This window comes from Ancylomarina longa, assembly GCF_003996985.1.
Taxonomy (GTDB): domain Bacteria; phylum Bacteroidota; class Bacteroidia; order Bacteroidales; family Marinifilaceae; genus Ancylomarina_A; species Ancylomarina_A longa.
On sequence record NZ_RJJX01000005.1, the window covers coordinates 115,343 to 173,013 of the forward strand.

The following is a 57,671-nucleotide window of genomic DNA, read 5'->3' on the forward strand; positions in this document are numbered from 1 at the left end:
CATCATCCGAAACTAAAGTAGACAAGTTTGAACCTGGGCTGCTTACTTCTTTTAAAAGAAGATCATAGCCCATGCCTCTTATCGTTACACCCGTTTTGTTAGTATGTTTTGCACTGAATTTCTTATTCAGGAACGACTTGAATGTTATATTATAATTCGTGTTTTTAATCTCATTTTCGGCTTGCAATTGTGTTGAACTATTAAGCCTATCTGTTTTTAAATCTATTCCATTTTTCGAAAAGGCTAAGGTGGAATTAATGTAAGCTGAATTTTTAAGAATAATTCTATGATTTAAACCGACTGCTCCCATATATTGTTTTACGTTTTGGTCTTCAATATCCTGGTAATAGTTTTGGAGTAAAACATCCTTTTCCGGTGTCGTTCCTGATTTGTCTATTAAGCCAATTCCCCAAATGGAAAACAGACCTGCTTTTTTTGTAGGTATTTTAAATTTAAATGACAGATCTTGATAATTCGTGCCCTGTGCATCTTCAGGAAGCAAGGAAGAAATAAGCCCCAGAGTTGAATACCTGTAATTAACCCGATAGGATGCTTTGTTTTTCTTACCCAATGGGCCTTCAGATGCAAAACCAAGACCTATAAGCCCCGTTTCTACACTATGCTCGTAGTCAGAATTGTTTCCATCCCGCATTTGCATATCAAAAACACCTGAGAGTGCATTATTATATTCGGCGGGAAATGCACCGGTGTAAAAATCAGAATTGGCCAATAAGTTACTGCTCAATGCGGTTAATCCACCGCCACCAAAGGCTGCTAAGTCTGCAAAATGATTCGGGTTTGGTATTTCCACACCCTCAATTTTCCATTGCAAAAATTTAGGTGCATTCCCTCTAATAATAATAGCATTGTTGCCAACACTACTGGCAACTCCCGGAAACGAAGAAGCCAGGCGTGCAGGGTCATCAAATCCACCTGCATATCTGTTTGCTTCCTCAACACTCAACATTCTTGAGCTAACAGTTGCCATTCGGTTAATTGGTTTTTCCTTTACAACTCTTGGTTTGATCACGATTTCGTCAAGAGAAGCTGAACTTTCAGTAAGTCCTGCATTTACGACGACCTCCTTTACGGATGTGACAACAACTTCTGGTTTAATTATTGGCTCATAGCCTAAAAATGAAATCTTCAAATCGTACCTGCCAATGGGAACATTCCTGATAATAAAATTACCATCTATATCAGAAGTTGTTCCTATAACAGGTTCTGTGCCTATGATTACTATTGTAGCAAATGAAAGAGGTTTTAGAGAGGATTCGTCTATGATTTTTCCTTTTATCGTTTGGGATAAATCTTGCGAAAACACAGACGCAGACAGAAATGATAATACAATAATTAAAAAAAGATTTTTCATGTAGTTATTTTTCACATTTTTAAAATGTAAAAATAGCCTGTGCCTCACTTCTAAACGTTCGAAACGATCAATACGAACCTAAGCCTATTAGGCGGAATATGACCTAGTTGCCAACTAGAGTTATCCTGATTTATAAAGTGGAACTCTTTTTTTTAAATTCAGATGGCGTTTGATTTGTAATTTTTTTGAAAGTGGTATAAAATGAAGTTTTAGAATTAAAACCCGATTCATATGCAATGCCTAAATTACTCAGGTGATTCGTTTCGTTCTCCAGAAGTAATTCTTTGGCTTTATCTACTCGATATTTATTAATGAAAAGAAAGAAATTCTCATTAAACCCGGCATTAATAATATAGGACAATTTATGTGGCGTTACATCTATTAATTCAGCCAATTTTTTAAGATTTAATTCGCAATCTAAATACAGGTGTTTATCTTCCATTATTTGACTAAGTTTTAATTTTAACTCCATCAAGTCCTTATCAGAAATAATATTCTTTTTATTGATTGTGTTATCTTGATTAATGGCTATAATTTGATTTCTCTCGTTTTCATTTAAAAGGAATATTTCTTTTTGTTTAAGAACATTATAGGCGATGAAAAAGACAATTATTACAGAAACAATATTTCCAAATACATTTAAATAAGGTGTTGTCAGCAGAAGATTATATACACCAATAAAAATGCTTAATATCAAAATTGCAATAATGATATATTCTAACCATTTAAGGTCAATTTCACTGGTGTTTGATGAGAATAAATCAATTTTTTGCTTGTGTTTCTTTATTTTAACATAGGATGCTATGGCATAAAAAAGAGCTTGAATAATAATAAGTCCAGTTAGCACATTTTGTATTAAGCTGCTTTGTTTGGTTGTTTTCTGTAATAATAAACCTACAAGAAAAATTAAGGGTAAGACAAAATATTTTGAGTCCGATTTTTTAAACTTGAAATCAGGATTTGAATAGTGAAGAATACTGAAATAGAGAATTATGGGTGTGAAAAACTGAATAAAATGAACGGTGATTAACAAAGAACTCTTCATCTTATTAATATCCGTTAGAATGAAAATTTCTTCAAGCCAAAATGTTGACCAAAGAAATAGAAAAATTCCAAACCAAAAATTAGCTTTCTTATTTACTCTTAATGGATTGCTTATTAAAAGAAATGAAAGGAGCACTAGTGAGCCGTAAATCAAAATTACGATATAGGAATTTATATTCATTGAATTTTTATATTCTTTATTCTTGAATTACCGCTAAGCTATTTGTAACAGCGGAAATTGTTGTTGTTTTTCTTACAACTTCAAAAAGCTGTTGAAATCCAAAGATTGGTAATGCAACACTGGCTTCAAAAATACAAACGGCTTATTCATCAAATTAGGATGTATCTAACAAGCCCTCCAGGCATCAAACTATAACTGCCATTAAATCTACACTAAGCTAATAAAATTATAGTTTAAAATAAACGAAGTACCTAGTTAATAGATGAGAGTGTAAGCTTCACTTATTTTTGAAGCATTTGAAATTAGAGATCTAACTATTTATTGAATCAATTTTCGAAGTGCCATATTTGTTCTATTCCGATTGAACTTTAAAATTTTATCGCCCTAAAAATGCTTTATAGTTCGGATTGGATCATTAAAAAAGCCTCAATTAGTCAACTAATTAAGGCTTAATATTTTAATGTAGTCCAACAGAACCCAGATCAAAAACACCTACTTCCCGCCTGTTACATAGCAGCGCGTGATGGCAACTGGCATTGTTAAGATTTCAGCTCAAAGCTTTCACCATCGCCTGGGATAATCACCTTTTCAACTGCACTTAATTTAGCGACCAATTGTTTTAGTTTATTTCGGTCAGTAGGGCAATGATTTACTGCTTCCATATGATTAGCATATACTTTGTTTGGTGCATTTGTTATAAACTTTGCTATATCCGCAATATTCATCAATAATGGTCCACCAATATCAAATTGTGCACTACCTGCAGCAAGTACTGAAATATCAGGTTTTAAATCAACTAGAGTGTTTTCAACATCATTGGTGTAAATTGTATCAGAACTTATATAAATACTGGGTTCATCAGGAAGTTCAATATAAAACCCCATGACATTACCCATAGGTTTTGCAATAAAACCATAACCATGCCTGGCAGGGATGCCTATTATTTTCCCTTTAAGGAAATCTGTTGGCTTTTGGTATTCCAATGATGATACAACATTTAGCCCTTTCTTGATAAGTTTCTTCTTATCAAGCTGGTTACAAGTTACAGGAATATTCTTGTTTTTTAGAAATTCATACCCTTTGGCATCAAGATGATCGGGATGTAAATGCGTGATTACTGCGTGAGTTACCTTACTTAAAATATCGGTTGAATTAGCCGGCATGCTCACATAAGGGTTTTTACGTGGCTTGTGTCTAAAAAATGCAAAAGGTGGAATTGAGCCTTTTTTTCCTAACATGGGATCTACAAGAATAAAGTTATTGTTGCTTTCAATAACAAAGGTTGCACTTCTTAAATGATGAATTTTCATAATTCCAAATATTAAATGATTATAAAATAACCTCTTCGTAATACCATTTGCGGTAAAATGGATTGATTTGTTTCTCTATGCCAATTGCACTAGAGCGACCATGCCCGGGATGGATAAGAATATGATCATCCTGTTCATTGATTAATCTTAGAATAGATTGTTTCAATTGTTTAACATCTCCTGTTGGGCGATCCCATTTGCCAACACTACCTTCAAATAAGGTATCGCCTGTATAAAGATCATGACCGATTTTATAACACACACTTCCAATAGTATGCCCTGGTGTGAAAATAACAGTGATAATTTCTTTGCCAACTTCTAGCTGGGTATCTTCTGTTATCAATTTTATATCTAAATTTTCAAATTCGAAGGGACGAGGCTTACCAAAGTAATCGAAACCATTTTTGTAATTATCCATCAAGATTTCGTACTCTTTTTTATGAAGATACACTGGTACATCAAAACAGTCTAGTGCCTCAATGTGATCAATATGTCCATGAGTCAGTAAAATACCTTTTACTTGATAACCTTTCTGAGCTATGTATTGTTGTATTAGCTGCTTCTGGTAGCCTGGATCAACGATATAACATTCGTTGTCACGTTTAATTACATAGCAATTTACGGGTATTTCGCCATCAAGCAAAAGTTTTTGTACTTCGTTCATAATGTATAGTTTAATTTTACATTACAAAAGTATATTAGAAGTACAAGGCACGCCTTGATTCAAATCAAGAAATCAATTTCGCTTGCGAATACGACTTAAAGTTTCGGGGGTCATGCGAAGGTAGGTCGCAATATGGCGCAAAGGAATAGATTGAAACCATTCCGGTTTATTTTGTAATAGGTCAAGATAGAGCTCATCAGGGGTGAGAATAAAGTGTTTGAACTCCTCATTTTCTTTCCTTTCAATTAACTCTTTGAAAATTTCATCGACAAATTGTTTACCGCATTCATACTTAAATAAGAAAGCATTAAATGTTTCAAGACTCATCTCCTTTATAACAACATCTGTAAGGCACTCTTGATTTTTCTTGGTGGGTGTAAGCTTAGTTAGTGAATAAAAATCGGTGATAAACTGAGGTTTAACAAAAAAGTTGGTATTCATCTCCTTATCATCTTTAGCAAAATACTCCCTTACAGTTCCTTCTTTAAGAAAACGTAAGCTATTGACATGTTCATCGGTCCAACTTAAGATGGCCCCTTTTTTATAGGTTTTAGTCACAAAAGAATTTGCAAACTCAATCAATCCATCTTGATTAAATGGAAATTTAGAGTTAAAAAAATTAAATATTTCACTTTCATGTTTCATGTAAATGTGTTCTTGTTTTTGCTTGTTGTCAACAGCTGTGTATGTGTACATACATTTATATTCCTTTTATCTATACTGAAACATATATTTACACAGCTAATTTAAGTGTGTAAATGTATAAATGGGTTATGTGTCATCAATATAATGCTACTTAAACTCGTACTAAAGTATCAAATTCCAACTAATATTCATACTGTCAAACCTGTCAACTTTTCGATACGGCAAATCACATTTTAAAGAAGTCGTTATCTCAATAAATGGATAAGCTAAATTTTGAGCTAATAAACTATGTAATTCTTCGGGGTACAAATACAAAAAGCCAGTTTTAAGAAGCCAGAAACCCGTTTTCGGTATTTGTGAATCTAAGGCAAATCATGCCTATTAGGGCTTACGTTGTTTCTGAAAGCACCATATCATACGCTTTTCTTGCAAGTCGCATAAGGCTATTCAAAGGGGGATTTAAAACAGAAACTGGGTTTCGGTATTTGTAAACTAAGAAATATAAGAATATCCATTGAACAAATATTCCCATTTCGCTTGATAAATAAAGTAGTCCAGAGAATAAATCCAAATTCCAGAAGCCGTCTTAAGAAAACTATAACCCGATTATGGTATAAGCACACTCCTCTAAAATTAGAATCCCCGTAAGAAAAACTTACCAGGATTTAAGTTGTAGTCTCAACAGAACCCTGACAAAAACAAATTAAATTCTGACTATCACGGCTTTAAGAGTATTAAGATATTCTAGTGTCCCCCTTGTTAATATTAGTTGATTATAGGATTTAACGAATGGCAGGATGGCAAGTGGAACTTTCATGAATAGATAAGGTTATTGTTCATATTCATTGTGATTTACTCTCATAGGTACTCCTAAATTTGATTGAAATTAAATAAATCAAGGTAATAATCAACACAATCAAAAAAAATACTATTTTGCCAAATCTAAAAACAGTTGATGTTTAAATTTATGATGGATTTGGTGAAGTAAATAACCTTTGGCATTCTACCTAAGGTTATCCTATAATTAAACTCAGACATATTCTTGTCGGAGTTATTTTCATGTCTATACATTAGTGAAAATTTGAGACCAGGCAAAGTATATATAAATGTGCTTATGCCCTGATTTCGAGCATAAAAATTTAAACATCATGAGTAAAGAAGATAAATCAATTCACGAATTTGACTTTAATTTAATCTGCGAATATTATTCAAGCTTGGAACGACAAGGGCCCGGCAGTCCCGAAATAACGATTAAAGCATTGAGCTTTATCGATAAACTTAGTAACGAATCGCGTATTGCTGATATTGGTTGTGGCACAGGTGGTCAGACCATGGTGCTGGCACAGCATTCACTAGGACATATCAGAGGTATCGACCTGTTTCCCAATTTTATCAATCTGTTCAACTCAAATGCCAATAAACTAAATCTTCAGGATAGAGTAAAAGGTTTGGTCGGTTCGATGGATAGCCTTCCTTTTCAGAATGAAGAATTAGACCTGATCTGGTCGGAAGGAGCAATCTATAATAAAAGTGGAGCAATATCCGAAAAGCAGGCCATTGCCACATATGTCGACAAAGCCTTTATAGTACAAAGTCTCGACAATAATTTTAATGTACGGCGAATTGAACGCTTTATGCTTCAGCTTGCAGATGAAAATATACAGCCTGTATTGGTGCTGACAAAAACAGATTTAGACTTCAATAAGGATAAGGTAGAAAATGCCCTGAGGCATATATCCCATAAAATACCTGTTTTCTTCACCAGTATCCAATCACCATCAAGTATAGATCCATTGCGTAAGTTTATATCAACAGGTGAAACAGTTGTGTTTACTGGCTCTTCCAGTGTCGGAAAAAGTACCTTGATCAACGCCCTTTGCAGACAGAAAATTCTGCAAACAGCAACTATTAGCGACTCGACGGGAAAAGGGAAACATACTTCTACCCGTCGGGAGATGGTATTGATGGAACAATCTGGTATATTAATAGACACACCGGGAGTAAAAGTTTTCGGAGTTACAAATGATGATCCCGATACTCTGTCAGAGGTATTGGATTTTAGCAGTTTTGAAGGTTAATGCCGTTTCAAAGACTGCAAACATATCAACGAAAAAAGGTTGTGTCGTGATTAAGGCTGTAGAAAAGGGAGATATTGATATTGGTGTATATGAAAACTACCTTAAACTACGAAAAGAAGCATGGCATTATACCACTTCTCTACACGAAAAAAGGAAACAGGAAATCTCATAGCCGAAATCCAACAAACTTCTGATATTACATATCGAATATTTGATTTTAATCGAGTTGATAAAAATGGGAATGGACGAGAGTTGCATCATGACTATGCTATTCGATCAATGAATTATGAAGATGATTCATCAGGGAAGATTGAATATATCGAAAATGATGAATCTAAAACTGAAATCGTTTCTTGTCAGTATTTTAACACGAATATCATCAATACATCATCCACATTAGATCTTGACTATTCTAATCTTGATTCTTTTGTTGTCCTTCTTTGTACTGATGAAGATTGTGAAATACAGTCTGGTGAGAATAAAATAGGGCTAAATCAGTTAGAATCAATATTAATTCCTGCCTCATTAAAAAACATCAAGATCATAGCTAAAGAAAAAACAAAACTTCTGGAGGTTTATATCGCTTAGTTGAATAAAACACCAGATACAAATAAAGCATTACTGATTAGCAATGCTTTATTTCTTATTGTGTACCCGGTATGAGGATTTGCTTTGTGGTAAGCTCGATATACTTTGTAGCAATTTTAATATTGTAAGCTAATTAACCTTCATTTTAGTGGGGATGAATACAGCTACTTTGATATGGTACCAGAACAGTGTAACCATCTAGAAGCTCTAAAAAGCCACCAGTTTCAACTCTTGTGAAGTCATAAAAGAGATTGATTGATTGATTGATTGATTGATTGATTGATTGATTGATTGATTGATTGATTGATTGAGATGAAACCATAGGATGAACCCTATTTAGTATATATACTATACGGCTTTAATGACGTAAGGAACTTTGCCATAGATGATGAATTCATGATCTTCAATTGCTTTTAGGAAAGAGAAATCAGGGTTTTCGGGCATGAGAAGCATGAAATCTTTTTCGAGTTTCCACAGGTGCCATCTTATTACTTCTGACAGTTTTTTTTCAATTTATTACTAGTATCAGGCATCAACCGCTCAAAATAGCATTAAACATTCTCTTTTTCAAGATGAACGGTCGATAAAAAAGAAGCATCAACCGAGGTAGCAATCGCTTCCCATTGCTCCTGATGCATGCTGTGACCCATTTTAGGGTCTAGCCAAAATTCCGCTCCAGAAATACGTTTGGCAATGGCTTCGCCATGCTCTTGAGGAAATACGCGATCCTCTCCACCGTGCATCACCAATGTAGGGCAGGAAATAGTCTTCTGCACATCCCAAAGTGCAGGAGTGTTAAGCAACGCTTGCAAAAGACGACCATTACCTTCTGGACTATAAGCTCTGTCGAAAGAATAAGCTAGTTGTTTCTTGACCCACTCTTCTGGGAAAGGATACTCGTTACCCCAAAGCCAGCGCCAAACATCCAGGTTCCATAATATCTGATCTTCCCGAGAGCGACGTTCCAGGTATCCACCTATCTGCTCTGCGCTATCTTGGGCCATTTGTGGCCCGTCATCTTGAATCCCTGCTCCGCTGCCACTCATAGCAATAGTCAGAGTTTGAATTTGCTCAGGGTGACGAATCGCAGCCCAGCGCGCAATGTATCCACCCATCGACGCACCAATCAAGTGTACCGTTTCAAGTCCAAGATCATTAATAACAGCTGACACATCATCCGCTAAATTCTTTAGGTCGTAGGGTTGGATATGTTTTTCGCTAACGGTTGGGATTGAATACCCGCTGTCACGATTTTCCATTCTCACGACTCGAAAACCATGATCGGCGAATACATGACATTGTTCCTTTGGGTATTCAATAGAATCAATTTGCTCACTAAAGCCTGGCACCAACAAAAGTGTTGGGCCTTCAACATCGCAGGTGACTTCATAATTGATCCGAAAATCTTTTACTTTAACATAGGACATGTAACTTCTCCTTAAATATTGGTTTAGATCTGCTTTTAATTGTTTAGCCTAACACCGACAATACCCGCAATGCTAGCGCAGCGGGTATTGTCGGGTGTATCCGTTTGTTATGCGACATTCTTATGCCTCTAAATCCAAAACAGTTCTTCCATTTAACTTCCCATCAAGCATTAGATCAATATTATCGCTTAATTCAGCAAAAGATATTTCTGTGCAAACTTTCATCAAATTATCGGGTTTCCAGTCTTTGGATAGTTTATTCCAAACAATTTCTCTGTGCTCCATAGGATAATTTTGTGAGTCGATACCGATTAAAGATACACCTCTTAGAATAAACGGAAATACGGTGAGATTGAGATTTGCTGAAGCCACATTACCGCAGCAGGTAACCACACCCATCGGTTGTGTTGATTTGATAATATTGTCAAGGATGCTTCCACCTACTGTGTCTATTCCTCCGGCAAAAGATGTTTTCATCATGGGACGTGTATTTTCTTGTTCGAAATCTTTTCGGTCAAGAATTTCACTTGCTCCGAGTCTGAACAGAAAATCGTGTTCTTCCTTCTTTCCGGAAATTGCTGAAACATTGAATCCCAATTTTGCAAGAATGGCGATACTTAATGACCCTACTCCTCCAGTTGCTCCAGAAACCACAACTTTTCCATGTTCAGGTTTAATGTGTTCAGTCAGCCGAAAAACAGACATTCCAGCGGTCAAGCCCGCCGTCCCAATTATCATCGACTCTTTCATCGACATTTCTTCCGGCAATTTTATCGCCCAATCTGACGGCACCCTAATATATTGTCCAAAACCTCCGTCTGTATTCATTCCCAAGTCATAGCTTGTGACTATTACATTTTCATTTTCACGGAACTTTGCGGTATCAGAAGCAACAACTGTCCCAACAGCATCAATTCCTGGTGTGTGCGGGTATTTTTTTGTTACTCCCTTATTTCCACTCGCGGAAAGAGCGTCTTTATAGTTTAAGGATGAATATCGAACCTTGATTAACAAATCATTCTCAGGCAAATCACTAATGGATCTTGTTTTGATACTCCTTATAAATCTGTCTTCATGTTCTTCAACTACAAATCCTTTAAATTGTATTTGTTCCATAATTATATCTCCGTTTATATTTTCTCAAATTAATGTCGCATAACGCTTGAGATGAGCGGCGGGTTCCTAAAATGGGCGTGGTTACCCGTCCGCTCCATCGATTTTGTTAGGTTGTTTTTCTTTTTTTTATGTAAGAAAAATACGAAACTATTCCTGCTGCAAAACCACCTACAAAACCACTAATTAAACTAATAAAAGGGTTTTCGCCAACAAAAATAATTTTTTTCAAATCAGGTGGTGTTTGTACTAAAAGAGAACTCAAAAAACAAACCTAATCCATATGATAAAAAAGTGGAGATAAACTTTCTTTTTTTGAGAAATTGATAAAAGGTAAAGCCACATATTCCGGCAATCATGCCCGGAAGAACCATTTGGCCACCAACAGATGTTGCTGTAGAATAACTAAAGACACTTTCAAGAAGTACGTCTGTAACTCCAATAGTAAAGGAACCAATTCCACAACCATATGCAATTAAAATTCCATTTCTAAATTTACTATTTGGTTTTGTCATAATATTCTCCTGTATTAACCTAACGCCTACAATCACCCGACCGTAGCGGTCGGGTGCATTGTATTGTTAGCTGATTTCATGTAGTTACTTTATTAATTACATGAATTGGTTTCTTTTGAATATCCTTTTTCCCTACAAGCTTGCGTACAAAGCATCAATAATACGCTTTGATTCGTTGCCTATGCCTGATCCAGTGGTCATTCGTACTGGTGTGTATCCAAACGAGAGATGGTTTTCAGAATCAGCAAACCCGACAAAACCTCCAGCACCTGCAGACCCAACATTACCCTCTCTACCGTAGTAATTGAAATCGATATTAAGCAGGAAGCCCATTGTCACACGGAATTCGTTGCCGAATAAGGAGTCTTGTTCATGCCACTGCACCTCTGACATAGCCGCAATGGTTTCAGGTGAATACAGCTTGGCGCCATTAAATGTGCCGCCATTTGCCATTGGAGCGAATAGTCTTGCGATACCACAGGCATTAGTTACACCACTGCTTGATGGATTGACTGATTTCCAGTGCAAAGGTGTGGCAAAAAACATAGGATCTGGTGGCAGTAGTTTAAAGCATGGCATAGTCTTTTCGTTGATTAGACCGCCCGACATCATTTCATTTTCAGGGTTAAAAATTGTGGGCGCAACACGTTTCACATCCTCATCTGTACACCCCAGAATGTAATCTGCTTGCAACGGTTCCACGAGTTCTTCTCTGATAAACTGTTCAATCGGTCTCCCGTCAATGCGCTTAACGAGCGTACCGACGAGAAATCCAATAGTCATGGAATGGTATGCGGGACTTGTACCAGGCTCCCAGTTTGGTGCTTGCGCGGCAAGTTTGGTGGAATAGCCATCGAAATCAAGCGCATCTCCGGGCTCTGCATCCTCAGCGTACACGAGGGACGCTTGGTGGCTTAATAACTGGCGTACGGTAATTTTATCTTTTCCCGCTTGACCAAATTCCGGCCAGTATTTGGCAACAGGTGCCTCATAGTCCAGCAATCCTCTCTCGGCCAAAAGGTGCGCAGCCATGGCAGTAATACCCTTGCTGATTGACATGGTATTAACCAGCGTGTCTTCGCGCCACTCTTGTGTTTTATCCTCATCAATATAACCGCCCCACAAATCAACCACGGTCTCTTCACCTTGAATGACGGTGACACGCGCACCAACTTCACCACTTTCAGCAAAGTTCGCTAGAAACGCATCGCGAACAGCCTGGAATTTATCATCACATTTACCGTAAACAGGTACTGTTGTATCAGTTGTTTCACACTTTGGGTATTTTTTATTTATTTCCATTTTATTTTCATTTAATTTTCATTTTATTTTCCTATTATAACGTCTTGAGATGAGCTGCGGGTTCGAAAACTTTAAAACTGGGGACGCTTATCCCCGTCAGCTCCATCGACTTGTTAGATTTTTTCATTGCTTTTTTTAGTTAAACTTTTTCGCTAGAACTTATTAAACCCATTTTTTTCATTAAATATTGAATATTTAGATAATCTTTTCCGCCGAACCTTTTAGATAATTGTATCATTTTCGCATAAACTTTGCAAAAGCGTGGCGGAAATCTTTTACTTTAACATAGGGCATAATAACTCCTCCTTAAATATTGGTTTAGATCTGCTTTTAATTGTTTAGCCTAACTGGTTAGTTTCCATGTGGCCGGATTCAATTCCTTTATCGCTTTCAATCCAGTCATAATTTGAAGCATTTTTCATGGGAGCAATAAATTTCCAATTGGCTTTTCTGATACCAAGGCTATAGCCTTCAACCACCAGCTCTTTACGACCTTGTTTTGATTTCCCCATCCAGGTATCCAACAGGTTTCTGCTGTCAATAGCTTCATCTTCCTTAATATCATGACCAACCAATTTAGCAAGAGAAGCATAAAGGTCAATCTAGCTCATTAGAACATCGCATTTTCCGGGAGTAATTTTTTGCGACCAGTTTACGATTGTTGGTACCCTTGTACCAGCTTCATACATGCTGTATTTTCCTCCACGAAAAGTTCCCCATGGTTTATGGTTGCAAACCTAAGTATAGTTATATACATTTGCAATAACGGTCAAAAATGATAGTATTAATTTATATCTAAATAAACTTAAGAAGCCATGTATAAAATTCAAGATAAAGTATATCCCTGCTGCACAAGTCTTACTATGAAATATATTGGGGGTAAATGGAAAACAGTCATATTGGTTCATTTAACCGAAGGAACCAAGCGTTATAATGAACTGAGAAAAATGATTCCATTGGCCACTGAACGCACTCTGAGTCTGCAATTAAAACAATTAGAAGAAGACGGCTTAATTAAGAGGACTGTTTATACGAGTAAACCGCCATTGAAGGTGGAATATTCTTTAACTGAATTTGGGAAAACACTATCACATGTTTTAGATGAAATAAGTAAATGGGGTATTCAAACAGCCAGCACACTAGAGCATATTGAAACGACTGAGTAAGGTGACCAGTAATAATAATCTATCAATAATTCAAAACGCACATCTGTCCATTATAATTAGCTATTTATGAAAAAAATCTTTCCTCATATCAAGGAAAGGCCAAGTCATATCAGGTTTGATGTTGTTATATCACACAATTTGAGGTAAAGAGAAATAAAGTCAAGAACTCTAATAAGTCGATAACTTAAACTGCTGTTTCCTCTGGTTTTGCAATATAGACTTAGACAATAGCTTGGATTAAACCACTTACTTAAATCAATTCTAAATTTGTTGAATCAAATTTTGGGATTTAGAATTAAATTGGGAGCTTTGTAATCCAATAATTTTCCAATGAAAGATTTCACTACTGGAAACGTAGCTCGCCATATATTCAACTTTACACTACCCATGCTTTTGGGCAATGTATTTCAGCAACTTTATAACATTGTTGATAGTATCATTGTTGGGAAAGAGCTAGGTAAGGAAGCTTTAGCTTCGGTAGGAGCATCATTCCCGATCATATTTGCACTAATTGCCTTACTAATAGGGATCGGATCAGGGTTCTCCATTGTTATATCGTAATTTTATGGTGCTAAGGATATTGATCGTGTTAAACGATCGATAGACACCATGTACATCTTTCTATTTGTTGCAGGTTTCCTTATATCTATTTTAGGCATATATATGAGCGAAGATCTATTTAGATTATTACAATTACCCGAGGAACTTATACCTGAAGCCACCACTTACCTGAACATTTACATGGCTGGTATGATCCTCTTTTTTGGTTTCAATGGTACAAGCTCAGTACTTCGAGGCCTAGGAGATTCCAAAACACCACTCTACTTTCTAATCTTATCATCCATTTTAAATATTATATTAGATATACTCTTTGTTATGGTGTTTAAATGGGGAGTAGCTGGCGCTGCATGGGCAACAGTAATTGCTCAAGGCGTTGCTTTTATAACAGCGCTTCTTTATCTGAACAGCACACACAAAATCATGAAGTTTTCGTTTGCAAAGCTTCGTTTTGATAAAGATCTATTTTATAAAAGTTTAAAGATTGGCTTACCTTCTGGTTTGCAGCACACCTTTGTTGCGGTAGGAATGATGGCACTGCTAGGTATTGTAAACGGTTTCGGTACCGATGTTATCGCAGCCTATACAGCAGCAGGTCGAATCGACTCTCTGTCCATAATGCCAGCCATGAATTTCTCACAGGCTGTTTCAGCATTCGTAAGACAAAATTTAGGTGCAAATAAAATTGTGGTGTATAACACGAGGCACGTGTATGTCGTGAAAAGCATAATACAAGAAAAAGGGGGTTTCTTTATTTGCTTCAATAAATGTCTCTGTCTTTGCATTTAACACAAAAGGAAAGTCTTCATCTTTCCAATGTGCATCTTTACCTCCCGACATATATCCGATGCGGCTTACCCCATTAATAATGGTTTTGTTATGCTGTCCATCAGCTGGCATTTTTAATAACTCAGGATTATTGTAGCCTGTAGGCAATATCTCCAGAGGCTTATTGTAACTAACCGTTATTGGATCGTCGCAATTGAGGTTTACTACCTTCTGATTTTCCAGAAATACGCAAGGAACACGATCGCCGGTAGCAGGAATCAGGAAACTATAGTCGAAGCCTATTTCCTGAGGTCCAGGTTTTACTTCTGAATTCCAATTGGTGGCTTTATCACCTGAACCTAATCCGAGATGCCATTTCCCTACAACAGCTGTTCTGTACCCAGCTTTTTTGAGCATTCCAGGTAAAGTAGATTTTCCGGGTTTAATAAGTAATTTTTCATCCCTATCCAGAACCTTAGCGTTTACCCTGAAAGCATGTTCGCCAGTTAATAAGGAATAGCGAGATGGTGTACAGGTGGCAGCACTACAATGCGCATCGGTAAACACTACTCCTGTTGAAGCCAACTTATCAAGATTAGGAGTTTTGACACCTGTAGCACCATAGCACCCAATATCTCCATACCCTAAATCATCAGCATAAATAATTACGATATTTGGCTTTTCCTTTGATGATGTTTTCTCTTGATTCTTACTAGTCTGACAACTATTTAGTCCTGCCACAGTTAGTAAAGAAACACCTAATAATAAAGAATTACAGTGTGTCATGTTTAATAGTTTATATTGAATTAATATTTCTTTTATCGCGATACAACATGAAAACCACCATTCCCAAATATTTAAATTGAGTAATAACTTCAATTTTATCCTTCTTTGCAATATCTTAAAAAGGATTTTTGGTCAGTGATTCTAAAATAAAAAGATATTATTCTTCTTCATATTTTCATTCTTCGCAGATTATGATGCTATACTATTACACTTCATTTAAGAATAAAGTAAATTACTCTTTCAATCAGACAACTTAACAATCCACATAACAAACAACAATTCTGACACATACAACAATAAAACAATTAATTAGAGATCAATTTATTTAATAGTTCTGAGTTTATATCTCAAAGGTATTTTCTTAAGAATAGATCATCATACCAACTCGTAAATTAATTAGCAAAAAAAGCCCACCAAGCTTAATTGGAGGGCTGGACATAACAAATGTTACCTAAAACTAGGTTTTCGTTTAGTTTACAGAAACACATTTAACAACTCCCTTATTTCTATATCCTATATATAAATCTTTGGTGAACTCTCAAGTGAACACAAAAAACCAACTCAACATAAACAACAATGGGTCAGGCTTTAATATGTCTTTAAGAAACTCCCTCTCTCTCCGCCTTCGCCCGCCATAGCTTTTAGCGACGGCGGGCTTTTTTTATATCCCACAATAAGCAAATTCCCATGTAATTCTACAGGCTTCGGCGGATGCAATCCGCTTAAACATCCATAGAACCCAGTGTAGCTCATAATACYAAAAAGTATTTAATCTAACTCTCTTCGCCCGCCATAGCTTTTAGCGACGGCGGGCTTTTTTTATATCCCACAATAAGCAAATTCCCACATAATTCTACAGGCTTCGGCGGATGCAATCCGCTTAGCCATCCTTAAGGCTTGAAAATCTTTTTAATTATATTTAGGAAAAAGAAAATTCAACTCTATGCATTACGTTTATATACTTATTTGTGCCAATGGAAAGCACTATACTGGCTGTACTTCAAATCTAAAAGAAAGACTCAAAAGACACCAAAGTGGGCAGGTTCCTGCTACAGTAAATTTTCTACCGGTAAAACTGATTTCCTATACTGCGTTTGAGGATAAATACAAAGCCTACGAATTTGAGCGATATTTAAAAAGTGGGTCTGGTAGAGCATTTGCTAAAAGATATTTAATTTAGAAATCTATTCGCCTTCGCCCGCCATAGCTTTAGGCGACGGCGGGCTTTTTTTATTTCCCACAATAAGCAAATTTCCACGTAATTCTACAGGCTTCGGCGGATGCAATCCGCTTAAGCATACTTAAGACTTGAAAATCTTTACTTTTTTTTATTTGGCTAAGCCAAATGAGATAAGAAGCCTGGTAGTAAAATATGATCTGCTGTAGCATCGAGTTGCACCAGACAAATGCTATCCATAAATTTTTCGTGTTTTTTTTACAAAAAAATCCCCTTTCCTGAAAGAAAAAGGGGATTAAGCCGTCTGTAAATGTCGTTGGTATAAAAATATTTCGAGGATAGATAAACTATGGCAAAATGATTTTATTTTTGCCATAACGGGAGGCTCTTAATTCCACGGTTTAAACTTTAGGTGGTTTATGGCAAGAATTAGTGGAGCCTCCTCTTTTTTATCTATGACTCATCCTGTTCACTAGTTACTTGTTCCTGTTCTGAACCTGCCTCCTCAACTACATGTTCACTTCTCGTTTTGCGACTACGAAGATCAATCATGTACTTATCGGTGCATTGGTTCACAATCTCAATCATTTCCACGTACTGAGCTTGAGGAGCCACACGGTTCAGAACCTCCAGAGCCTCGAAGAATTGCTCGCAAGACACTCTCAACTCCTTATAAACCTGTTCATTTTCTGGATTCTTTTTGCCCTTCGACTCGGAATCTCTCTTTTCCAGAAGCGAATCGTAAGCTGCACAGTCGTCAATCAGATCCTGATAATACGATTCGGCACCCAAATCAACAATATCCAGCTTTCTTTCCTCCTGGCTTAAATCTTTAAAAAGACTTGCCATGATAGACGACTGAACTTTTTGGCCTTTTACATGCAAAGACCACCCATGTCCACGAATTATTTCACAGATGTTTGCGGCCTTTTGTGCTTTCACCTGATCTTTACAATGTGTGGCAGCCTCCATACTATTACGAAAAGCAAGATAAGACTCATCTCTCCGGTGATCACTTTCGTGTAATAAATGCGTGTAATCATTGGTTCTTTTACCATTGGCTACATGCAATGCCATTTGTAATTTTGAATCAAAAGTATCAATGGTTTCCATGATTTGCAGACCTTCCACCCGTAGTGGCTTCACCCTTGATATTATTTCTCTGCTGTATGCCAGCAACTCATTTACGCGAAGCATACTTAAAAGCATATTTTTTATCATATAAAAATATTTTATGTGTTAATACCACAACATTTTTAAACAGCATAATAAAATTATAAAATTTTTGCATATTCACGCTATAATTTTTCTTTTTATAGTATAAATTATTAACACCTTCACTCCAATATCGGGTGAAACCCCCAGATAAGCACAAAACCTAACTGCCTACAAAGCCCATAAAACAGGACTAGAAGAAGTAAGCATCCACAAGTATATGCCTGATTTTATGCATTATTACATCTAATTATGCAGTTTGGTAAAAAAACTGTATTAATTGTATTTGTATTGATGGAAAATAAAAATTAAAGCATACTTAAGAAGCTTCAGGATAGTAAATTATGCCAAACAATCGTTGAATATTTTTGGAGGGAGTAGTTTGATACTTTAAATGAAAAGCCATGCCGGAATTCATTCCTTGAACTGATGGGAAAAGGAAAAATCTGAATCCATTCAGATTTTTCCCAGATTGTTTGGCGATAACCTGAATCAATTCACGGTATCAAAATTTCGTTTGGCAGTAGCATGAACCAATTCAAACTGTCAAAATTTCGACTGGCAGTAGCATGAATCAATCCACAGTATCAAAATTTCGTCTGGCGATAACCTGGATCAATTCACAGTGTCAAAATTTCGTCTGGCGGTAGCATGAACCGATTCAAGCTATCGAAATTTAGTTTGGCGGTAGCCTAAATGGCTTCACGTTGTCCCCACCACTGTCTGGCAGCATCGTGAATGGATTCAGAAAACCGCGCAGCTCCCTAATGAAGCGAAAATCAGAAAATATCACTGTTAAACAGATGTATTTATTGAGGAGGTATATTTAACAGAAGTACAAATAGTAGTAAGGCCATTTCCCCGCCCCACATTCAATTATTCCTCTCTTTTAAGAATCAGAATCAAACACAGCTGATATTTATATCTAGTCATTTCCAATGTTAATATCCGTTCAGTTTAAATGCACGATCAGGCCAAAGAGAGATTGAAAAACTACTACAAGTTAATTGCAGAAGATCGATTTGTGAATAGGAAATAAGAAAACTATGGGTTTTGAAAAATTCAAAATCCTTAGTTTTATAGTACAGAGGAAGTGATTGCTTGCTCCTTCCTAGCTCATTAATGTATTACGAACCCCAAAAGTTCAAATCCCATCAAATTCATCGACATAAAAAAAGCACCTAAGTTTTTCAAATTTGGTGCTTTTTTAATGGGGTGAAACCGAAAAAAACCATTCATCAATATTTGTAACTTATTCATGACAAATGCAATGAAAATATAAATTCTCATTGCATTTAATTTTCTCATAATATTTTTTTGTAATCCGCAATTTTCTTCTACTTTTGTGCCACACAATTATCCTAATGGATATTACCTGGAGGGATGACAGAGTGGCCGATTGTGCATGCTTGGAAAGCATGTGTACCGCAAGGTACCGGGGGTTCGAATCCCTCTCTCTCCGCCTTCGCCCGCCATAGCTTTTAGCGACGGCGGGCTTTTTTTATTTCCCACAATAAGCAAATTTCCACGTAATTCTACAGGCTTCGGCGGATGCAATCCGCTTAGCCATCCTTAAGGCTTGAAAAACTTTGCTGCTTTTTTTGTGTAACTATCTTCTCTAATCTAAAATTTATAAAATTACATTTCGAAGTTGCAACTATTAAAATAAGAAGCTCTGGCGAACTTTTTGCCGAGGGCCGAGGAGAGAACGGCTTATTTCCTATTTCATTTTTCAATACCCGACCTACAAATATTTAGGAAGGAACTGAAGTTTGAAACTCCATTCACTATTTTGATATGGAAGAGTAAGTATTTTTCTGCATAAGCAGAGTACGAGATACAATGTCGCACCAGCGGGGGAGCAAGCGAAAAACTTATATCAAACGAGATGAGTAAAATTGAAGGAATGTATCAATATGCATAAAAAACCACAACTCCCCGAGCAACATTGATGTTGTTTGGGGAGTTCGGGCATCAAATAAATCAAGATACACCGAATTTGATTAGGGAGATAATACTATAAAAAACCTCACGCACTATACACACCCTAGTATGACGTTTTTATTTTATTCATTTCGTTTTTAGTCTTGGCTATTTATGCTGATTGATATAAATACTGTTAAAATTCAACAAGCAAGTTTCTAACCAACCATTCCATTAATAAACACCTCCACAAATTCCTTCATTCTGTTGAGTATCCGAATCCCTACTTCTCTTGCTTTAAGGATGCTTGGTCTATGGTCTAAACATTTAAAAACATCATCGCGAATAGGTTCCTGTCCGCTATAGATATACGTGTCGATTAAGGCTTTGAACTGTGCTTTATCTAAATTTTCTTCTTCGCATAGTTTACCCAAAGCCAATACTTTTTGGTCTTGCCAATATTGATCAAACTCCTCCTCAATTTTATCTGCATCAAGAATATGTGGCAAATTCTCTTCAATAAATTTCTCGATGAGTTCTCGTTTGCTACGCAGCTTGACATCGCCACCAAGCAAATCGATAATGTTTTTTTTCTGGGCTGCAGCACTCGTAGGATCGCTAAGACTTAACTTAGCTAACAGCTTAATGATATAAGCAACATTGATACGGTCTCTATGTATCAATTCCAATTCAAAATCGATATCATCCAGAATAGATACTTTTTCTTTTTGAGCCTCGCGTTTTACCTTCTCATATAAATCGAGATACTTGCCTTTATAATCTTCGTACTCTTGTTCATCTAGTGGCAAATCTGCCCAATCGAAATCGGTATACGATTGTAAAACATTAAGATTACGCATCAGTTTTCTGAAGGCTTGCACAAAAGCAGCCTCATCCTCTTCGCTTTCTAAATCGTTTACACTTTGGTAGGTAGGCGTTATCTCTTTAAGGTGCTTAAAGGCTTCATCAAACTTCTTAGCTATATCCTCATATTCAGGCATAACAACCACTTCAATGGCCTCTTTATTCGAAAACAAGGTGATCGCATCGTCAGTTGCTTGTTTCAGATTGCGGAAGCACAATATATTGCCCTGCGATTTCTGCTCTCCTAAAATACGATTGGTACGCGAGAAAGCCTGTATTAAACCATGTTGCTTTAGGTTTTTATCTACATACAAAGTGTTTACCTTTTTTGCATCAAAACCCGTTAACATCATACCCACTACTATTACAATGTCTAAACGATCTTTTTCGTCGTTAAAAGTGGTTTTCTCTCTATCCTTAAAACGCTTACTGATGTCTTTAAAATAGCCTTCGAAAAGCTTACCGTCCTTAGTGGTATAATTGGTGTTGTACATTTTGTTGTAATCACCAACAAATCCTTCTAGCTTATCTCTTGTGTGACTCGATTGATAAACTGCTTGTGCATCTGCGGCCTGAGCGAATTCATCGCCAGGCAAATAATCCTGAGCATTTTCATCATCCTCATTGGCACCGAATGTAAAAATGGTGGCAATGCGCAAATCGTGCTCTCCTGCAGCTTTCTTTTTTTGGAATAGCTCATAATAAGCAATGGCTGCATCTATATTGCTTACCGCAAAAATGGCCGAGTAATCTTTGTTATGGGTTTTTCGCTTGTGATTGGCAATAATATAATTGGCTACACTTTCCAGATATTGAGGATCTTTAAAAACTTCTTCCTTATCGATCTCTTCAACCATTTGGTCGAACTGCGGTTTGTTTTTATGCTTGAAAACGCTGTAATACTCTATGCCGAATTTTAAGACGTTTTCGTCGCGTATGGCATCGGTAATCACGTATTTGTGCAAACAGTTGCCGAATAAATCTTTGGTGGTTCGCTTTCCCAACTCATTTTTAGACGCATTCTCAGCGAAAATTGGAGTACCTGTAAAACCAAACAATTGACTTTTAGCAAAGAACTTGGTTATTCTACCATGCGTTTCACCAAACTGAGAACGGTGACATTCATCAAATATGAAAACAAAACGTTCATTCTTCAGATGTTCCAACTGCTTAGCGTAACGACCCGAAATAGCATTGTTAAGCTTCTGTATGGTGGTAATGATTAAATTGGATGCTTTAGCTACACCCTTTTTATCTTTAAACTTACCCAAAAACTGATTCACCAAATTGGTGGTATTATGAGTAGAATCAACACTTCCAGACTTAAAAGCATTGAACTCTTGCATGGTTTGATAATCTAAATCTTTACGATCTACTACAAAAACCACCTTATACACCTCAGGCAAATCCATTAAAATTTGACTGGTTTTAAAAGAAGTTAAGGTTTTACCCGAACCTGTGGTATGCCAGATGTAGGCATTATCGGTATTGGTCTTTACCTGTTTAATCAAGGCCTCGGTGGCAAAGTATTGATAAGGTCTGAGTACCATTAAAACCTTATGCGTTTGGTTGATTACAATGTAGTTGGCAATCATCTTACCCAAATGATCGGGATTTAAAAATGAAGCAGCAAAGGCATCTAATTCAGTAATGTTTTTATTGCTAGCATCGGCCCAAAAGAAGGTTTGCTTAACAGATTGTAATTTGTTGTTGGCTAAATATTTGGTATTTCCGCCATTGCTGATTACAAACAACTGTACATATTGAAACAAGCCATGATTGCTCCAAAACGAATGCTTTTGGTAACGATTAATCTGATTAAAAGCTTCTTTAATTTCCAGGCCTCTACGCTTGAGTTCTATTTGAACCAGCGGCAAACCATTCACCAATAAGGTAACATCGTATCTGTTTTTAAAAGAGCCTTCCTGAGCTACCTGATTGGTTACCTGAAAGAGATTCTTGTTCCAATTTTCTGAATCAAAAAACCTAACATAGGCTGTTTCGCCATTGTCTTGGGTGAAGCTAAATCGATCTCTAAGTGTTTTGGCTTTTTCGAACACATTGCCTTTGGCTAAATGGTTGAGAATGCCGTCGAACTCTTTATCGGTATAAGTGGTTTTATTAAAAACCTCTAACTGACTCTTTAAATTACAAACCAAAGTATCGCCATCCATAATCTTAACAAACTGATACTTTAAATCAACTAATTGTTTGATTAAATCATTTTCTAATTTTGCTTCGGATTGACTTTTCATAGTTGATAATTATTTAGTTGATAATTGAGAATGGATAGTTGAAAATCAACTGTCAATTATCTCTTATCAACTGAAAGACTAACGATTAAGGCTTGTTTTTGTTGATTTCACTATGCTTATCAGTAATTTTAAAAGCTCAGTACTATCTTCTATAATAGACGCACTCTCATCCACCGATAAATATCCAGAATCCCTTAGCAATTCCAACCAATATTCACATTCGTTGGATTCCTTTAGAGCAATGTTCATTTTATTTAGAAAGTCAGCTTTCGACTGTGCATGTTCTGCCTCTTTTATTAATGCGCCAACCGCTGTACCACTTCTTAATAATTGTTTAGACAAAACATATTCCTTCTTGTTGGAAACTAAAAATTGATACAATTTGATAATTCGTAAAGCAAAAGCATACGATTTATTCATCACCACATTATCACTCTTTTTCATTGTAACTTATTTAATTATCAACTATCAATTGTCCCTTGTCCACTATCAACTATCCATTGTCAATTATCCACTATCAATTGTCAACTGTCAATTATCCATTATTAACTGTCCACTATCACTTATCAATTTCCCGTTGTCAATTGTCCATTAAATAAACATTTGCTGCAACAGCCCTTTTTTAAAGCTTTGCGTTTGGCTTATTTGATTACTTACACTTTCTATTTTGCTATCGATTGCCGATAGGTAGCTCGCGATTTTTTGTTGTTCTTCAAGGCAAGGAAACTTATACTTCAATTTCTTTATTATTTGAGCTGACAAATTCCCTTGTCCACCTTGTAAATACTTAGAAACAATTTTATCCTTATTTGAGACTAGTATATAATTCAAATACTCAATACTTTCTTTTGTTCGAATACATAGTATCGCTTGATTTATTGCTCCTTCCAATTTTGAAATAGCAGATTCACCACTATTAGCTCCATATAAAGCATATAATAAATCACCTTTTTCTACCAATTTTGCTGAAGAACTATTAAAAGCCACTTCAGAAATAAAACTAAATACTTCTGAATCATAAATATTTCCAGAGCCTATAAAGGGTATCTTTCCATTATAATACTCTTTATTCGTGCTAGATGGAGTGCCTCCTGAAAAGAACTTACAAAATTCCAATAACCTTTTCTCCTCCCAATCCGGATAATCCTTTCCCTGCTCATCTTTAAACCTAAGTTTTTGTGAGAAGAGTTGTTGCATGACGCCTTTTTTGTATTGCTCCAACAAGGCCTTCTTTTTGCTGAGCTGCTGTATTTTTTTATCTACCGCAGATAAAAAGGAGGCTATTTTTTGTTGCTCTATTAAAGAAGGAGGAATTATGACATTGATTTTTTCAAGATTCTTAACTGATAAACCAGGTTGAGCCTGCCCTGTAGAATACTGATTCAAATTAGAATTGTAAAGCAAGTAGAAGATCCAATCTGTATCGTACTCCTCACTCAATGAAACTACAATTGCATGCTCTGTTGCATAAAACTTGCCATTAGCAAGTTTTATATTACCACAGTGAGCACCTTGACGTCCTATTAAACTAAATTTTCCATCCTGATTAGATGTCTTTGTAAAACCTCTTAGCCCATTACCCCCATAACATGGAAACATTCCCTCCAATTTTTCTTCAAAAATTTCTGATGCTTTCACAAAATTGCCTGCTTTCATATTACAGACACTTCCTATTGTTCTTATATTCCAACAAGTATCAAACTCGTTAAATCGTAATGTAGGAACGAGCTTAGTTCGACTTCGCTCAGTAGAGCGTATTTCGGTTTCGATATGTATTGTTGCTGTATCCATTAAAAGGGGCTTGTTATTCCTAATTGTTTGCAGTAATCGGCTATGGTAGCATCGGTAGTTGCCATGTCTGCATCTATGGCTTTCAACTCTTTGGCAACGCTTGCTAAATCTACAGGCTCTTCCTCTTCGAAGGTATCTACATAACGGGGTATGTTCAGGTTGTAGTCGTTTTCTGCTATTTCGCTTAGCGGTGCTACGTGGCTGTATTTGTCAATGTTTGCTAGAGATCCTTCGACAGGCTCAGGATGACAGCCATTCTTAGATCCTTCGGCAGGCTCAGGATGACGTGTATAGTTTTTATAAGTGTCAATTATTTTATTGATGTCTTCTTCTCGTAAGTAGTTTTGGGTTTTTACTTTCTCAAAGTGTTGGCTGGCATCAATAAACAAGATGTTATCCTTATTTACTCTTTCCTTTTTCAACACCAAAATACAGGTAGGAATACTGGTTCCGTAAAAAATGTTGGCTGGCAAACCTATTACGGCATCCAGGTAGTTACGATCTTCTATCAGGTATTTACGAATGTGTCCTTCGGCTGCACCTCTAAACAAAACGCCGTGTGGTAGCACTATCGCCATCGTTCCCTTATCGTCTAACTGATGCACCATGTGTTGCACAAAGGCAAAATCGGCTTTAGAGCTTGGTGCTAGTTTTCCGTAAGGTGAAAAACGATCGTCGCTCATAAACAAAGGACTGGCACTCCATTTTGCCGAAAATGGCGGATTGGCTACAATGGCTTCAAAACGTTGGTCTATATGTTGTGGTCGCTCCAGGGTATCTTCATTTTTAATGTCGAAATGTTTGTAATGCACATCGTGCATAATCATGTTCATTCGACACAAGTTGTAGGTGGTTGGGTTCATTTCCTGCCCATAAAACCCACTTACTGCCTTTACTTGTTTGGCTACGCGCAATAACAAGGAACCTGAACCACAAGTAGGGTCGTAAACCGATTTTAGTTGGTCTTTACCCACCGTTACCAATTGTGCGAGCACATTAGATACTTGTTGTGGGGTATAAAACTCGCCTGCCTTTTTCCCTGCTCCACTGGCAAACTTACCAATAAGGTATTCGTAGGCATCGCCCAAGACATCGCTCTCGGTGTTTTCTATATCGAAATCAATCTCGTCTAAATGCGATAGCACTTTTACGATCAATTCGTTTTTATCGTTTTCCGATTTACCTAGTTTGTGACTCGTTAAGTCTAAATCGGCGAACAGGTTACCAAAATCGTCTTCACTTTCGGAACCCATAGTGCTTTGCTCTATGTGCGTAAGCACTTTGGCCAAGTCACCCAAAATAAATTGGTTTTTCCCTCCTGAGTTACCTCTTTTAGCTAATTCACTAAACAACTCTGATGGTAACAGAAAGTAACCCAGTTTATCTAATGCAGCATCTCTCAATGCTGCTATCAGTTCTGCTTCTTGGGCATGGCCTTCTACTTCTGCAAAAGTGATACCATCTGGTTCTAGTATTTCATCTCCATAAAGCTCCATTTTAGTACTCAGGTACTTGTAAAAAATGAAACCTAATATATAATCTCTAAAATCATCGGCATCCATCTTACCCCTTAGGGTGTTGGCAATGTTCCAGAGTTGTTGTTCTAAGTGTGCTTTTTCTTCGGCCATTTATTCTTTTTTATTACGCTACGAATTTATACAAATCCTAAGTCTTCAACTGGTTTTTATTCCTTTTTAATGGTAGGAATTAATCGATGTTTAATTTCATGCTAAAGTATTAATTCTTAACTAAGATTCATATTGTCAACTTACTTTATACACATAAAATATATTTTAAGGGAGGGGTTGATATTTCAATCATTAATAATCAATTCATTAAAATAATAGAAATAAATGAATACATTTTAACGGGGTTGTTATCTAGTTTAACTAGCTATCCAAATAGTAAAGTAGATATTCCCATTTCACTAGTAAAATCAGCCAACACAGAGAATAAAAATCTAATCCGTAAGCAATGATAAAGGGGTTTTAAGCATGACTTACCCCAGTCTTATACCAGTTTATATACTAGATAAACAGATCATCTAGATAGCAAAACAAATCATTTTAGTGAAAATTCCCATTTTGCCAGTAAAATCAGCTAATACAGAATATGAAATCTAATCATTGAGTAATGATAAAAGGGTTTTAAACAGGGTTTTAAACAGGTCTTAGCCCGGTTTCTTACCTAGATAAACTATTCACCTAGACAGAAAAATAAAATCAATATAGTGGAAACTCTCATTTCACTAGTAAAATCAGCCAACACAAAGAATCAAAACCAAATCATCCATATAGTGTAACTGGTTATTTATAAACATGAAGTTTCTCACAAGGGATGGTAAAAAAGAAACTTGTCCCCTTACCTATTTCACTCTCGCACCAGATGGCACCAAAGTTCTTTTGAACAAACTCATGACAAAGGATTAAACCCAAACCAGTACCCTTCTCTCCCGATGTTCCTATTGTCTTATATTTCACATCAATTCGGAAAAGCTTATCCATATTCTCTTGTGAAATTCCAACCCCTTTATCCTTAACTTCTATCTCCAGAAACTTGTGATCTTTCCTAATATTCACCTTAACGCTTTCACCCGACTCTGTGAATTTGACTGCATTATTAATCAAATTACGCAAAACGGTATTAATCATCTGTCTATCTGCGAAGGCTGTATAAGTTTCCTTCACATTTGTTTTCAATAGAACACCTTTCTTTTCTGCAGAAATACGGTGTAAATTGATATTTTCTTCAACCTGTAGAGATAAATCAAACTCTGTAGGCGAATAATCAATTAATCCTCTTTGTGATTTGGACCATGTGAGTAAATTTTCCAGTAAATTGTAGATCAGCTCTGCCGAATTGTGAATCCGTTTCAATGCAACAAGCCTGTCCTCTTCATCCAAATTACTGTAATTCTCATCTATAACCTGACTTAATGAATAGAGACTTGCAAAAGGATTCTTTAGGTCGTGAGCAAGAATAGAGAAAAACTTGTCCTTTGTTGCATTCAACTCATCCAACTCTTCTTTTTGTTGACGTAAACGCTGTTCTGCCTCCTTACGCTCGGTAATATGTCGTGAAACAATAGTTATGCCAGTAAGAATACCCTTAGCATTACGACGGGGGCTTATTTTTGCATTAAACCAACACATGCCCTCCTGATTAACACAATAATCAAATTCTTGAACAAGATCACTTTTCTGTAATTGTTCAAAGGCCAGTTGCAATTCCTCCACAACCAAAGGAGGAAACCCCACCTGTTTATAATGCTTATTTAGAAAAAACTCAGGATTCTCATAAAGCGGGTCATTATTACCTGGATTATAAAATTCCTGGAACACACCATCACGATCGAGCACAAAGACTAAATCGTTGAGAGATGAAATTGTTGACTTCAATTTCTCTTCACTTTCTTCTACTCTTTCCTTTTGTAAGGCTATTTCAGTCGTTCTCTCACGAATACCTTCTTTCAATACACGTTTTTCTCGTTTCAGATTCCTAACCCTCCACCTGAAGATTCCATAAATTAATAAAATTCCAAAAAGAATATAAGCAACATATGCATAGGCACTGCGCCACCAAGGTGGTAAAATTCTTATCTCAATCTTAGTAGGAACCTCATTCCATATACCATCACTATTCGTTCCTTTTACATAGAAGGTATAATTCCCACTTAGCAAATTTGTAAAATAGACATAATGACGGTTTCCCACCTCTATCCACTCATCACTTAAGCCTTCCATTTTATATGCGTAGCGGTTTTTAAAAGGTTTGGTGTAATCTAATGCAGCATAAGCAATCGTAAATGAATAGTCCTTATAGGAAAGCTCTAACTTATCGGTATACACATTGAGATTTTCTTTTTGTGCTCCTCTTTCCTTATCAAATGAGGTAATTACAATAGGCGGAATAAAGATATTCTCTTGCAGTGAATCGGGATGAAAAACAATCAAACCATCCATACCGCCAAAAAATATATTTCCCTTTTCATCTTGATAAACGGCTTTTAAATTAAACTCACCTCCCTGTAAACCTTCATTTATAGAATAGGATTTAATCTCCTTTGTATTCATATCAAACATAGCCAATCCACTACCGGTTGAGAACCAAAGATTACGATTTTTATCCTCAATAATATCGTAGATGATATTACTAGGCAAGCCATCTTTTATAGAATAGTAGGTGAAAAGAGAATCTTTTTTATGAAAACGATTGACTCCTGTACTGGTACCAATCCAAATATCACCTTGTTGATCCTCACAAAGAGAGATTGTAAAATTATCGCAAAGCGTATTAGACTCACCATGTTGATGCGAAAAGTGTAACATCCTATTTTCACGAGGCCTATAACAATCCAAGCCATCTAAGGTTGCAATCCAAATAAGTCCTTTACTGTCTTCCAATATAGAATAAACCAGATTACTACTAATTGTATAAGGTTCTTCTGCGCCCGAACGATAAAATGACCTTTCTTTTGTTTTTGGATTAAAAGTTATAATTCCATTCCCTGTTCCAATCCAGATTTTCCCATCTGAATTCTCAGTAATACAATAAACTCTATTATTAGCAAAGAAATCCATTGTGTCCAATCCGAAATATGTATTAAAAGGGATAAAGCGTTGCCGATCTGGATCGAAGAGACTAACTCCATTACGAGTTCCCATCCAAATTCTGGATTCACTATCCTCGAAAAGAACATGAATATTATTGTTTGAAATGTTTCTATCACCCTTAAATTCGGAAGAATAGTGTAACATTTCATTTGTTTCAGGATTATAGATATTTAAACCTTTAGCCCAATTCCCTACCCAGAGACGTTTATCCTTATCGATATAAATAGATCCAATAATATTATCCAACAAATTCATTGAATTTGGATCGTCAGTTTTCTTATAATTGCGAAATTTCTTCTTTTTCAAGTCCGCTCTATCAATACCAGCAATAGTACCTATCCATAGATTCTTGGATTTATCTTCAAATAAAGAATATACAATATCATGACCAATGTAATTTGTATTATTAGCTCCACTGCGATATTGACTTATTTTAAAATCGTCACTCTCCCAACTCCAATCTACGCGATTCAGCCCACCTTCTTCGGTTCCAATCCAATATACTCCATTACTATCTTGTAAAATTGAACGGATATAGTTGGTGCTCAAAGACTGCCCTTTTTCGTTTTCAAAACGCTTGAATTGCATTGTTTTTTGATTATAGAAATTAAGACCATCTTCAGTTCCTATTAGAATATTACCTGAAATATCCTCATAAAGAGCCGTAATATGGTTATTTGAAATAGAATTAAGATTCGATTCATCATGACGATAATTGGTAAAACTTTTCTTCTCAGGATCGAAAATACTCAGACCATCTGAAGAGCCTATCCAAATCATTCCCGATCGTGATTTAAGTAATGGAAATCCTATATCATGTAGAGCACCATCATATTGTAAGTTGTTGGTGAAACTTTCGAGACTATCCGTTAAATAATTGTATCTGGACAAAACTGGAGGAAAACTGATATAGACAAATTGATTATCAGCTACTATACCATATACAAATTTATCGGGAACAATAGAGTCATTCAATTTATGAGGAACAAGCGCAAACTCACCTGTTGTCTTATCATATCGATTCAAACCCTCCTTTGTGCCTAGCCAAATATTCCCTTTGGAATCTTCGGTAATATCGAACACCCAATTATTTGAAAGTGATGTACTATCAGTTTGATCGTAAAAAAAATTCTCAAAACTATATCCATCAAATTTATTTAATCCATTCTGGGTAGCAAACCATAAATAGCCCTCTGAATCCTGAAAAATAGATTTAATTTCGCTTTGAGAAATACCATCTTCTACCCCGTAATGCTTAAAAGTCATCAGTTGAGCCTTGGCATTTAAAGCATGAAACAAGAATAAAACACAGTTAAGGAGTACTATTTGGATTCGAAAATTCATATGCTATTTTATTGTGAATAATTAAGCATTAGTAATTTACAGCTTTTTTCTTATTCTTTCTCAAAACAAAAATCAGATTTATTGATGATCATTCAATCATAAAAACATCCCATTGGCTTATAAACAGACTTGATTCAATTTGATTAGCTGAACAATTTAGAATTACCACCAGACCAAACTATCAATCTTGATAATGTTACATTTTTCGAAACTGTGCTGTCAGAAAAAGACACCAATATTGCACCTGCTTAACTTCAAACTCATCCTGCTAATTTCAAAACCTTAGAGGATTTTGATTTCAATTTTGCCACTGGCAAAACGTAGACCGAAGATAGTTTAACTAGGTATCTAGATGGTAACTAGCTATCCAACTAGAATAACTAGGTAATTAATCAGTTAAATGAGACCATTGGGTCAGCAATGATATATGTAGTTACTACTATTGGCAGGAAGAATTTCCTTATTTTAACCGTTTTCACGTTTTCTCTTACCCTCTTACCCAATCCCCATAACCCACTCATTTGCAAAACATTTAACAGGGTAAGATATCCTTATTCTTCTTACCCAACATTTATTATTGAGAAAATTACAAGTATCCTCTTACCCTTGGGTAAGATAAAAACTTGCACCTTACCCAAAGTAAAATCCTGATTACTTATCGTTTAAGTAGTCAGGGTAAGAGGGTAAGAGAAAAACGTGATAAAACTAAATTTTTGAATCCAAATAATAACCATAAACACCATTTCGTTTCTTCTTGGGGATATCAATTTGTTTTAATGCTTTTCCAATTTTTACAACATTAAGATTGTTAATATTCAACATCTGGCTAAGTTTTGTCTTGATATCTGTTGCAGTCCGAAACGAATTAGGATCTTCTGATTCATCGTGAGTAAAATGCTTTTGAATTAACTGTCTTTCTTCGGATAGGATTTGAAATGCTTGATTTCTGCTTTCATTCTCGTTAATCTCATCCAATGATAAATTACAATCAAACTTGGTTTTCACAAGATGATAAGCCTGAGCATAGACCAAATCAATATTAATCTTCTTCGAATACTCCCAATCTATTTTTTCAATCTCAAAACACAACCAACGAACAGATCCTGTTTCATCCATTTCGAAGTGCAACTATTAAAATAGGAAGCTATGGCGAACTTTTTGCTGAAGCCCGAGGAGAGAACGCCTTATTTCCTAATATATAGTTCAAAAAAGTCGATATTCTTAGGAATAACTATCATACATTGTTCTTTTCCATCATCCCATGCCCAACCGGCTTTATTCTGTTTGCCAAAATCGATAACTCCAAATTTATTTAAACGGAAACTTTTCAATTTCTTAGAATCCAGAAGAACTTCTTTTGGCTTTTGTTCACTGTGTAATCGAATCAATAAATCTCGTTTAATCGGTATAAAACTATTGTGGACTTGCAATTGATAGCTGATTTCATATTGATTTTTCAAGCTCTTACACTTTATCAGTCTTTCTGCAAAAACATCTCGTTTGTAATCATTAGATATACCATCGTCCTCGTAAACTCTAAGAGATGCTTTTCGATTGGTTGCTGCAGGAAATACATCCAGAAACAAAGGATAATTCGGATCTTCATTAATATACTGCATCACTGGCATGGATGGAATAATGGAGCCTTTTTTCACAAAAACGGGAATAGTTTCCAAACTTACTGGATAATCGATCCACCTTTTCCCTTGATATATAGTTGTTCCATCCAAAAAATCGATCCACTCACCTTTCGGTAAATAAATTTTCACAATGGAAGCACCACTTTCCACAACAGGTGCTATCATCAGGTCTTTTCCAAATAAAAACTGATTGTTTAAATGATAAGTTTCCTTGTCATCAGGATACTCCAACACTACAGCTCTCATTATAGGAAGACCTGTTTCATACGCTTCGCGGGCACAGGTATAGATATATGGAAAAAGCTTATATTTAAATTCAATGGCTTTTTTACAAATCTGTTCTATTTCAGGACCAAACTCCCAAGGTTCCACTGCATTGTTCCCTTCGTGGTGAGCACGACTCAATGGATTAAAAATACCGAACTGCATCCAACGAGCATACAACTCACCCATTTCTTCTTTATCGGAGATATCACCACAATAGCCAGATATGTCACTGGTCCAAAAGGGAATGAGTCCCATACCAGCTGATAGAGCAATAGGAATTTGCTGCTGTAAGTTCGCCCAGCCATTCAACACATCGTTTCCATTTCCTGAATCGCCCGACCATGCAAAGGTATATTTTTGCATTCCGGCATAAGCTGACCTTGTCATTTGAAAGATTCGGATATTAGGATTATGTTTCTCAAATTGCTCAGTTACCACCTTATCCCAGGTCAGACCATATACATTATGAATTTCCTTGTGCATTCCAAGATGATGCTTCATAAATAAACGATCGATATCTTCCTCGTTGCTCCATGCAGGTTCGCCCATATCGGTCCAGAATCCTTTCACTCCGTCATCTATAACTTTTTGCTGATAGTTACCCCACCAATTGGCAACTTCCGGTTTGGTAAAATCAACTACTCCGCAGTGGCCTCCCCATGGCCAGGGCATATCATAGCTTTTCCCTGTACGTACATCTGTAGTAAAATAGCCAAGAGAATCAGCTTCCTTCCATTGTTTTTTATTGTCCTGGGACACAACAGGGTCTTGCGATACAATCACTTTAAATCCCTTCTCATCCAAATCAGCTAACATCCTAACAGGATTGGTATAATTCTCCTCTTTCCATTCAAAATCCTGCAAATGCTGTGTCCAGCCAATATCCTGGTAAATAATATCGCAAGGGATTTTTCGCTCTCGAAACTGAATAGCAATTTCCCGAGTAAGCTCCTCATTGGTTAACATTCCCCTGCTTTGCGAAAAGCCTAATGCCCAACTGGGTGGCATTATGGGTTTGCCTGTTAACTGAATATAACCTTTCAGAATTTGCTTATAGGTGGGGCCATAAATAAAATAGTAGGTCATTGGCCCTCCCGGAGCTTCAAATGAGTAGTATTCATCAGATTCACTACCCAATTTGAATTTCGATTTGTAGGTATTGTCGAAGAAAATTCCGTAACCATAACTGCTCATAAAAAAAGGAATACTTTTGTACAGGGGATCTTCATTTACGCCATAACAGGGCTTGTCACTGTTCCACATCCGAAAGCTTTTGCCTCTCCGGTTAATTGAGCCATTTTTCTCTCCCAAACCAAAAAATTCTTCATTGGAACGTAAAGTTTTGAAGGAGGCGATATTTTCTCCTTCCTGTATAAAACCTTTATTCTTATAATCTTCAAGCAATAATTTTTGGTATTTATCGAAGATTCGAATTTGAAAAGGCTCCTTGTTAATTCTGATTATTAATTTATCAGTAAAGATCTCGTAGCCCTGAGCTTGTTCAGAGATATTGATTTTTTGACTGTTTTTAAGAACATCCTTTGTTAGTGCAAAGGATGCATTCCTTTTAATTGAATCATTCTTTTTTTCAAAGCATATCTTTACTATTCCATCACTCAACAATTGTAGAGTGGCATCTATATTGTTCTCGCAAGTGAATACCACTCTATCTTTCAGATTACTATATGACAGACACCTAGCTGGATAAAGTACATCTTCTTTAGTGGATTGCGCTCTGGCGATTCCGTTCAGAACAAAACACAACAATAGACTTGTGATGATATAATGTTTCATGTTTTTAAGATTCATGGATTTTAAATATTGATTGATAGATATTAGCTTCCTATATATCACAGATACTGTTATACCTGATAATTAGACACAATAAACTACCAGAGAACACCAAAATCTGCTTGTTTCGATGATCCTGGAATCAATTATTGCAAAGTGGATTTCATTTTAGGTATTACTCATATTCCAACACAAGCATATCCCAATATTTTAATGAAGGAAGTTGAAACGCAATCTTGTTATCGTTTTGAATGAATTCAATATTGCTTGCCGTTCCAAATTGAGTATCAGGTGATGCAAACCACAGTTTGGAAACTTTTTTGTCAACACTGATCTCCAAATTACATTTTTCTTCCGGTTGCGGGAAAGTTTGAGTTCCGGAATTGTCACGCCAATCAAGACTTGTAACATTTGCAAAGTTCAGCAAGTGAATAATCTGTCGATTTCCTATTTTTTTCCCTACTACAGCAACTTTATTGTATTGAGGTGGCCATGCGTTCAAATCTAATTTCCCATCAGTAGATGAAATTTGTGGTGAATTAAAAGTGCCGCCATCGCGCAAAAGATTCTCATAAGCAACCATAAAATCGTAATTAGCAATCAAGGAAGTTTTCAGATCGGATCGCATCAATAAATTATTGTTCGGAAAATATTCCTTGCCCAACATGTGTTCTCCCAATTCTAAATGAGAACCACCAAAGGCAAAGATTACCGCATCGGTATAAAGTACAGCAGGTGTATTAAAATAACCGGTACCGTTGGCTAAATCATAATTCATATAAGCTGCCAAAACTGTCTTTTTTGTATTGTCGCATAAGGCATTATTGTCTAAAATAATTTGTGCCAGATCATTATATTTTTCATTTGGAAACCAAACTTCAGTATAGGCAAAATCTACTTCTGTACTTAATATCTGAGCTTGTCCAAATTGGTTAACGGCATTCAAAACCATTCTCTTATCGGGAAAATTTTGTCTAAGCCCTGTCAAAAAGGAATAATAGCCTTGCTTTAAATCAATTGAATTACCTTGATAATCATACACATTTCCTCTATCGCCTAATTGGTCTAAATGCCAACCGTCAAAATCCAGAAACTGATAGATATTTTCAGTCTGTGCCATTATATAATCCTGCCAGTTTTCATTTGCAGGATTCACAACTAAAATATCACTCAATGCCCAATTATGATCCAATTCATGTCTATTTATATTTTGATGATTATCATCATTATAAACCATCCATTCTTTAGCCACACCATCTAATTCACAATCTTCCCATGCACCATACAATAAATTGTAGCTCATGGAAGATATATTACGGGATTTGGCCTCCTGAATGTAATCTTTTACTGTATTGAAAGAAACATCCCTTCGTGCAATGTCCTGCCATGTTGCGGCGGGTGTGTTCCCATCCATCTTAAGAGGTTTGTGGTGTTTATTGTGCCAATCGTAATATTGCAATCCATTGATGTGATATCTCGTAAGCAGATCAAGCGTAGTTTTAATATCTTCAGCAGAAACATCTGAATCAAATTTTGACAGAAATCCATATCTTGGAAAACGTGTCCAATCGGAGGATACGTCAACTGCAACACTGCCATAAATAACCTCCTGTTCGTCAATCATTTCATACAAATCAACCATATATCCTGTGAAATCCTTAGAAGGAGCTTTCCATTTCCAGCTTTTACCTTGGTATGTAACCTCTTCAATAGTTTCATTAAGGTGTCGATAGCGAATAATTGCAGATGAAGAAATCTCCTTATCCATAACAAACTCAACTTCATCATTAGGACTATAAGATGCCTTATCTGTTTCAATGGAAACAACAATATTTTCCGAGTTAACAGGAATAGGACTCTCTGCTGGATTGTCCTCTGATTTTTGACAAGCAATAAAGATACTCACTATTAATAGCAAATATTTTAACGAATTCTTCATGCCTTAAAATTTAATGAATTCATATTTTGATGGCGTACCTGTTAGTAAAAGTATTGAAACCCCGTTGAAATAATTTTGGATTCACCATTTTTCCCAAAAGACTTCCAACGGAGTTTCAAAAAGTTATTATATCAATTTTTTACAATAGAAATGGTTTCGTAAAATTGATTGATAGTAATGGTGTAATTTCCTGCCGATGTAATCTCCCATTTGCTATCGGGCGATCCACCTGAAATGAATTTCATTCTGGTATCGGAAAGTTCAGGATGATTTTCTACCGGCATAAAGAAATCAGCACCCCAGTCACCTGTAGATGTAGGGAATTTAAATTCACCTGCTGTTAAAGGTCCGGTATAAGTAAATACGTTAGGATCATTTGAATCCGGAACCATCTCCGTTGGATTATCAATATCCCAACCTGCAGGAGTTGCATCGCCAACCATCCAAAGCATAGTATAGGGTTCAAAAGCTTTTATCGATATACTTAGGTCTCTTAGGTTTAATTGAATCTTATAAGGTCCTGCATCAGTAATTTTCCATTTATAATCAGGATCTCCTCCTGAAACAAGCTGAACAGTGGTTTCCGAAAGATCCGGATAATTGGTAAGAGGCATGTAAAAATCAGTTCCCCAGTCACCTGTAGATGTTGGGAATTTAAATTCACCTGCATTCAAATATTCATTGTAAGTAAATATAAATGAGTCGGTAGGGTCTTGTACCATTTTGTTTGGATTATCAATATTCCATCCATTTGGAGTTGCATCCCCAACAATCCAAAGTTCATCATAAGGTGATTGATCTAGTTTCTCAAAAGAAATGTTAAGATCCAACAGGTTAAGAGTAATTCTATAAACCCCTGATTCGGCAATAGAGAATTTCTCATCAGGTTGAGAATCATCGGTTCTTAACACAATATGCTGTACATCTTCTCCTTTTTGATATGAAGGAAGCCATTCGCCCAATTGCGTAATAAATTTCAATTCTCCGGCTTTCAATGTACCCTCGTAGGTAAATGTGGCGGGCTCGTCAGGATTCTCCTGTAAAGGTGTAGCGATAGAGTTATCCCAACCATTTGGAGTAGCATCTCCCACCATATAAAGCGTGTTTGAAACTGGCACATAGGACATTACAGAAACAGCTACAATTTTTGAGGTATCAGGAACAACTACATCAGAGGAAGTAATAGCAATTACACGAGATTCCATCATAACTGTGGTACCAGCTGTAGCTCCCCAATCATTTAAAAGAATATTATTCAACTCTTCAGTTGTATACTTTTTAGATAAAACAGCTTTTCCTACTTCAAAAGTTTTTGGAGTTGAGAAGTTATTGCCTTCTATATCCAATTGTAGGATATAAGAAATTGCTGCCCCTGTCCCTTCATTTGATCCAGGAGTCCAAGTATATTCAATAGCAGTTAAATTGGCATTTTTTTGGTTTAACTCAACTTCCGATTTTGAAGCTGATAGTTGAACTGGATTTCCCATTTCAATAACGATCTCTTCATTATTGTCACATGACGGCAACAGAAAGGAAAACAAAATACTGATCAAAACGGTAATAAAAATTCCCCCTTTATCAATTTTCCAATTAGGGATAAAGCCCTGTGTTATATATCTTTTTTTCATCGGTTTATTATTTGATTAATGAGTATACAAGAAACATCCACTTTTCAATTATTAGTCGAATATTGAGTTATTCAACCAACTATTTGAAATAATCAATACACCACCTAGATAGAGTTTTTATTTCAGTGGATACTTCAAGTACTTTCTTCTTATTAAAAATGGTTACCTTATTTAGTATCCCGAATTTTGTTGCAAATTTGGATTCGCATCTATTTCCTTCTGAGGAATTGGTAACAATAAATGTTTTGAACTCGCATTCACTTTACCAATGGAATGTAGAAAATCCAATCCATATTGACCACTATCAATCCGAATAAGATCAAACCATCTTTGTCCTTCGAAGGCCATTTCCATTCTTCTTTCATGCAATACTTTCTCAAGAAAATCTACTTGAGAAAGACCCGAAACAACAGAAAGTCCTGCTCGCAAACGCACTTCATTCAAAGGAGCTTCTGCGGCTGATGTTTGTCCTAAATTGGTTAGGGCTTCTGCTTTCATTAGCAAAACATCGGCATAGCGTAATACAGGGAAATTCATAGGACTGTTATCGTAAGTAGGAGAAATGGTTTTAGATACCAAGAATTTCCTAAGGTTATAACCTGTAGTGGAATAAGCCTTATCATAGTCCTGACCATCGAATTGCGGACAACCTTCGTATAAAACGGTAACATCCTTACGCAAGTCACCATTCTCATATGAATCTACAAATTCCTGAGTAGGTTGGTTCCATCCCCATCCTCCGGCAACCATGTCGGAATTACGCGGTCCGGTAAAGGTACTTAGCCATGAAGCCTGATTCTCATTGCCCCAGAAGTTTTCACCAGCATCACTTGTATATTGTATTTCGAATAGCGACTCAACGGAGTTTTTATTCTTCACATCATAATTGTCTGAATACAATGGATTCAAAGCATAGCCTAAAGCAGAAACCTCATTGCACAGATCCACAGTTTTTTGCCATTCGCCAAGAGTCAAATAAACTTTAGCTAGCATACCTGTAGCAGCTCCTTTTGAAGCACGACCTTTTTCAGCTTCGGAATATTTTTCACGTGGAGGAAGCATATTCTTCGCACTCTCTAGATCTTTAATAATTTGCTCATAAACCTGATTTACCGCAGTACGTTCAGGTCGCAAATCATCACCTGGTGCTTGAGGTTCCAAAATCAAAGGAACGTCACCAAACATTCGAGCAAGAATAAAATAGTATAATCCTCTCAAAAAGTGAGCTTCTCCCAGTATTTGGTCTTTTAGCTCTTGATCGATATCCATTCCGGGAACATTTTGAAGTACTAAATTGCAACGAAGAATTCCCGGGGCAGGTCCACGCCAAAGGTCTAAAACTCCTGGATTATCAGTTGCAGTAACAAAATTAGCCATATCCTGTGTCTCCCGGCCATCATCTCCACCACCTGCACCAACTATACTGTTTCCTGCCATAATATCAGTTGTCCACATTCTCATGTTATACAACTTAGGCCACTGTAAAGGTTGGTACGCGCCATTAATCGCACCTAAAGCATCAGCTTTAGTCTGATAAAAATTCTCTGTATTGATTGAATCAAGGGGAGCTTTATCTAAAAAATCATCCCCACATGCACTGATAAAAAGTGCAATGATCAAAATTGGAATATATAATATCTTTTTCATGTGTTTATAATTTACTTAGATTAGAACCTTACGTTAACACCCAGACTAATTGTTCTGGTAACAGGGTAAATGTTATGATCTATCCCATCCGTAGATACCTCTGGATCAAAACCTTTGTAGTTGGTAAATGTGTAAAGATTTGTTCCTGATACATATAGACGTAGTGACTCCAAACCAATTTGCGAAATCAGAGCCTTTGGCAAGGTGTATCCCAGAGAAACATTTTTGATTCTTAAATAAGATCCATCTTCAATCCAACGATCAGAAGCTCTGGTATTCTTATTAGGATCATTAAAAACAGCTCTTGGAATACTATTACTTGTATTTGGTCCTGTCCAACGATTAAGGGTTTCGGCACTTTGATTTACAGCAACAGCCATACCCTCATTCCATATCCGATTCGCATTGAATATTTCATTCCCGTAAACACCCTGTAGAAAAATATTCAAATCAAAGCCCTTGTAGCTAAACGAGTTGTTTAACGAAAAGATAAACTCAGGTGTAGGATTTCCCATGTAAGTACGGTCATTGTCATCAATAATTCCATCACTATTCAAATCCTTAAAGCGAATGTCTCCGGCTGAGGTTCTGTTATAAGGGTCTAAGCCAGGAACCTGCTGAGCATGTGAATCTACTTCAGCCTGTGTTTGGAAAATACCATCGGTAATAAAACCATAAAAAGCATTCACAGGATGGCCGGGTGCAATTCTGGAAACCGCAAAATTAAAGTCAAAATTATTTCCTGTAACCATAGGAATGGTATCATTCAAATTTTTCACTTCATTTTTGTTATATGAAAAATTAAAATCTGTATTCCATATGAATTCACCTTTCATGTTATGAGTTGAGATATTAATCTCAATCCCCTTGTTTTGAATTTTTCCTGCATTTATAAAGGGAACATTAATATCTGAGTAACCTGTAGAAATAGGCACCGACATCGGCACCAACATATCCTCTGTATTCTTTATATATCCGTCAATCGTGAGTGTTACTCTTTGATTAAACAATGTTGCGTCAATTCCAATATTGGTTTGCTTTTGTGTTTCCCACTGAACATTTGGATTTGGCATCATATCCGGTACAACAGCTGATACTATATTGTTGTTAAAATTGTATTTATTGGTTTGCAATACCGAAGCAAAACTGTAATTTCCGATTTCCTGATTTCCTGTAACACCATATCCGGCCCGAAGTTTTAAATCATCAATAAACCGAACTCCTTGTAAGAAATTTTCTTCAGACAGTCTCCATGCCACGGAAGCTGATGGAAATGTTCCCCATTTATTTTTGGAACCAAAACGTGATGAACCATCACGACGAATTGTGGCGGTCACCATGTATTTATCCGCAAATACATAATTAGCTCGCCCCATGTACGACATCAATGACCATTCTGAAGTATTTCCGTTTACAGTTGGCTGAGAAATACCATTTGCTAGTTGTTGAGTTTGATCGCTTGCAAAATTTTGAATTGACCCATTCTGGAAACGAAAACTATTTTCCTGAGCACTGGTTCCAGCCATTAAGGTGATTCTATGAACCTCGTTAATTTTCTTACTATAAGTAAGTGTATTGTCCCAATTCCAGGTAATATTTTTGTTCGATTGCTGAAACAAATAAGATTGCTCCTGAGGAACCGGAAGCCAATTATATTTCGGTGCCCAAGTGCGATTATCCCAAAAATTAGTCTGCAGTCCTAAATTGGTTTTAAATTTAAGCCCATCAATAATATCAACTTCAGCAAATATAGATCCCAACAAATTGTAACCTATTGTACTTGTCTCTACTAATCTCGCTTTTCCAATTGGATTCGTGATGTCACCATCCCATGATGGTCTTTCCTTTGGACCAGCGTAGGTTCCATCTTCATTGAAAATAGACTGAGTTGGTAAGGCAAGCATCGTATTTTTAACACTGTAATCTCCACTGTATTTCTTATCGTGATTCAAAGTAATATTGGTTCCAATTTTTACTTTTTTAAGCACCTGAGATTCCAAATTAAACTTAACGGTATATCTTTTAAATCCGGTTTCTGAGATAACCCCCTTCTGGTCGAGAAGACTACCAGACACGTAGTATCTAGTTTTGTCATTTCCTCCCGAAAAAGCCAAAGAAAGATTGTGCATTGCAGCAGGACTAAACAACTTATCCAACCAATCGGTTCCTTCTCCTAACGATTCAGGATTGGAATAAGCCGGGTTTTTCTCTAATCCTGCATTTTCCATCATTTCGTTATGAAGTGAGGCAAATTGAGAAGCATTTAAAACATCCACCATATTGGTTGCTTCCTGAATGCCATAATTGTAGTTTACATCAATAATACTTTTGCCTAAGCTTCCTTTTTTAGTTGTAATGATAATTACACCATTAGCACCTCGGGAACCATAAATTGCTGTTGCAGAAGCATCCTTCAATATCTGAATAGATTCAATATCATTCATGTTTAATTGATTCAAGCCTGAAGATGTTGGGATACCGTCAATTACCAACAATGGGTCGTTGTCATTTATAGTACCAATACCTCTAATGCGAAATACGGCATCGTTTCCGGGAACTCCTGAAGAAATAACTTGTACACCTGAAGCTTTTCCTTGCAAAGCATCTCCAATACTTGGAACCGGAATCGATTGAAGCTGATCACTATTCACGGAAACCACTGAACCTGTCAAATCCTTTTTACGCTGCATACCATAACCAATGGCAACCACCTCATTTAAACCTATAGATTCCTCCTTTAAAACAATTTTTATAATTGCTTTAGCACTCACTTGAATTTCTTGGGGAGAATATCCTACAAAGGAAAAAACAAGAAGCTCACCTTCCTCAGCAATTATGGAGAAATTGCCATTGATATCCGTAATCGTTCCTGTATTTTTGCCTTTGATCACTACGTTTACCCCTGGAAGTGTTGCCCCTTTGGCATCCACCACTTGCCCTGTAACTTCTATGCCTTGTAAAGTTTTGGAATTTTGTTCCAATTTAGGAAGTAGAATAACTGTGTTGTTTTTAGAGATGTGATACTCTATGTTTTCGCCTTCGAAAATCTGATCCAAAACACTTTTTACACTTTTATTTTCTACATCAACTGACACCTTTCTGGTAACATCGATTTGTTCTCTTTGGTAGAAAAAACTGTATTCTGTGTTATTTTCAATTTCACGAAGCACATCTGCAATTTCCCTGTTTTCAAGCTGTAAGGAAACCTTTCCTGGTTGTGAATAAACCTTTGCCGTTGCATTAAGCATAAAGGTTAACATTAAAAAGACCGTAATCTTCATGACTAAAAGAATTTTTCGCCCCACTTTCCCTAAGGAAAAGTGAATACTTGAGTTTTTTTTCATAATTTTAGGATGTTGAGTTAATAACTTTTCAGGTGTTACAGCACCTGGAGATTAATTTAATACTGGCCGGTTGATGTTACAGCATCACCGGCTTTTTTCTTGCAGATTTAAGGACCATTTCTCCATTTCATAGCTAGTGGATTTTTGAGCATTTATCTTTTTCAATAATTATTTTTTGACCTTCTATCCGATATTTTATAGGAAGCGTAGATTGAATACGATTTAACATCTCAAATATGGTTTCATCTTTTATTGTTCCATCATAATGGTACTTATTTATTGAAGTATCTTTCACTTGAATTTCTACGCCATATTTTCGTTCCAGAATATCAGCTAACTCACTAAAGTTTTTATTAATAAAAATGAGTTTATTGTCTTTCCAAGAGGAATACAATGATGAATTAACTTCTTTAATGTTAATTTTTCGTTCAAGCTTATTATAAGAGATCTGCTCTTCTGGCTTAATTAGTATTGGTTGCTGAATTGTAAGAGCTCTCCCTGAGATAATTTGGATGCTCCCCTCCTCCAATGTTGTAGTAACATCTTTGTCATTCTCATAGGCCCTAACATTGAATTCAGTACCCAAAACCTTCACATTATAATATGGAGTATTAACAACAAAAGGCTTATTCTGGTTCTTTGTGACTTTAAACCATGCCTCACCAGAAAGGAAAACCTCCCTATTTCCATCTCCTTGATCCATCCGATATTTTATCTCAGAACCTGCGTTTAAATATATTAGTGTACTATCTGGTAAATACATTTGAGAAATAGATCCCTTTGGAGCTACTATAGTAACAAAAGCCAAATCCGAATTTTGATTTAAAGGAGTGAAAATTGCTCCGACTATGAGTCCTATAGCCATGATTACCGCAATTGATGCAACTCTTATTAAGAGAATACGGTGTTTTGTGGATTTATGCTCTTTTTCTTTAGCATTAATCTTAAGCCAAAGCCTTTTGTACAACGAATTTAAATCGATCCCATCTGTATTTTCTTCGTCCATTTTCTCCAATTGTCCGAACAAGGCATCAGAAATCTCATATTCCAATTCTTGCTTCCCAAAAAGGGATGCTACTTTTTCATGATCTTCATTCGAAGATATGTTTTGCTTTATTCGTCCAAATATATTATTGTAATTTTCCTTCATGTTTAGATCATCGTTATAATAGTAATACAAACTCAATCACGAAACTACTCACACCAAAGTGAAAGTTTTTTCGAAAAAGATAGCACACATGCAAACCCTCCTTGCAAACATCTCACAAAGAGGCCGTAATAGCACATTGAAATTTATTTACGAAATTATTAGATTAGAGAATACTTAAAATGAAAACTTATATCTATCTATGACAAAAGAAATATTGTTCAAGTGGCCTAAACAATCCTTAACTATTTAGAAAAAACAGCAACAGCAAAAATACGGAGTTAGGTTTTAACTGTTTCCTGAGGTAAGAGACAGCACGATAAATTTGATTCTCTACTGTTCTTAGTGAAATACTAAGATTTTTGGCTATTTCTTGATTTGAAAGGCCATCTTTTCTACTCATTAAGAATATATCTCTACGTTGAGCTGGCATTTTATCAATGTGCAAATTTAAAGAATCCACTAATTCATTGTATACAACCTCATTCCATGTAAATTCATTACCCTGTGTGAAGTTATTTTTGACAAACTCATTATAGACCTGTTTATAATTTTTCCTTTTTGATAAATTATAAATGCTATTAATCGCTATTTTGAATATGTAAGCGCGAATATTCTGAAATTCATCAAGCGTTTCTTTTTTTTCCCAAAGCTTTAGGAAAACATCTTGAACTAATTCTTCTGCGTCTACATCTGATTTAAGATAAGATATAGCAAAACGATAAATCCTAGGTGTATATCGATCAAATAGTTGCTTAAAGGCAAGCTGTGATCCATCTTTTAATTGAATTACCAGGGTTTGATCCTTTATTTCATTGTTTGTAGTCAAATGTAGAGGTTTTGGGTACTACAAATATAAATTTTAATTGTTGTTTAACAAATAGTTGTCCATTTCAAATTCCCTAAAAAAGAATGGTTTATTGAGATTTCTAAAAAATCTATTAACTCCAGACAAATAGATTAAATAGTGAAGAAAAAATGTTCCTTAAAAATCTCAATTTCTTAAAATTGGTCAACTAGAATCACCCTCCTGTTTTAGTACGAGGAGAGAACGCCTTATTCCCTGTTCAATATACCTAAGAAATTATAAATTTTAACTCATAGAAAACGTGATGCCAAAATCACAATAGTATATGTTGAAGGAGAAACGGATAGGAAATCCTAAACTCATTACCCCACAAATTACAAATCTGCGGAAGCTTAGGCTGCTGGCTTATACCATATCGTGTGTAAAATTATATTTAAAGCTGTGATTTATCAGGGCTTCCGCATTTAAGAAATCTGTAACACCTTTTCTCTAAAATCCTTTTCAAGAGCTGATTTATATCTTTTTCCTTTAATGCTTGTTTTCTTAGAAGTTTCTGTCTTTTTCAGTAGTCCAGAAGCAATTTTGAGAATTTTATTGAAATTATCTGGACTGTCGCCCATCCTCTTTCTTTGCCTATCTTCTKAAAATGTTACATCTAACAACCAATGTAACTCATTCTCAATACTCCAATGTTGTCTAATATTTTGATTTAACATCTTTGCATTTGCCTGAYAACTTGATATATAATATCTTGTTTCTTGTTCTGATTTACCTGATTGTTTGTGATATCTCTGAGATTCAATTTTAATTATACAATTWAAATCTAACYACTGTACTTTTTCATCAAGGAAGGTTAAATCATCGATAACTGTGCACTTTCTGACTTCAACTCTGCCATRCCCCATATCCGTTTGCTGATCAATTGAGCAAGGAGATGTTATTTCGAAGAGCTTTTTACACTGTTGTGAAAGTTCTTGCTGATTATTTTTAACAGCTAAAATATAATTCGCTTTTAATTTTCTAATCTTCTCAGCAATACTCTTTTGGCATCCCATCGCATCTATCGAAATCGTGYATCCCTTCACCGCTAATAAATCTAGTAACTTTGGTATCGCAACAATTTCATTGCTCTTTTTATCAGTAGATATTTGACCCAAACAAATTCCATTACCTGCTGCAAAAGCRGAAACCACATGAATTGCAGCCTTATTGGATGATTTGTCATAGGAWCCTCTTAATCGTTTGCCATCAATAGCAATAAGTTCTCCATCAGTAATTTTGCAAACTGACTGTGCCCACTYAATAAAGCAATCCTCAAATTTTAAGGGATCCAATACAGCAAAAACTCTTGCTAATGTATCAGCTGAAGGAATGCCATTTTCAAATTTACGATATTGACGCAACCAATCTATTTGACTCTTGCCAAATAAGTTAATACTCTCCCAATYGTCAGAGCCACTTACAACTGCTGATATAGTTAGAAATAATATATCTAATAAATTATGAAGCAAATTACCTTTTGTTATTCTACGAGGATCTTTTAAGCTTGAAAAAAAATTAATAAAAAGATTATCATAAGATTCTGAAGCGGGAGTTAGAGCCATTTTTTTTATTGTAGAGCTGATGCTCTACAGGATTACTGACTTGCAATACAAAAATATAGAAAAAAGTTTAAATACGTTTGCCCTGTACTTATTTAGAAATATATTTGCAATTAGTAAAATGGGGTATATCCTACATATTAAAGTACTTAAGAATGGCTAAATGATGTTCTCTGCACGGAAACTAAATGTAATTTTTAAAGAGTAAATAAGGCTAATAAAGTTTTCTGACTAAAGTATTATATGTAATTTTAGATGTAGAAAATAACTTGATTTGCCTACTTATTCTGCATATGAGAATTATATATCTTTTCTATATATTATTATTTTTATCGACTTCCACTTTTGGACAGCGTGATTATTCCTACATGCCCTCTAGACGGAATTTTAAAGTAAAATACACAACGTATGATCACAATAACAGAAAAGAATTTTCTGAAATTTGGAAGCTCGTTGGAAAAGTAAAATACACAAAATCCATAAAGTATAATATAGAGTCGGAAATTACAACCAAGGATCAAAAAACAATTTATCAATATTTCCATCTTAGTACTCAAGATTCTAATTTCTATATTGGAGCTGTAAGATATTTAGATCCAATTCAACTTGATTCCTATCAGAAGATGGTTATCAAAGTATTAGCTGACTCTGTAAATATTCCTATTCGTCCTAAAATGGGGCAAATGCTTCCTGAAGCGACCTGCTCAGCTAAAATTATGAGAGGTACTGGATCGGTTTTAATGTCAATGAATGTAATACTAATCAATCGGAAAGTGGATGGAACTGAAATAGTAGAAACTCCAGCTGGTAAATTTAAGTGTTTCAAAATTTCTTCTGAAAAAATAAGCTATAGTGGCATGTCTATAAAAAAAACTAAAATTATGGAATGGTACGCCATTAATGTAGGCTTGGTTAGAATGGAGGAATATCATAAAAATGGTAAACTTATATCTTATAAAGTTTTAGAGTCTCTCGTAGAAGATTTTTTTATTCCATAGATAAAGCATTATCTAATATCTTGTTTATCCATGCATATCATTTATGCTTATTATTTAAAACTTCCTGATTTAATTTTTTCTTTTATTTATGAAACCACAATTTTTAATTGCCGCACCCTCCAGCGGAAGTGGGAAAACAACAATAACACAAGGGATTCTTCGATATTTTAGAAATAAGGGATTCAAGATTCAACCATTTAAATGTGGACCGGATTATTTAGATACAAAACATCATGCTTGGGCAGCAGGTAGGACATCCATTAATTTGGATACTTTTATAAGTAGTAAAGAACATGTTTGCGAAATTTATAGCAAATATAGCTCTGAGGCTGACATTTCTATTGTTGAAGGTGTAATGGGATTATTTGACGGTGCAAAAAAAATGAAAGGCAGTTCTGCTGAAATTGCCGAACTGCTAGACATTCCAGTAATTTTGGTTATAAACGCCAAAGCAACAGCTTATTCTGTAGCTCCTTTATTGTATGGGTTTAAAAACTTCTATCCTAAAATAAATATTGCAGGTGTTATATTTAATTTTGTAAATGGCGAATCACACTATCAGTTTTTAAAAGACGCTTGTACGGATGTTGGCCTTAAATCCCTAGGTTATATTGCGCAAAATAAAGATTTACATCTTCCTTCCAGACACCTAGGGCTTGACATTTCAGATTCACAAAATTATGAACAGAAAATAGAATTTATAACTACACATATTGCCGCAACTGTAAATATGGAATGCTTACTTAAAATCACGAATGTTCCCTTCAAAGAATCAAAACAAGATCTACAAATAAGAAAATCCAATTTAAAGATCGCTGTTGCGAAGGATGAAGCATTTAATTTCACCTATCATGAAAATTTATTGGCTTTAGAACAATTGGGTGAAATTATATATTTTTCTCCTTTGAATGACTCATTATTGCCAGAAACCGATTTGCTATACCTATCAGGTGGTTATCCCGAGTTATTTCTTAAGCAATTGAGTAACAACAATGCTATGAAATTGGCAATTTTTGAATATTGTTCACGAGGAGGTAAAGTCCTCGCTGAGTGTGGAGGGATGATGTATCTATCAAGAAATATCATTGACAAACAATCCAATAAATTTCCAATGGTTGGTTTCTTGTCCCAAGATACAAGTATGGAAAACATGAAATTAAGTCTCGGATATAGAAAAGTTATCCTTAATGGAGAGGCCCTGTTCGGACATGAATTTCATTATTCAAAAATAATTGAACCTCAAGTTGATTCTTGTATTGGTAAGATTTATTCAGCTAGAGATGCAGAGGTAGATACACTGCTATTTAAAAAAAAGAATACAATAGCCTCATATATACATTTTTATTGGGGAGAAAAAGATATCCTTGACTATTTATTTATCTAACATAAATAGGACCAGACTAATTTTACAGCCTGAGGATAATAGCTGGAACCAAATATATTTAAATGATTTAATACATGATATAGGAAGTATATGTTTTCCCTGTAGTCGTATCCATGTGGCAGAGGTTTTGCCTTGTTGTAAGCTTCATAAAAATCCTTTGTAAATCCACCAAATAGCCTTGTCATAGCCAGTTCTGCCTCCCTGTGTCCATAATAAACAGCAGGATCAATCAAAACTGGATTAGATTCTTTATCGCATAAAAAATTTCCATACCACAGATCGCCATGTATTAAACATGCTTTTTCCTCACTCCCAGCAAGTATCTCTTCAATCCTATTCTCTAACAAAAGAAATCCATTTTTTAGTTCATCCCGAACTAATCCTTTCTTTTCAGCAAGTTTATATTGATATAGTAAACGCTTGTGATAATAAAAGTCGGCCCAATTCAGAGAATCATTTTTTGCTGCAATATTGATTTGAATCGTTGAACCTATATGATTATCCTCCCGGTATCCAAACTTCAAAGACGTGTGAGAATGCAATTTAGCAATTTGTTCTCCAAAATTGGAAAAGAAATTTTCTTTCTTTTTACCCGGGTCGATAAATTTCAGTAAAATAAAACTCTGATCTACCATTAATACTTCAGGAACCCGAATACATCCTGTTTTTTGAATCTCATGTAGTCCATTCGCTTCTTTCTGAAAGATATCAGATTCATCAGAACTAGTTTTTAGGAAACAAAAACTACCATCATTATATTTTATCTGGTAGGCATTAAAAATACTTCCACCGGCGATAGGTTTGAATGCACTAATCTTGTCCCGTCTCCAATTCTCAAGCTTTTGCACAATATCATTTCTTATCATCTTGAAATTTGATTAATTAAGCCTAAACAAGCATCTTCCAAGATATCCAATACCAATTCAAAACCATTTTCCCCGCCATAATATGGATCTGGAACATAATTATAATTTATAAATTCAGTACAATAATCCGTCATCGCACTTATTTTCTTTAAATCATCAGAATTTCGTACTAGTTTCTTTATATCTGAGATATTCTGCTGATCCATTCCAATAATAAAATCAAACTTGTCAAAATCTATTTGAGGATTAAATTGTCGTGCAATGCTGTTTATCTGGAAATCTCTTTTTAAGGCATGATTACGCATTCTGGCATCTGCCCTCTCTCCAATATGATATGCAGCAGTACCAGCGGAATCGCATAGGAAATCTGACTCTAAGTGATTCAATTTTAAATATTTTTTCATTACTGCTTCAGCACTTGGTGACCGACAAATATTTCCAAGACATACAAATAACAACTTCTTTTTCATATCATTAGACAAATAATAAATTCGAGTATTATATTCTTTTCCCAATTTCAAAATGGATGTTCTTCTAAAATTTCATAATCTTATTAACGAATGCGGTAAAATTACAGTTTTAAATTTACACGTATAATAATTTTCAATTTATTAGAGATTTTCTGGCATTACTATATCGTTTTTAGAATTCTTAAACTAAGAAAATGGTATGCAAACGATTGATTTAAGTAAATAACATTTTCTTAACAGAAAGTTTAGGACTTGTAAGTCCTAATTTAGTTTTTTTTTATAAGTTTGTATATACATATTTCATAAATGAACAGGAAAAATACACATAACCATTTCACTTTAAATAGTCGAAAATCTTCGATTAACAAGGTTATGCGCTCTCAAGAAGTTTCCTTTTCTTATTATTCCCAAAAAAATACGATATCCAATAAGAACAACCTTGTCTGTTGTTGCTGTTGTTGTTTCTGTTAATCGAATATTCTTTCTTCATTAATAGTCGGCTAATGGGTTTTCACCCTTTATGTAAATTCGTGTATTTACCATTCAATTAAAATATTATAATGAATTACCTTAGTAAAGTAATGGCAGAACTCCAATCTTCCAGACACAATTCAGAGTTTGATATGCCATCAAGAGATTTAGCACAACGCTTTGTGGAAGAGGCAATGAATACTCTTTTCCCGATAAGTGCCAGACGTACAAAAAGTAGTTGTGAGCAAGAATCCTTATTATATCAATTGGAAGCAACTTTAAAACTACTCCTATTGCCTGTAAAAAAGGATCTCCCCGTACCCCTAGAGAAAATAACACATGATTTTATGAAATCATTGCCTGGAATATATAAGGCCTTATTAAAAGATGCTGATGCCATTCAACAGTTTGACCCGGCAGCTGGAAGTATTGGAGAGGTAATTATTGCCTATCCCGGTTTCTTCGCAATTATGGTTTATCGCTTAAGCAATGTTTTAAATCATCTCGATGTGCCAATAATACCACGTTTAATGAGTGAACATGCGCACAATAAGACAGGAATAGATATTCATCCTGGGGCAACTATTGGAGAATCATTTTTCATTGATCATGGAACGGGTGTTGTAATTGGTGAATCTGCAATTATTAAAAATAACGTGAAAATATATCAGGGAGTTACTTTGGGTGCATTACAAGTAAAAAAGAGTCTTGCAAAAAAGAAAAGACACCCTACTGTAGAAGATAATGTAATAATCTATTCGAATGCAACCATTTTAGGTGGGAATACTGTGATTGGAAAAAATTGTGTGATCGGTGGTAATGTTTGGCTTACTGCAAGTGTGCAATCAAACAGTATTGTGTACCACAAAAATGAAATTAATGTTAGAACCAATCTTGATGAGAGTAAAATAATAAATTTTCAAATATAAAATAATCGTAAAATGAAGTTAAATAACATTTTAGAAGGAGTTGGGAATACTCCGGTAGTAAAGTTGAATAAAATATTTAGCGGTGCTAATGTATGGATGAAGTTAGAAAAATCGAATCCTGCAGGTAGTATTAAGGATAGAATTGCCTTGGCTATGATCGAAAAAGCTGAAAAAGATGGACTTTTGAATAAATCATCGGTTATCATTGAACCAACCTCTGGTAATACAGGTGTTGGTCTGGCTATGGTGGCTGCAGTAAAGGGATATAAACTTATCTTGGTTATGCCCGAATCTATGTCTGTTGAGCGAAGAAGCTTGATGGCTGCCTTTGGTGCTGAATTTGTTCTTACTCAAAGAGAATTAGGCATGAATGGAGCCATTAAAAAGGCAGAAGAGCTAATTGCTAATGAATCAAATTCCTGGATGCCTTCGCAATTTGATAATGAAGCTAATGTTGATATTCATAGAAAAACAACGGCAGAAGAAATAATCAATGATTTTCCCAATGGCGTTGATTATTTAATTACAGGTGTTGGAACCGGAGGACATATTACTGGTGTTGCTGAAATATTAAAACAGAAATTTCCAAACATTAAAGTATTTGCCGTTGAGCCTGAAGCTTCTCCCGTAATTAGTGGTGGTAATCCTGGACCGCACCCAATACAAGGAATTGGTGCAGGTTTTATTCCTAAAAATTTGCATACTGAAATTTTAGATGGAACTATTCAGGTATCTAAGGAAGAAGCTTTTGCTAAAGTAAAAGAGTTAGCTCAACAGGAAGGAATTCTCGGCGGGATTTCAACTGGAGCTTCCGTTGCTGCGGTCAGTAAAAAATTGGCAGAAATAGATAAGAATGCTACAATTCTTACTTTCAACTACGATACAGGAGAAAGATATCTATCTACCGAAGGTTTATTTTAAAAATTAGCGGCTGATTCAATCTTGAATCAGCCGCTAATTTTATTTACTAGTTCCTTTTTTTGTTTTTATTGCTACTACACCATTTGCTCCACGTCCTCCATATAAAGTAAGTTGGTTTCCTTTTAAAATTCTAATACTTTTTATTTCACCTGGTTGTAGAGTATTCACGATATCCTTATTCATAACAATCCCATCAACCTCGATAAGTGCTCCAGTAGCTCCAAATATTGAGGATTTTCCTCTAATAATAACTCTATCTCCTTCCACTGTAACGCCAGGAAATCTACCTTTAATAATATCTAGAACATTAGCATAAGACGAATAATCCGGATTTTCTTTGGCATATTTAACAGCTGCATAAAACTTTTCTTTATCTGAAATATGACCCGAATCAACAGCCAATTGATTAGCCCTCTTCCCATTCTTTGAAATTAAGTTAAATTTCAAAGATTTTGACATACTATTTATTTTTTCCTTTCTGCTAATAAAACCTTTAGCACTAATTTTTATCTTCCCGGAAAACTCATTCGGGAGTTTAAAAAACCCTAAGGAATCGGATTTATAGATTTGGCTCGTTCCTATAATCTCTATTGTAGCATTTCGAACAGGAATACTATCAAAAGTGGTGATTTGATGATAAATGGAAAGGCTTTGAGCATAATTAGAGCCTAAAAAGAATATCATTAAAATAGAAATGAAAAATATTTGCTTTAATTTCATAATTGGGTTTTGGATTAAGGTTTAGCTTATTAAATTCATTGTAAATCATAAATTTACAATTATATTTCACCAACAACAAAATATAATATCAATATTATATTACGAAATATTTAAATGTTCAAAACATCTAGTTATTACGAAATAGAATCAATCCATTTTCACAAATTAAGTGCTCTAATTTACCCTGAATTAATATTTCTGTTTCTATTCTATTGAACTCTGCATATTGATCTGTTGGGAACCATTTCTTTTGTCCGTACTCAACTAAAATCAAGAGGCCTTCTGAATTACCCATTGGAATAAAATGCTTATTCTCACCAATGAATCTTGTTAATTTTAAGTTTTTTTGAATTAAGCATGCTGCTTGCTGACAATTTGCACATACAACACCTATTTCACATACTCTAATCACATTATTTATTGTGAATAATTTTGAGATATTGCAGGTATCACATTTGCGCAAAATAAATTCAATAATATTTTTATCAGAATCATAAAAGTAAATTGATTTTGCCTTCCAATTAGGAAAAGAAAAAACAGGATTTGAGTTGTTATTAATTGGTGTTAACCGTTCATGAAGAAACTCCAAGATTGATAAAATATCCTTAGCCTTTACGGAAAAAGCAAAATGAACCGGAACGATTTTTTCATTCACAAAATTAAATTCAACCAAAGTCTCCCCTGCCTCAAAAGTAAAGGAAGTAGTATTCCTTGTTGTAAGTTTAAAACCCAGCGTTCCAACATAAAATTGCAGCTGAGCTTCCATATTATTGGTGGTTAATTGTAGCTTTTGGATTATCATTTCATTAGACTTTTTTTATTCATCCCGAATAGCTTCAATTGGACGAATTTCTAGTGCTCTCCTGGCTGGAATAATTCCTGCGAAGATTCCTGCAAAAACTAATATCAATAAGGCAATCATAGCAATATTAAAATCTACTTCGGGATTGGTGAACATGGTATTATCTCCTCCTCCCGATTGAATAGCTTTATTTATAACTTCAAGCAATATAACACCAAACACAAGTCCTAACCATCCTGCAATTGCTGTTAGCACAACCGATTCAGCTAAAATAGAGCTTATTATTACGGATGGAGAAGCTCCTAGTGCTCTTTGGATTCCAATTTCCTTGGTCCTTTTTTTCACGATGAAGAGCATTATATTGCTCACTCCAATAATCCCAGCTAGTAGTGTTCCGATACCAACGATCCAAATCAATCCTGAAATTCCCAAAAACAGATTATTAATTTGAATAAATTCTTTTTCCACGTTGTTACTCCCAATTGCCCTTTTATCGTCAGGGTCGATAGAATGCCTCCTTTTCAGCAGAGCTTTCACTTTCGCCTCAACATAGGTGGCGGTGTATTCCTTTTTTGATGTAATGGAATAATGCCCTACTCTAGTCCCCAAATTATAAGTTTTCTGTAAGGTACTAAAAGGTATAAAAACACACTGATCCTGCCATTCTCCCCAACCTTGACTATGCATGGATTTAAAGGTGCCTACAATTTGAAAAAATACACCATTTATCTTGATGTATTCCCCAATAGGATCTTCCTTATTCTCAAACAGAACTTGAACTACCCTATCGCCTATAATAGCAATTTTACGAGACTCATTTATATCTACCTGATTTAAAAATCTACCTGCAGTAATATGTACCGGATCTATCTGATTTACCTCCGGAACATCTCCCAAAATACTAAAAGCACCTGTTTTAAGCCCTCTGATAACATTGTTCGTGCCATCTCCTCCCCGAGCTTGCACGCGTGGAGCTAATAATTTTATCTCAGGTATATTATCCAAAATTGCCTTTGTATCCTGATTGGTGAAATTATAACGTCGTCCCGGCTTGTAGCCTTTGTAGGGCATACTGGTTGGTTGCGCCCATACAAATACGGAATTGGTTGCAAAATCGCCCATTCCATAGTAAACTCCGTTTTCAAGTCCCTTTCCGGAACCAAGCATGATGATTAGCATGAATATACCCCAGAAAACCCCAAAAGCAGTTAAAAAGGTTCTCAACTTATTACTTTTAAGTGCCATATATACTTCGGACCATCGATCTCTGTCAAACATATCTTTAGATTATTAGGTTTTTATTCTATTCGTCAGCTAAGGCTTCAATTGGCTTCACATTGGCAGCCTTCCAGGCGGGAAAAAAACCAGCTACCAAGCCAGCAAAGACAAGCACTAAGGTTGCCTCAATACCCACACTCAAATCCACCGACGGGTTCATGAAAAATTGTATTTGAGTGTGAGGAGCAAGTACCTCCAACAAAACAACTCCCATTACCAAACCCAAATATCCAGCTACACTGGTAATTAACACAGATTCTAAAAGAATTAAGCTTACAATTGAATTGGGAGAAGCACCCAAGGCTTTTCGAATTCCAATTTCTCTGGTTCGTTCCCTTACAACTATTATCATGATATTACTAACTCCAACCACACCTGCAATAATCGTAAATACACCTATAATCCATACAAAAATTCTTATTCCAGCAAATAAAGCCATGGTTCTTTGATATCCTTCCATATTATTATTAATCCACATTGCTCTTCTATCCGAAGCATCGAATTTATGCCGGGTTGCAAAGTTTTTTCGCAAATAACTTTCCATTTGCTTCAAAGCTTCAATATCGTGAGTATTGGTAGTGAAGGACATATTCGAAATTCTATTGGCGCCATTAAAAACCATTTGCGCTGTGGATATAGGTACATAAACCCGTTGGAGATCACGTTCAGAATGATCCGTGAAAGTTCCAATTACTTGAAATGGAATACCATTTATTTTGATGTATTTTCCAACAGGCTCTTCTTTTTTAAAGAGAGCTTCTTCAAGTATAGTGCTAATTGCCACTACCTTTCGTGAGTTGGCTATGTCAATATCATTTAAAAATCGTCCTTTTAATGATGTGGTATTTTCCAAAGTTTCGGTATCTGGATGGACTGCGATAATTTCATAATTCACATATTGCGACTTATAAGAAATTATATTGTTTTGAAATATGGAGTAACGGGAACTAATTTTATCCACATCCAGTCCGGAAGCCTTTGTACGATCATAGTCTTCGTTGGTAAACTGAATACGCCTACCTGGTTGCATCCCGCTAAAAGCCATACTGGTTCTGCCACTATAAATCCATAAACTATTTACAGCATCTCGTTTGAACTGATCCAAAACGCCGTTTTGTAATCCATTACCCGATCCAAGGAGGATAATAAGCATAAATATACCCCACGAGACACTAAAGCCTGTAAGTATAGTCCTTAATTTATTCTTTCGGATGGTTTCAAAAATCTCTTGCCACTTATCAAGATCGAACATGGTATTTTATTTAGAATTTCACATTACAGAGAAGCATCAATTTCTCTGAATAATTATGTGATGTCCTAAATTTTGGTGGTAATAACAATGGGAGGTTTTCTCTGCATACAATATAGAGAAAGAAATGTTAGAAATCAATAATTCAAATAAGAAAAAATTCTATTCAAAGCAGATCTTCAACCAATTCTCAAACAGTGAAATAAAATTCTATATCCTAATTTTTAGTATTGATAATTATTATATTTTTGCGGCCGATTACAACTCATCTAAAGAATACACTTATTCTATTCAAGAGATTTGTATTTATATTAAGAGGGGGAATTTTCATAAATTAAGTTTTTTTAGTTGGTTAATGGTTAGATGAAAAATGGCTGGATTATTCAGCCATTTTTATTAACAGATCATTTAATCTTTTTTAACGTCTATTTGCAGCTCTTAACCGCCTATTAGCCTATCTTTGAAATGTAGATTAATAAGAAATAAGTAGTAGTTTTATCATAGATTGAGATTAAGGTTAACATTTAGTGTTAGAAAAGGATCGAATAACTTCGATCCTTTTTTTATTCCTTATTCTTTATGGAAATTAACTTATTTGCTGTTTTTTCCATGTAATAAATTAGACTATCTATGGAAACTGAAGATATCTATAAAAATATCCCTTTGAATCAAATTCCATGGATTCAGAAAATACCTCCAAACTGTTTGTTGGATAGTATCAATAAAGTGATAAAGGATTTTAAATCTATCCGTGAAAAAATAATTTTATGGCGTAACTTACCATTACAGGGATGCTAAAGGCACCTATTCTCCATGCTATTTCTGTTTAAATCAGGAATACTGAAAATGAGCAATTAATTGTAAAATACTAGTAATATGTGATGGATTAGAAAGAAAGGAGATATCATGAACAAGAAAAAACTAATCGTAGTAGGTTCAACCGGAGTTATTGGTAAAAAAGTAGTTGATCTTTTAGGGGAAGACTATCAAATAATTGAGGTAAACCGATCTAGTGGAGATTATAAACTAGACATGAAGGATGCTATTTCCGTGGATGAAATGTTTAAACGAA

At 35.5% G+C, this 57,671-nt stretch carries 43 protein-coding genes, 1 tRNA gene and 1 pseudogene (2 of these 45 running past the window's edge); 12 read left to right on the forward strand and 33 right to left on the reverse strand.

Annotated features, from left to right (window positions below):
* The 5 genes from DLK05_RS05700 to DLK05_RS05720 all read right to left on the reverse strand — a co-directional run.
* A protein-coding gene (locus DLK05_RS05700; protein ID WP_127343045.1) for a TonB-dependent receptor crosses the window boundary here: on the reverse strand, positions 1-1,372 show its 5' portion. It extends 965 nt beyond the left edge of the window; the window shows 1,372 of its 2,337 coding nt (coding positions 1-1,372); it begins with the start codon at positions 1,370-1,372; its stop codon lies beyond the left edge, outside the window.
* Positions 1,373-1,502: 130 nt separating this feature from the next.
* Positions 1,503-2,597 (reverse strand): helix-turn-helix domain-containing protein, encoded by a 1,095-nt coding sequence (locus DLK05_RS05705; RefSeq protein ID WP_127343046.1) that lies wholly within the window; start codon positions 2,595-2,597, stop codon positions 1,503-1,505.
* Between the two features lie 539 nt (positions 2,598-3,136).
* Positions 3,137-3,907: an MBL fold metallo-hydrolase gene (locus DLK05_RS05710; RefSeq protein ID WP_127343047.1), complete on the reverse strand. Its 771-nt coding sequence runs from the start codon at positions 3,905-3,907 to the stop codon at positions 3,137-3,139.
* A 19-nt stretch (positions 3,908-3,926) separates the two neighbouring features.
* Positions 3,927-4,571, reverse strand: coding sequence for an MBL fold metallo-hydrolase (locus DLK05_RS05715; protein ID WP_127343048.1), 645 nt, complete (start codon positions 4,569-4,571; stop codon positions 3,927-3,929).
* A 72-nt stretch (positions 4,572-4,643) separates the two neighbouring features.
* A complete protein-coding gene (locus DLK05_RS05720) occupies positions 4,644-5,267 on the reverse strand; it encodes a Crp/Fnr family transcriptional regulator (protein WP_209319738.1) in 624 nt (207 codons plus the stop codon).
* Between the two features lie 1,097 nt (positions 5,268-6,364).
* Here DLK05_RS05720 and rsgA point away from each other — a divergent pair.
* Complete coding sequence (gene rsgA / locus DLK05_RS05725; protein ID WP_127343049.1) at positions 6,365-7,294, forward strand: GTPase RsgA; 930 nt, start codon at positions 6,365-6,367, stop codon at positions 7,292-7,294.
* A 120-nt stretch (positions 7,295-7,414) separates the two neighbouring features.
* The gene (locus DLK05_RS05730; protein ID WP_127343050.1) at positions 7,415-7,882 is read left to right on the forward strand and encodes a hypothetical protein; all 468 of its coding nucleotides are present in this window, start codon (positions 7,415-7,417) and stop codon (positions 7,880-7,882) included.
* A 551-nt stretch (positions 7,883-8,433) separates the two neighbouring features.
* Here the strand turns inward: DLK05_RS05730 and DLK05_RS05735 are convergent.
* From DLK05_RS05735 to DLK05_RS05755, 6 genes are all read right to left on the reverse strand, one after another.
* The gene (locus DLK05_RS05735; RefSeq protein WP_127343051.1) at positions 8,434-9,309 is read right to left on the reverse strand and encodes an alpha/beta fold hydrolase; all 876 of its coding nucleotides are present in this window, start codon (positions 9,307-9,309) and stop codon (positions 8,434-8,436) included.
* A gap of 120 nt (positions 9,310-9,429) precedes the next feature.
* Positions 9,430-10,425 (reverse strand): YhdH/YhfP family quinone oxidoreductase, encoded by a 996-nt coding sequence (locus DLK05_RS05740; RefSeq protein ID WP_127343052.1) that lies wholly within the window; start codon positions 10,423-10,425, stop codon positions 9,430-9,432.
* A gap of 106 nt (positions 10,426-10,531) precedes the next feature.
* Positions 10,532-10,654 (reverse strand): hypothetical protein, encoded by a 123-nt coding sequence (locus tag DLK05_RS17905; protein WP_262707810.1) that lies wholly within the window; start codon positions 10,652-10,654, stop codon positions 10,532-10,534.
* A gap of 1 nt (position 10,655) precedes the next feature.
* Entirely contained in the window at positions 10,656-10,937 is a 282-nt protein-coding gene (locus DLK05_RS05745) for a hypothetical protein (RefSeq protein ID WP_127343053.1), read from the reverse strand.
* A 132-nt stretch (positions 10,938-11,069) separates the two neighbouring features.
* Positions 11,070-12,239 (reverse strand): serine hydrolase domain-containing protein, encoded by a 1,170-nt coding sequence (locus DLK05_RS05750; RefSeq protein ID WP_127343054.1) that lies wholly within the window; start codon positions 12,237-12,239, stop codon positions 11,070-11,072.
* 338 nt (positions 12,240-12,577) lie between these two features.
* Positions 12,578-12,814 (reverse strand): hypothetical protein, encoded by a 237-nt coding sequence (locus tag DLK05_RS05755; protein ID WP_148114101.1) that lies wholly within the window; start codon positions 12,812-12,814, stop codon positions 12,578-12,580.
* 240 nt (positions 12,815-13,054) lie between these two features.
* Here DLK05_RS05755 and DLK05_RS05760 point away from each other — a divergent pair, with 240 nt between their 5' ends.
* Both DLK05_RS05760 and DLK05_RS05770 read left to right on the forward strand, forming a co-directional pair.
* A complete protein-coding gene (locus tag DLK05_RS05760) occupies positions 13,055-13,405 on the forward strand; it encodes a winged helix-turn-helix transcriptional regulator (protein WP_127343056.1) in 351 nt (116 codons plus the stop codon).
* Between the two features lie 330 nt (positions 13,406-13,735).
* Positions 13,736-14,752: pseudogene (locus DLK05_RS05770) on the forward strand (MATE family efflux transporter).
* Here the strand turns inward: DLK05_RS05770 and DLK05_RS05775 are convergent.
* Positions 14,633-15,517 (reverse strand): sulfatase-like hydrolase/transferase, encoded by an 885-nt coding sequence (locus DLK05_RS05775; RefSeq protein WP_127343059.1) that lies wholly within the window; start codon positions 15,515-15,517, stop codon positions 14,633-14,635. The pseudogene DLK05_RS05770 and the gene DLK05_RS05775 sit on opposite strands and share 120 nt — an antisense overlap.
* Before the next feature lie 943 nt (positions 15,518-16,460).
* Here DLK05_RS05775 and DLK05_RS05780 point away from each other — a divergent pair.
* Positions 16,461-16,697 carry a GIY-YIG nuclease family protein gene (locus tag DLK05_RS05780; protein ID WP_127343060.1) on the forward strand — a complete coding sequence of 79 codons (237 nt, stop codon included), beginning with the start codon at positions 16,461-16,463 and terminating at the stop codon, positions 16,695-16,697.
* Positions 16,698-17,147: 450 nt separating this feature from the next.
* On the opposite strand, the gene DLK05_RS05785 is transcribed toward DLK05_RS05780, so the two are convergent.
* A complete protein-coding gene (locus tag DLK05_RS05785) occupies positions 17,148-17,915 on the reverse strand; it encodes a DUF6261 family protein (protein WP_127343061.1) in 768 nt (255 codons plus the stop codon).
* Positions 17,916-19,286: 1,371 nt separating this feature from the next.
* Between DLK05_RS05785 and DLK05_RS05790 the strand changes: the two genes are divergently transcribed.
* Positions 19,287-19,371: transfer RNA gene (locus DLK05_RS05790), tRNA-Ser, on the forward strand.
* A 679-nt stretch (positions 19,372-20,050) separates the two neighbouring features.
* Here the strand turns inward: DLK05_RS05790 and DLK05_RS05795 are convergent.
* The 14 genes from DLK05_RS05795 to DLK05_RS05865 form a co-directional block, all read right to left on the reverse strand.
* Positions 20,051-22,951, reverse strand: coding sequence for a type I restriction endonuclease subunit R (locus DLK05_RS05795; protein ID WP_127343062.1), 2,901 nt, complete (start codon positions 22,949-22,951; stop codon positions 20,051-20,053).
* A 78-nt stretch (positions 22,952-23,029) separates the two neighbouring features.
* Positions 23,030-23,395 carry a four helix bundle protein gene (locus DLK05_RS05800; RefSeq protein WP_127343063.1) on the reverse strand — a complete coding sequence of 122 codons (366 nt, stop codon included), beginning with the start codon at positions 23,393-23,395 and terminating at the stop codon, positions 23,030-23,032.
* Between the two features lie 147 nt (positions 23,396-23,542).
* Complete coding sequence (locus DLK05_RS05810; protein WP_127343065.1) at positions 23,543-24,742, reverse strand: restriction endonuclease subunit S; 1,200 nt, start codon at positions 24,740-24,742, stop codon at positions 23,543-23,545.
* Complete coding sequence (locus tag DLK05_RS05815) at positions 24,742-26,370, reverse strand: type I restriction-modification system subunit M (protein ID WP_127343066.1); 1,629 nt, start codon at positions 26,368-26,370, stop codon at positions 24,742-24,744. The genes DLK05_RS05810 and DLK05_RS05815 overlap by 1 nt, the downstream gene beginning before the upstream one ends.
* 678 nt (positions 26,371-27,048) lie before the next feature.
* Positions 27,049-30,699 carry a sensor histidine kinase gene (locus DLK05_RS05820; protein ID WP_127343067.1) on the reverse strand — a complete coding sequence of 1,217 codons (3,651 nt, stop codon included), beginning with the start codon at positions 30,697-30,699 and terminating at the stop codon, positions 27,049-27,051.
* Between the two features lie 705 nt (positions 30,700-31,404).
* Positions 31,405-31,815, reverse strand: coding sequence for a hypothetical protein (locus DLK05_RS05825; RefSeq protein WP_127343068.1), 411 nt, complete (start codon positions 31,813-31,815; stop codon positions 31,405-31,407).
* A gap of 68 nt (positions 31,816-31,883) precedes the next feature.
* Positions 31,884-34,415, reverse strand: coding sequence for a glycoside hydrolase family 31 protein (locus DLK05_RS05830; protein ID WP_235831958.1), 2,532 nt, complete (start codon positions 34,413-34,415; stop codon positions 31,884-31,886).
* A 157-nt stretch (positions 34,416-34,572) separates the two neighbouring features.
* Positions 34,573-36,336: an endo-dextranase gene (locus tag DLK05_RS05835; RefSeq protein WP_127343069.1), complete on the reverse strand. Its 1,764-nt coding sequence runs from the start codon at positions 36,334-36,336 to the stop codon at positions 34,573-34,575.
* A 131-nt stretch (positions 36,337-36,467) separates the two neighbouring features.
* Positions 36,468-37,964, reverse strand: coding sequence for a SusF/SusE family carbohydrate-binding protein (locus DLK05_RS05840; RefSeq protein WP_127343070.1), 1,497 nt, complete (start codon positions 37,962-37,964; stop codon positions 36,468-36,470).
* A gap of 171 nt (positions 37,965-38,135) precedes the next feature.
* Positions 38,136-39,611, reverse strand: a complete 1,476-nt coding sequence (locus tag DLK05_RS05845; RefSeq protein ID WP_127343071.1) for a RagB/SusD family nutrient uptake outer membrane protein — start codon at positions 39,609-39,611, stop codon at positions 38,136-38,138.
* Between the two features lie 20 nt (positions 39,612-39,631).
* Positions 39,632-42,955, reverse strand: a complete 3,324-nt coding sequence (locus DLK05_RS05850; RefSeq protein ID WP_209319739.1) for a TonB-dependent receptor — start codon at positions 42,953-42,955, stop codon at positions 39,632-39,634.
* Between the two features lie 133 nt (positions 42,956-43,088).
* Complete coding sequence (locus DLK05_RS05855; RefSeq protein ID WP_127343072.1) at positions 43,089-44,105, reverse strand: FecR family protein; 1,017 nt, start codon at positions 44,103-44,105, stop codon at positions 43,089-43,091.
* Between the two features lie 238 nt (positions 44,106-44,343).
* Positions 44,344-44,931: an RNA polymerase sigma factor gene (locus DLK05_RS05860; protein WP_127343073.1), complete on the reverse strand. Its 588-nt coding sequence runs from the start codon at positions 44,929-44,931 to the stop codon at positions 44,344-44,346.
* Between the two features lie 443 nt (positions 44,932-45,374).
* Positions 45,375-46,514, reverse strand: a complete 1,140-nt coding sequence (locus DLK05_RS05865) for an ISAs1 family transposase (RefSeq protein WP_127343074.1) — start codon at positions 46,512-46,514, stop codon at positions 45,375-45,377.
* 290 nt (positions 46,515-46,804) lie between these two features.
* On the opposite strand from DLK05_RS05865, the gene DLK05_RS05870 reads away from it, so the two are divergent.
* Both DLK05_RS05870 and DLK05_RS05875 read left to right on the forward strand, forming a co-directional pair.
* Positions 46,805-47,509, forward strand: coding sequence for a TapB family protein (locus DLK05_RS05870; protein ID WP_127343075.1), 705 nt, complete (start codon positions 46,805-46,807; stop codon positions 47,507-47,509).
* Between the two features lie 88 nt (positions 47,510-47,597).
* Complete coding sequence (locus DLK05_RS05875) at positions 47,598-48,893, forward strand: cobyrinic acid a,c-diamide synthase CobB (protein WP_127343076.1); 1,296 nt, start codon at positions 47,598-47,600, stop codon at positions 48,891-48,893.
* Here DLK05_RS05875 and DLK05_RS05880 read toward each other — a convergent pair.
* Positions 48,890-49,759, reverse strand: a complete 870-nt coding sequence (locus DLK05_RS05880) for a fructosamine kinase family protein (RefSeq protein WP_209319740.1) — start codon at positions 49,757-49,759, stop codon at positions 48,890-48,892. The genes DLK05_RS05875 and DLK05_RS05880 overlap by 4 nt on opposite strands.
* Entirely contained in the window at positions 49,756-50,229 is a 474-nt protein-coding gene (locus tag DLK05_RS05885) for a low molecular weight protein-tyrosine-phosphatase (RefSeq protein ID WP_127343116.1), read from the reverse strand. Before DLK05_RS05885 ends, DLK05_RS05880 begins: the two co-directional genes overlap by 4 nt.
* Positions 50,230-50,789: 560 nt before the next feature.
* On the opposite strand from DLK05_RS05885, the gene DLK05_RS05890 reads away from it, so the two are divergent.
* The gene (locus tag DLK05_RS05890; RefSeq protein WP_127343077.1) at positions 50,790-51,629 is read left to right on the forward strand and encodes a serine O-acetyltransferase; all 840 of its coding nucleotides are present in this window, start codon (positions 50,790-50,792) and stop codon (positions 51,627-51,629) included.
* 12 nt (positions 51,630-51,641) lie between these two features.
* Entirely contained in the window at positions 51,642-52,550 is a 909-nt protein-coding gene (gene cysK, locus DLK05_RS05895) for a cysteine synthase A (RefSeq protein WP_127343078.1), read from the forward strand.
* A 39-nt stretch (positions 52,551-52,589) separates the two neighbouring features.
* Here cysK and DLK05_RS05900 read toward each other — a convergent pair whose 3' ends face one another.
* From DLK05_RS05900 to DLK05_RS05915, 4 genes are all read right to left on the reverse strand, one after another.
* Positions 52,590-53,270, reverse strand: a complete 681-nt coding sequence (locus tag DLK05_RS05900) for a TonB-dependent receptor plug domain-containing protein (protein ID WP_127343079.1) — start codon at positions 53,268-53,270, stop codon at positions 52,590-52,592.
* Positions 53,271-53,397: 127 nt separating this feature from the next.
* Positions 53,398-54,072, reverse strand: a complete 675-nt coding sequence (locus tag DLK05_RS05905) for a VOC family protein (RefSeq protein ID WP_127343080.1) — start codon at positions 54,070-54,072, stop codon at positions 53,398-53,400.
* Positions 54,073-54,087: 15 nt separating this feature from the next.
* Positions 54,088-55,350, reverse strand: coding sequence for an ABC transporter permease (locus DLK05_RS05910; RefSeq protein ID WP_127343081.1), 1,263 nt, complete (start codon positions 55,348-55,350; stop codon positions 54,088-54,090).
* Between the two features lie 25 nt (positions 55,351-55,375).
* Positions 55,376-56,602: an ABC transporter permease gene (locus DLK05_RS05915; protein ID WP_127343082.1), complete on the reverse strand. Its 1,227-nt coding sequence runs from the start codon at positions 56,600-56,602 to the stop codon at positions 55,376-55,378.
* 627 nt (positions 56,603-57,229) lie between these two features.
* Here DLK05_RS05915 and DLK05_RS17475 point away from each other — a divergent pair.
* Together DLK05_RS17475 and DLK05_RS05920 are read left to right on the forward strand one after the other, a co-directional pair.
* Positions 57,230-57,397, forward strand: coding sequence for a hypothetical protein (locus DLK05_RS17475; RefSeq protein ID WP_209319741.1), 168 nt, complete (start codon positions 57,230-57,232; stop codon positions 57,395-57,397).
* 108 nt (positions 57,398-57,505) lie between these two features.
* Positions 57,506-57,671 carry the 5' portion of a short chain dehydrogenase gene (locus tag DLK05_RS05920; RefSeq protein WP_127343083.1) on the forward strand. Its footprint extends 440 nt past the window's final position, so only the first 166 of its 606 coding nucleotides appear in the window; it begins with the start codon at positions 57,506-57,508; its stop codon lies off the right edge, out of view.

Bases quoted from the DNA above. Each gene is read 5' to 3' on its own strand.
- cysK (WP_127343078.1), top strand. From the start codon at position 51,642: ATGAAGTTAAATAACATTTTAGAAGGAGTTGGGAATACTCCGGTAGTA.
- DLK05_RS05730 (WP_127343050.1), top strand. From the start codon at position 7,415: ATGGCATTATACCACTTCTCTACACGAAAAAAGGAAACAGGAAATCTC.
- DLK05_RS05875 (WP_127343076.1), top strand. From the start codon at position 47,598: ATGAAACCACAATTTTTAATTGCCGCACCCTCCAGCGGAAGTGGGAAA.
- DLK05_RS05870 (WP_127343075.1), top strand. From the start codon at position 46,805: ATGAGAATTATATATCTTTTCTATATATTATTATTTTTATCGACTTCC.
- DLK05_RS05845 (WP_127343071.1), bottom strand. From the start codon at position 39,611: ATGAAAAAGATATTATATATTCCAATTTTGATCATTGCACTTTTTATC.
- DLK05_RS05900 (WP_127343079.1), bottom strand. From the start codon at position 53,270: ATGAAATTAAAGCAAATATTTTTCATTTCTATTTTAATGATATTCTTT.
- DLK05_RS05800 (WP_127343063.1), bottom strand. From the start codon at position 23,395: ATGAAAAAGAGTGATAATGTGGTGATGAATAAATCGTATGCTTTTGCT.
- DLK05_RS05890 (WP_127343077.1), top strand. From the start codon at position 50,790: ATGAATTACCTTAGTAAAGTAATGGCAGAACTCCAATCTTCCAGACAC.
- DLK05_RS05835 (WP_127343069.1), bottom strand. From the start codon at position 36,336: ATGAAGAATTCGTTAAAATATTTGCTATTAATAGTGAGTATCTTTATT.
- DLK05_RS17475 (WP_209319741.1), top strand. From the start codon at position 57,230: ATGGAAACTGAAGATATCTATAAAAATATCCCTTTGAATCAAATTCCA.
- DLK05_RS05740 (WP_127343052.1), bottom strand. From the start codon at position 10,425: ATGGAACAAATACAATTTAAAGGATTTGTAGTTGAAGAACATGAAGAC.
- DLK05_RS05760 (WP_127343056.1), top strand. From the start codon at position 13,055: ATGTATAAAATTCAAGATAAAGTATATCCCTGCTGCACAAGTCTTACT.
- DLK05_RS05880 (WP_209319740.1), bottom strand. From the start codon at position 49,759: ATGATAAGAAATGATATTGTGCAAAAGCTTGAGAATTGGAGACGGGAC.
- DLK05_RS05710 (WP_127343047.1), bottom strand. From the start codon at position 3,907: ATGAAAATTCATCATTTAAGAAGTGCAACCTTTGTTATTGAAAGCAAC.
- DLK05_RS05775 (WP_127343059.1), bottom strand. From the start codon at position 15,517: ATGACACACTGTAATTCTTTATTATTAGGTGTTTCTTTACTAACTGTG.
- DLK05_RS05905 (WP_127343080.1), bottom strand. From the start codon at position 54,072: ATGATAATCCAAAAGCTACAATTAACCACCAATAATATGGAAGCTCAG.
- DLK05_RS05735 (WP_127343051.1), bottom strand. From the start codon at position 9,309: ATGTCCTATGTTAAAGTAAAAGATTTTCGGATCAATTATGAAGTCACC.
- rsgA (WP_127343049.1), top strand. From the start codon at position 6,365: ATGAGTAAAGAAGATAAATCAATTCACGAATTTGACTTTAATTTAATC.
- DLK05_RS05810 (WP_127343065.1), bottom strand. From the start codon at position 24,742: ATGGATACAGCAACAATACATATCGAAACCGAAATACGCTCTACTGAG.
- DLK05_RS05785 (WP_127343061.1), bottom strand. From the start codon at position 17,915: ATGATAAAAAATATGCTTTTAAGTATGCTTCGCGTAAATGAGTTGCTG.
- DLK05_RS05830 (WP_235831958.1), bottom strand. From the start codon at position 34,415: ATGAATCTTAAAAACATGAAACATTATATCATCACAAGTCTATTGTTG.
- DLK05_RS05705 (WP_127343046.1), bottom strand. From the start codon at position 2,597: ATGAATATAAATTCCTATATCGTAATTTTGATTTACGGCTCACTAGTG.
- DLK05_RS05720 (WP_209319738.1), bottom strand. From the start codon at position 5,267: ATGTACACATACACAGCTGTTGACAACAAGCAAAAACAAGAACACATT.
- DLK05_RS05820 (WP_127343067.1), bottom strand. From the start codon at position 30,699: ATGAATTTTCGAATCCAAATAGTACTCCTTAACTGTGTTTTATTCTTG.
- DLK05_RS05750 (WP_127343054.1), bottom strand. From the start codon at position 12,239: ATGGAAATAAATAAAAAATACCCAAAGTGTGAAACAACTGATACAACA.
- DLK05_RS05815 (WP_127343066.1), bottom strand. From the start codon at position 26,370: ATGGCCGAAGAAAAAGCACACTTAGAACAACAACTCTGGAACATTGCC.
- DLK05_RS05915 (WP_127343082.1), bottom strand. From the start codon at position 56,602: ATGTTCGATCTTGATAAGTGGCAAGAGATTTTTGAAACCATCCGAAAG.
- DLK05_RS05855 (WP_127343072.1), bottom strand. From the start codon at position 44,105: ATGAAGGAAAATTACAATAATATATTTGGACGAATAAAGCAAAACATA.
- DLK05_RS05885 (WP_127343116.1), bottom strand. From the start codon at position 50,229: ATGAAAAAGAAGTTGTTATTTGTATGTCTTGGAAATATTTGTCGGTCA.
- DLK05_RS05840 (WP_127343070.1), bottom strand. From the start codon at position 37,964: ATGAAAAAAAGATATATAACACAGGGCTTTATCCCTAATTGGAAAATT.
- DLK05_RS05910 (WP_127343081.1), bottom strand. From the start codon at position 55,350: ATGTTTGACAGAGATCGATGGTCCGAAGTATATATGGCACTTAAAAGT.
- DLK05_RS05825 (WP_127343068.1), bottom strand. From the start codon at position 31,815: ATGGATGAAACAGGATCTGTTCGTTGGTTGTGTTTTGAGATTGAAAAA.
- DLK05_RS05745 (WP_127343053.1), bottom strand. From the start codon at position 10,937: ATGACAAAACCAAATAGTAAATTTAGAAATGGAATTTTAATTGCATAT.
- DLK05_RS05715 (WP_127343048.1), bottom strand. From the start codon at position 4,571: ATGAACGAAGTACAAAAACTTTTGCTTGATGGCGAAATACCCGTAAAT.
- DLK05_RS05780 (WP_127343060.1), top strand. From the start codon at position 16,461: ATGCATTACGTTTATATACTTATTTGTGCCAATGGAAAGCACTATACT.
- DLK05_RS05850 (WP_209319739.1), bottom strand. From the start codon at position 42,955: ATGAAAAAAAACTCAAGTATTCACTTTTCCTTAGGGAAAGTGGGGCGA.
- DLK05_RS05795 (WP_127343062.1), bottom strand. From the start codon at position 22,951: ATGAAAAGTCAATCCGAAGCAAAATTAGAAAATGATTTAATCAAACAA.